Here is a 57,371-nt window from a genome sequence, read left to right as displayed (position 1 = left end):
GGGCCGCTCCCGGCCCTCCCCCGCCGCGCGCCCCGCGAGGGAGGCGGAGCCGCTGGGCTCGGCCGGCTCGGAGGGCGAGGCGGGCGCGCCGCCGGACCCGGCGGAGGCGGAAGCGGACGCGGAGGCGGAGGCGGTGGGGCCGGGCGCCCCGGCGGTCCCGGAGGGCGTGGCGGAACCGCTCGGCGAGGGCCCGGGCCTGGGGGAGCGGGTCGCGGAGGGCGGGGCGGAGGGCCGTACGGAGCCGCTCGGCGAGGGGGTGGAGGTGGGCGTGCCGGGGGACGGGCTCGGGGCCGTCGCCGTGCGCGAGGGGGTGGACGTGGCCCCCGCCCCCGCCTCGGCCCCGTACGCCGGTGCCACCGCGCCCGCCGCCAGCCAGCAGGCGAGGACGGGCGCGAACGCCCGCGCACGAGGACCTGATCCTGGAGTCACCGGGTGACCCCCTCCCGTACCGAGCCGCCGAGTCGAGTTGTTCAACTCAGCGTCACATGTCGGGACAAAGTAGGCATCCCGGACACGTCCGGTCGGGGCCCCGCAGTCGCGGGACCCCAGGTCGGACGGCTACCGGACGGCTACCGGACGGCTGCCGGACCGCTATCGGGCTGCTACTGCGGCTGGTCGCCGGTGGAGACCTCGAGGTTGAACTCGGCGTCGTCCTTGCTGATGTCCGTGCCCTGGCGCGGGTACTGCGTCATGACCGTGCCCTGGCCGTAGGTGGCCTCGTCGATCGACGACTCCGCCTTGATCTTCCAGCCGGCGGCCTGGATGCACGCCTTCACCGACTCGATGTTCTTGTAGGTGAAGTCCGGCACCTCGAACTTGCTCGGGTCGCTGCTCGCCTCGCGCGGCTCGGTGCACTTCTTGGTGTCGATGGTCTTGCTGTAGTCCGGGCCCTTGTGGCCGGGCGCGCTGCTGGCGCTCTGGCTCGGGTCCGTACCGCCGCCGCCCTCGGTGCCGCCCGGGTCGCGGTTCATCAGCGCGATGCCGGTGACGGTGCCGGCCACGACGACCAGCGCGACCGCGGCGGCGAGGATCTTGTTGCGGTTCCCGCCGCCGGTGGCGCCCGTGTGCGACTGGACCGTGTACGGGCCGGGCGCGGGCGTCGGGACGGGCGCCGGGGTCTGGTAGACGGGCGCCGGGGCCGGGGTCGGGGCCTGCGGATACCCGTAGGAGGGGGCCGGGGTCGGAACGCCGTACGGACCGGGCTGCGGGGTGTGCGGCATCGGCGCCTGGTACGGGGTCTGCATGCCGTGCGTGGACGGCGGCGGGGTCTGGCCGACCGGCGGGAAGACCGCCGAGCCGACGCCCGAACCGCTCTGCACCGGGCCGCCCGCGACGATCATCGGCGCGCCGGTCTGCCCGGCCGACAGCACCCGCAGGCACTCGTCGCGCATCGCGGCGGCGCTCGGGAAGCGCTCGTTCGGGTTCTTCTTCAGGGCGCGGGCGACCAGCGCGTCCATCGCCGGGGTCACCGAGCGGTTCACCGTGGACGGCGCGACCGGCTCCTCCTGCACGTGCGCGTAGGCGATCGCCAGCGGCGAGTCCGCGTCGAACGGCAGCCGGCCCGTGAGCAGCTGGAACAGCATGATGCCGACCGAGTACAGGTCGGAGCGGGCGTCGACGCCGCGGCCCAGGGCCTGCTCGGGGGAGAGGTACTGCGGGGTGCCGACGACCATGCCGGTCTGGGTCATCGAGGTGACGCCGGACTGCATGGCGCGGGCGATGCCGAAGTCCATGACCTTGACCACGCCGCGCTTGGTCATCATCACGTTGCCCGGCTTGATGTCCCGGTGGACCAGGCCCATCTCGTGGCTGGTCTCCAGGGCCGCGAGCACGTCCGCGGTGACCTTCAGCGCCTTGTCGGCCGGCATCGCGCCGTACTGCTGCACGTCCGCGGCGAGCACCGAGCCGAGCGGCTGGCCCTCCACGTACTCCATGACGATGTACGGCATGACGGCGCCGTCGAGGGCGTCCTCGCCGGTGTCGAAGACCGACACGATGTTGGTGTGCGACAGCTTGGCGACGGCCTGCGCCTCGCGGCGGAAGCGTTCGCGGAACGACTGTTCGCGGCCGAGCTCGGTGTGCAGCGTCTTGATCGCGACCTGACGGTCGAGCGCGCTGTCGTACGCGAGGTAGACGGACGCCATGCCGCCTTCGCCGAGCAGGTCGCGCAGCTGGTACCGGCCGCCCGCGACCGAACCGCCCGCATAGCGGCCCTGTGCGCCGTCCTGGCTCATCTCGTGCTTCCCCCTACGCGCGCGTGGCGACGCTGATCCGGAATTTCCTGGCCAAGTCTGCCCGAGGGCAGTGACACGTCAAGCCGCGCCCCGGTTCGGTGCCCGTTCCGTGACCCTCCGCACAGCGAATGTCCCGGAAGCGTCACAGGAACGCCATGGATTTGCACAGGTGTACGTACAGGGAGTGGGATGGCCCATTCATCGCGGACCGTGATGTCGTACGGAGCCTGTAGCGTGACGACTGGACACGGCACAACAGACGACGGCGAGGACTGATGGCACCCGAATCCGAAGCTGGTGGCGGAGTGCCGGACGCGTCCGCCGAGTCCTGGGGCGTCGGGGGCGTGGTCGGCGACGGACGCTACCGGCTGACCCACCGTCTGGGCCGCGGCGGCATGGCCGAGGTGTTCGCCGCCGAGGACGTGCGGCTCGGCCGCACCGTCGCGGTGAAGCTGCTGCGCGCCGATCTCGCCGAGGACCCGGTCTCCAAGGCCCGCTTCACGCGCGAGGCGCAGTCGGTCGCCGGCCTCAACCACCACGCGATCGTGGCGGTGTACGACTCCGGCGAGGACTTCGTCGGCGGCCAGTCCGTGCCGTACATCGTGATGGAGCTGGTCGAGGGCCGCACCATCCGCGACCTGCTGATCAGCGCCGAGGCGCCCGGTCCCGAGCAGGCGCTCATCATCGTCTCCGGCGTCCTGGAGGCCCTGGCCTACTCCCACCAGCACGGCATCGTGCACCGGGACATCAAGCCGGCCAACGTGATCATCACCCACACCGGTGCGGTCAAGGTCATGGACTTCGGCATCGCGCGCGCCCTGCACGGCGCGCAGTCGACCATGACGCAGACCGGCATGGTCATGGGCACGCCGCAGTACCTCTCCCCCGAACAGGCGCTCGGCAAGGCCGTCGACCACCGTTCCGACCTGTACGCGACGGGCTGTCTGCTCTACGAACTCCTGGCGCTTCGGCCCCCGTTCACCGGCGAGACCCCGCTGTCGGTGGTCTACCAGCACGTCCAGGACGCGCCGATCCCGCCGTCCGACGTCGCGCAGGGCGCGCCGCCGGAGCTGGACGGCCTGGTGATGCGCTCGCTCGCGAAGGACCCGGACGACCGGTTCCAGAGCGCCGAGGAGATGCGCGGACTGATCCAGTACGGGCTGCAGATGCTCCAGGAGCAGGGCGGCCACACCGGCATGTGGAACACCGGCCCGGTCGAGACGCACGACGGCATGCACACGCCGGTCGGCGGCGTCGCCGCGACCTCGGTGCTCGGCCACCCCATGCACCACGAGACCGCGCAGGGCCCGATCCTGCCGCCGCGCAACCCCGAGGACGGCGCCGCGGGTTACGACGGCGGGCACGGCGGTTACGGACAGGACGGCGGCTACGGCGGCTACGCCGGGCAGGGCGGCAACGGGCACAAGAGCGGCCGCGGCAAGGCGCTGCTGTTCGTGGCGCTCGCGCTGATCGCGATCGTCGCGGGTGTCGCGTTCGCCCTCGACAAGGCCGGCGACAAGGGCGACGGCGGCAATACGAAGCAGCCGACGATCACCAACTCGCCGTCCCCTAAGGGTGATTCGCCGACCCCGTCGGACGAGCCGAGCGACGAGAGCGAGACGCCTGACGACTCGTCGAGCGGCGGCAACGACCAGCCGTGGACGCCGCCGACGAAGACGTGGACGCGCGAGCCGACGCAGGAGCCCACGAAGACGCAGGAGCCGACGACCGACCCGACGGACACGACGGACGGCGGTACGGGCACGAGCGACGGCGGCACGGAGGGTACGACGGAGGGCACCACCGAGGGCTCGTCCTCGGGTACGTCGACCGGGACCTCGACGGGGACGTCCACGGGCACCTCGACCGGCAGCTCGTCCGGCACGACCGGGACCTCCACGGGTACGTCCACCGGAACCTCCACGGGCACGTCCACCGGAACCTCGACCGGTACCTCCACCGGCACGACCGGCGGCTGATCCCCGACCGCCCTCACCCCGTGAACGCGTCGCGCACCGCCTCGTACTCACGGGTCCACCACACCGCCAGGGCCGACACCGCGGGAAACAGCGGGTCGGCCCTGTGGTCGTGCAGCTGGTAGCGCCAGCGCAGGGTCCAGAAGTCGTTGAGCCGCTCCCACCACACCCGCTCCACCGCGGCGGCCAGCTCGGCGCCGTCCGCGCCGGCCGCCCGGCGGTAGGCCCGCGCGTACGCCCGCACCTTGTCCAGGGCCAGCTCGCCCGCCGGCCGTACGAAGAAGATCGCGGCGGCCCGGACCGCCTCCTCGGCGCGGGGGCGCACCCCGAGCCGGTCCCAGTCGACGATCGCGGCCGGTTCGGCGCCCCGGTAGAGCAGGTTGAAGGGGTGGAAGTCGCCGTGCACCCAGCCGGTCGCGGCGGCGGCCGGCGGGCGGCGGTGGGCGTGCGCGGCGAGCAGCACCCGGCGTTCCAGCAGCCGGTGCTCGGCGAGCCCGTCGAAGCCGTCGCGCGGACGGCGGGCGCGGACCAGGCGGAGCAGCTCGTCGATGAGCCGGAAGGTGTCCTCGGGGCGGGCGCTCTCGTGGCCGTGGCCCCGGTCGGGGCCCGGGGACTCCGTGGGGGACCCCATGACCCGGTCGAGACCGGTGTGCACCCGGCCGAGGAGCCCGCCGAGCCGCCGGCAGCAGCCGGCCGACAGCTGGGCGCCGTCGCGGTGCCGGCCGTCGATCCAGGGGTGGAGGGCGTAGCAGCGGCCGCCGATGACGGCGACGGTGCGGCCGCGGCCGTCGGGCAGCGGCGGGGCGACGGGCAGGCCGAGGGCGTGCAGCCGCTGGGTGGCCCGGTGCTGGCGCACGATGGTGTCCCGGTCGGCGGTCCTGGCGTCCACGTGCTGCTTGAGGAAGTAGGCGCCGCGGGTGGTGGCGAGCCGGTAGCCGCGGTTGAGCAGGCCCTGGGCCACGGGCTGGCAGGACAGCGGCTCGCCGGCCGCGGGGTAGCGGCGCAGCAGGGCGCGTACGGGGGGAGCGGGGAGGCGCGAAGCCGGTGGTACAGATGAGCGCGGCACTCCGCAGATGTTAGATCACGCTACGTGGTGGAGCTGTCGCCCGGTGGAGCTCCCGGTGGAGCTCCCGCTGGAACTCCCGCTGGAGGGAGTGCTCTGGCCGGCCGGGTAGTCGAGGGTGTGCACCGTGACGAACTGCGGCTCGACGCGCATGTAGACCGGCTCGAAGGGCTCGCCGTCCACGGAGGTGGGCTCCGCGCCGAAGGCCGCGCGCTCCTCGGCGGTCGGTTCGACGATCTCGGCGGTGCCGGTGAACTGCACCGACCACAGCTGCTCCGCGCCCGAGTGGAGGTTGTCCGCGCCATACGCGACGACGCTGCCGTTGCAGGCCCGGTGGTAGCCGAGGCCCCGGTGCAGCCGGATCAGGACGCGGCCGTCGGCCACGACGTGGCGGGCCGGGGCGACGAAGGGCATCGCCCGCATGCTCGTGGCCAGCCGCCCGTACGCGACACGGTTCAGCAGCTCGACGGCACGGGTCTCCTCGCAGGACTGCTCGCGGGTCTCCTGGCGGGTCTCCTCGGTGGACATGGTTCCACTCTCCGCCACCGGCACCGTGCCGGAAAAGGGGCCCCTGCCCCGGTTCACGAGGACATAGGTCCCGAATGCGGGCCGGACGGCCCGGTCACACCCGTTCGGGTGACCCGGCCGGCCCGCCTTCCCGCCGGGAGCCCGGCGCCGCCTCAGCGCCGCTCGGCCTGCATCCGCGCCACGTACGCCGCGGCCTGCGAACGCCGCTCCATGCCCAGTTTCGACAGCAGGCTGGAGACATAGTTCTTGATCGTCTTCTCGGCGAGGTGGAGACGCTCGCCGATGGCCCGGTTGGTCAGGCCCTCGCCGATCAGATCGAGGATCTTGCGCTCCTGCTCGGTGAGGTGCGCGAGCCGGTCGTCGCCCTTCGGGCTGTTGCCGTCCCGCAGCCGCTCCAGGACCCGCGCCGTGGCCACCGGGTCGAGCAGCGACTTGCCCGCGGCGACGTCCCGGACCGCGTTCAGGAGCTCGTTGCCGCGGATGGCCTTGAGGACGTAACCCGAGGCCCCGGCCATGATCGCGTCGAAGAGGGCTTCGTCGTCCGCGTACGACGTGAGCATCAGGCACTTGATCGCATCGTTCTGGGAGCGGACCTCGCGGCACACCTCGACCCCGCTGCCGTCCGGGAGCCGGACGTCGAGCACGGCCACGTCGGGGCGGGTCGCGGGGATCCTGACCAGGGCGTCCGCGGCGGTGCCGGCCTCGCCGACCACCTCGATGTCGTCCTCCACGGAGAGCAGCTCGTGGACGCCGCGCCGCACGACTTCGTGATCGTCCAGCAGAAATACCCGGATTTTTCCTTCTTCGCTCACGCGGTCAGTCTCACATATTGGGTCTTCCGGCGCCCGGGGTGCGCGGGATAACGTGCCGGGTGTTCCGACGACGCCGTCGGGCGCTTGTCCATGCGCTGACCAGGGACGAGTCCCGCTTTTCTCGATTTACTTGGAAATCCAAGCAAAATTGCAGGTCAAGTGGGGTTTCGCGGAATTGTTGCGCTGTGGGTACGGTGCCTGTGACGGCGTACGCCGGGGCACCTGTCACGCCCGACCCCGGCCGCGTCGCACCCACCCCGTGCGAAGGGTACGGATAGGGCGGAGCCGCACTGGCCCACCGAGCGAACCCCGGGGGCCGGACCGACGGAGGAGCACGCACGTGACCGTGGAGAGCACTGCCGCGCGCAAGACGACGCGACGCAGCAGCGGCACCAAGCGCACCACCAGCGCGACCGCGAAGAAGGCGCAGGCCCCGCAGCAGACGGAGCCCGAGCTCATTCAGCTGCTGACGCCCGAGGGTGAGCGCGTCCATCACCCCGAGTACGACATCGACCTGAGCGCCGAGGAACTGCGCGGCCTCTACCGCGACATGGTGCTCACTCGCCGCTTCGACGCCGAGGCCACCGCCCTGCAGCGGCAGGGCGAGCTGGGCCTGTGGGCCTCGCTGCTCGGCCAGGAGGCCGCCCAGATCGGCTCCGGCCGCGCGCTGCGGGACGACGACTACGTCTTCCCGACCTATCGCGAGCACGGCGTCGCCTGGTGCCGCGGGGTCGACCCCACCAACCTCCTCGGCATGTTCCGCGGTGTGAACAACGGCGGCTGGGACCCCAACAGCAACAACTTCCACCTGTACACGATCGTCCTCGGCTCGCAGACCCTGCACGCCACCGGCTACGCCATGGGCGTCGCCAAGGACGGCACGGACTCCGCCGTGATCGCCTACTTCGGCGACGGCGCCTCCAGCCAGGGCGACGTCAACGAGGCGTTCGTCTTCTCCTCGGTCTACAACGCCCCGGTCGTGTTCTTCTGCCAGAACAACCAGTGGGCGATCTCCGAGCCCACCGAGAAGCAGACCCGCGTCCCGCTCTACCAGCGCGCCCGCGGCTTCGGCTTCCCCGGCGTCCGCGTCGACGGCAACGACGTCCTCGCCTGTCTGGCCGTGACCCGGTCGGCGCTCGAGCGCGCCCGCCGCGGCGAGGGCCCGACGCTCATCGAGGCGTTCACCTACCGCATGGCCGCCCACACCACCTCCGACGACCCGACCCGCTACCGCCGGGACACGGAGCGCGAGGCCTGGGAGGCCAAGGACCCGATCCTGCGCCTCAAGGCGTACCTGGAGAAGGAGGGCCACGCCGACGCCGCCTTCTTCGAGGCCCTGGAGACGGAGAGCGAGGAGCTCGGCAAGCACGTCCGCGAGGTCGTCCGCGCCATGCCCGTCCCGGACCACATGGCGATGTTCGACAACGTGTACGCGGACGGGCACGCGCTCGTCGACGAGGAGCGCGCCCAGTTCGCCGCCTACCAGGCGTCCTTCGAGGGCGGAGAGGCCGAGTAATCATGGCTGTTCAGAAGCTTCCCCTGGCCAAGGCGCTCAACGAGTCGCTGCGCAAGGCCCTGGAGACCGACCCCAAGGTCGTCGTCATGGGTCTGGACGTCGGCAAGCTCGGCGGTGTCTTCCGGATCACCGACGGTCTGCAGAAGGACTTCGGCGAGGACCGGGTCGTCGACACCCCGCTGGCCGAGTCCGGCATCGTCGGCACCGCGATCGGTCTGGCCCTGCGCGGCTACCGCCCGGTCGTGGAGATCCAGTTCGACGGCTTCGTCTTCCCCGCATACGACCAGATCGTCACGCAGCTGGCGAAGATGCGGGCCCGCTCGCTCGGCACCGTGAAGATGCCGGTCGTCATCCGCATCCCGTACGGCGGCGGCATCGGCGCCGTCGAGCACCACTCCGAGTCCCCCGAGTCGCTCTTCGCGCACGTCGCGGGTCTCAAGGTGGTCACCCCGGCGAACTCCTCCGACGCCTACTGGATGCTCCAGCAGGCCATCCAGAGCGACGACCCGGTCATCTTCTTCGAGCCCAAGCGCCGCTACTGGGACAAGGGCGACGTCGACGTCGACGCCATCCCCGGCGAGCTCCACAAGGCCCGGGTGGCCCGCGAGGGCACCGACCTCACGCTCGTCGCGTACGGCCCGATGGTGAAGACCTGCCTGGAGGCGGCCGCGGCCGCCGCCGAGGAGGGCAAGTCGATCGAGGTCGTGGACCTGCGCTCGATCTCCCCGCTCGACTTCGACACCATCCAGGCCTCGGTCGAGAAGACCCGCCGGCTGGTCGTCGTCCACGAGGCCCCGGTCTTCTTCGGCTCCGGCGCGGAGATCGCCGCCCGGATCACCGAACGCTGCTTCTACCACCTGGAGGCCCCCGTCCTGCGGGTCGGCGGCTACCACGCGCCGTACCCGCCGGCGCGCCTGGAGGAGGAGTACCTGCCGGGCCTGGACCGCGTGCTCGACGCCGTCGACCGCTCGCTGGCGTTCTGAGGAGATCAGCACGATGACGATCCGCGAATTCAAGATGCCCGACGTGGGCGAGGGCCTCACCGAGGCCGAGATCCTCAAGTGGTACGTCCAGCCCGGTGACACCGTCACCGACGGCCAGGTCGTGATCGAGGTCGAGACCGCGAAGGCCGCCGTCGAACTGCCGATCCCGTTCGACGGCACCGTGCACGAGCTGCGCTTCCCCGAGGGCACCACGGTCGCCGTCGGCGAGGTCATCATCACGGTGAACGTGGGCGGCGGCGCCGCGCCCGAGGCGCCCGCGGCGCCGGCCGCCGAGCCCGTGGCGGCCCCGGTGGCGGCCCCGGTGGCGGAGGAGCCCGAGCCGGAGGGCCGGCAGCCGGTCCTCGTCGGTTACGGCGTGGCCGCGTCGGCCACCAAGCGCCGGGCCCGCAAGTCGGCGGCCCCGGCCGAGGCGGCGGCCCCCGAGGCCGCGGCGCCGGTGGTCCCCGAGCAGCTGAACGGCCACGGCCCCGCCGTCGCCGGCCGCCCGCTGGCCAAGCCGCCGGTGCGCAAGCTCGCCAAGGACCTGGGCGTCGACCTGGCCTCGGTCACCCCGACCGGCCCGGACGGCATCATCACCCGCGAGGACGTGCACCGCGCGGCGGCCCCGGCCGAGGCCCCGGCCCCCGTGGCCGCGCCCGCGCCGGTCGCTCCGGTGGCGGCCCCGGCGGCCGAGGCCCCGGCGCTCGCCGTTCCGTCGGACGCCCGGGAGACCCGTATCCCCATCAAGGGCGTACGGAAGGCCACGGCGGCGGCGATGGTCGGCTCGGCCTTCACCGCGCCGCACGTCACCGAGTTCATCACCTTCGACATCACGCGCACGATGAAGCTGGTCGACGAGCTCAAGTCCGACAAGGACATGGCGGGCCTGCGGGTCAACCCGCTCCTCCTCATCGCCAAGGCGGTCCTGGTCGCGATCAAGCGCAACCCGGACGTCAACGCGGCCTGGGACGAGGCCGCCCAGGAGATCGTGCTCAAGCACTATGTGAACCTGGGCATCGCGGCGGCCACCCCGCGCGGTCTGATCGTGCCGAACATCAAGGACGCGCACGCCCAGACCCTGCCGGACCTGTCGCGCTCGCTCAGCGAGCTGGTCTCCACCGCCCGCGAGGGCAAGACCACGCCGGCGGCGATGCAGGGCGGCACCTTCACCATCACCAACGTCGGCGTCTTCGGCGTCGACACCGGTACCCCGATCATCAACCCGGGCGAGTCCGCGATCCTCGCGGTCGGCGCGATCCGCTTCCAGCCCTGGGTCCACAAGGGCAAGGTGAAGCCCCGCCAGGTCACCACCCTGGCCCTGTCCTTCGACCACCGCCTGATCGACGGCGAGCTGGGGTCGAAGTTCCTGGCCGACATCGCGGCGATCCTGGAGCAGCCGAAGCGACTCATCACCTGGGCGTAGCCGCCTGGTTGCGTTGTTTCACGTGAAACACCCGGTCGGGGACGACACCGTCCCCTCCGGGTGTTTTGGCGTAAATGGCTGTGGTGCCCTACCGAAAGGCCTTCCTAGAGTCGTCGACGACCGAGAACCACTTCGCTCGACCAAGCTCGACACGAAGGGGGAATCATGAAGTTGTCGCTCAAGACGGCTCTCCGGGCCTCGACCATCCTGGGCGGAGCCGCGCTCCTCGCGATCACCACCGCGACCTCCGCCTCGGCGACCGTCACCGCCTCCCACGGCGACGACCGGGCGCAGGCCACGGCCTACTCGATGCGCGCCTACGACGGCGAGTCGGACGGCAACGGCGTCTACGCCGACGCCTACCTGGCCAACGGCGCCCATGTCTCGCAGTGGGACGGCAACGGCGCCCACGGCGACTGGGGCCCGTGGGCCACGTACAGCTCGCAGATCAAGCAGTTCCGCGTCTGCGAGGACCACAAGGGCTGCTCGGGCTGGATCAACTGGCCGAGCTAGGCAGCGCGTCGGCGGTCATGTGAAGCACCCGGTCGGGGACGTCGTCGCCCCCGACCGGGTGTTCGCGTGGTGGATACGATCGCCTGCACGGTCCGGGAGGCGAACGGGGGACGAGTTTTGATGAAGACAACTCAGCTGACAGAAGCCCGAATCGAGGATGCGGGCAACCTCTTGGTCGCGCCTTCGGAGATGCAGGACAGTGACGTGGTCAGGGACTTCTTCGGGACGGTCGTCCCGCCGGAGGAGCTCGCTTCCGGTTCGCTCGACCTCGCGCAGAAGACCGTCTACCTGTGCGGCGAGATATCCGGGATCAGTGACCGTCAACTGCGAGCGGCTGCCCGGGTCGTTGTGGTCGAGGACCTCGGCCGGGTTCCCCTCCGCGTGCACGGTGTCGGGGTGTACTACCGCCGCTTCTTCGGGCTCGGTGACGATCACTTCGGACGGATCCGCGCGGAGCACGCGTTCCAGTCGCTGACGGAGTCCACCAAGCCTGGAACGGCTCATCGCAGCGGAATCTATCTGACGCCCGTCACCCAGGACGGTGATGAGCTGCATTTCCGGCTGCTGCGGTGCTCGACGAATCTGTCGGGTCCGACCGAGGGTTTCCGTCCGACCGACACGAGCATCGTCGAGGCGCTGAACCGCGAGGCCGCCGCCGTCTTCCGGGGCCAGGCGCCGCTGAATCACGTCCTCGCGCAGATCTACCGCAACACCCGTGCCACAGCGGATCGGAAGCAGTCCAAGGCCAAGATCTCGGCCCATGCCGACAAGACGAAGGACATGCCGGTCAACGGCATCATGGCCTTCTGCACCTTCTACGACGGGCTCGACCGGCTGCAGCCCTTGTCCGAAGACGGCTTCGACTACGGCGTGAAGGGCGTCAGCGGGCTCACCAGGCTTCAGTTCCGCCTCAAGGAGCCGTCCGAAGAACGCGACGAGGCGGTGTTCCCCGCACAGTTCACGGTCACCCTCCATCCCGGCTCCGTCTTCTTCATGCCGCTGTCCACCAACCGCCTGTACACGCACGAGATCCGGCCCTCGGCGCTGGACGCCGAGCTGCTCCCGACCCGCCTGGGGTACGTGGTGCGCTGTTCGAGCGCCGAAGCCGTGCACAAGGACGGCCAGACGTTTCTCAAGGCGGCCGAGGAACTGGTGCGACTGGAACCGCCCACGGAAGCCGGCATGGACGAGCTGCGCAGGCTGTACGCCGAGGAGAACAGGAGCTCGTCCTTCATCGATTACGGCGACGAATTCCGCTTCAGCATGAACGCGGGAGATTATCGTGCCCCCCGAGCCTAGGATCTCGGACGAGATCATCTCGTGCGCTGTGCCGACCGAGGAGAATCTCTTCGCGGAGTTGTCGGCGTCGGTTCACTGGGAAGAGCTGGGAAAAGGGCGGCGCGGCGCCGTGCTGACGAAGGTCGACGAGTCGGGCGGCGTGCCTCTCGTACGGACGACCACGCGCTACGGCACCCCGGCGCAGCGTTTCCGCGCGGTGCACGAACGGCTGGCGCAACGGCTGGCGCACCAGGTTCAGGAATGCGCGGCGCTTCCGGTCGGCTTCGACAACGCCCTCGTCGAGCGCTACACGAACGCCTACCGGACGATGGGCGGCCACTCCGACCAGGCCCTCGATCTGGCCGACGGGTCGTTCATCGCCGTCTTCTCCTGCTACGAGGATCCCGCAGCGGCCCCGTCGAGGAAGCTGATCTTCGAATCGAAGAAATCCCCCGGCGAGAAATTCGAGATCCCTCTCGCTCACCACAGCGTCGTCGCGTTCTCCACCGACTCGAACCGGCGCCTCCGGCACAAGATCGTGTGGGACGCGCCCGCCGGAGCGGCGGACGCGGCGGACAACCCGTGGCTGGGCGTCACGTTCCGGACCTCGAAGACCCTCGTCCGATACCGCGACGGGAACGCATACCTCCCCGAGGGCACCCGCCTCACGCCGGCCGACGAAGAGCAGCGGCAGGAGTTCTACCGCCTGCGGCGCCGCGAGAACCACGAGACGGACTTCGTCTGGCCCCCGCTGACCTACACCGTCAGCGAGAGCGATCTGCTGCCGCCCGCCTGACCGGCACGCAGGCCCGTCCGGCATGCGGACGGGCCTGTCTGTTGTACCCCTGTTGTATCTAAGCTGTGCGCATGGCATCCGCACCCCCGGCAGCAGACCGCGTCTACATGCACGTCAAGCAGGCGGTCCTCGACCGGCGTTACGAGGGTGGGACGCTGCTCACCGAGGGGGAGCTGGCGCAGGCGGTGGGGGTGTCGCGGACGCCGGTGCGGGAGGCGTTGCTGAAGCTGGAGATGGAGGGGCTGCTCAAGCTCTATCCGAAGAAGGGCGCGCTGGTGCTCGCCGTCTCCGCGCAGGAGATCGCGGACGTCGTCGAGACCCGGCTCCTTGTGGAGGAGTTCGCCGTGCGGCGGGCCGTGCCCGCGCCCGCCGGGCTTGTCGCGCGACTCGAAGAGCTCCTGGAGGAGCAGAAGCGGCGGGCCGAGGCCGGGGACCTCGCCGAGGTCGCCGTCAGCGACCGCTGCTTCCACGCCGAGATCGTGAAGCACGCCGGCAACCAGATCCTGGCCCGCCTCTACGACCAGATGCGCGACCGGCAGCTGCGGATGGGCGTCGCCGTGATGCAGTCCCAGCCCGACCGGATCGCCAAGAACATCGCCGAGCACGCGGAGATCCTGGAGCGGATCAGAGCCGGCGACGCCGAGGGCGCAGCGCACTGCGTGCGCCAGCACCTCAGCTGGGTCAAGATCCTGGTCCGGGGTGAGGACCGATGAGCGGACGCGACGCACACGGGTCCGCCGTCACCCTGCCCGGCGACCCGCCCGGCGGCCGGCGCGCCGCCCTCGTCTGGGGCGTCGGCGTCGCCGTCTACTTCGTCGCCGTCATCTTCCGGACCTCCCTCGGCGTCGCCGGACTCGACGCCGCCGACCGCTTCGACGTCAACGCCTCCGCGCTGTCGACCTTCTCCATACTCCAGCTGCTCGTCTACGCCGGCATGCAGATACCCGTCGGCCTCATGGTCGACCGGCTCGGCACCAAGAAGGTGCTGACCATCGGCGTCCTGCTGTTCACCCTCGGCCAGCTGGGCTTCGCGCTCTCCCCCTCGTACCCCATGGCGCTCGCCTCCCGCGCCCTGCTCGGCTGCGGCGACGCGATGACCTTCATCAGCGTGCTGCGGCTCGGCAGCCGCTGGTTCCCGGCCCGCCGCGGGCCGCTCGTCGCCCAGGTCGCCGCCCTCTTCGGCATGGCCGGCAACCTCGTCTCGACGATCTTCCTCTCCCGCGCCCTGCACGGCCTGGGCTGGACCACCACCTTCGTCGGCAGCTCCTTCGCCGGCGTCGTCGTCCTCGTCCTGCTCCTGCTGTTCCTCAAGGACCATCCCGAGGGGTACGAGCCCGCGCCCGCCACCCACGCCGGCGCCGCGTTCGTACGCCGCCAGATCGCCGAGTCCTGGCGCGAGCCCGGCACCCGGCTCGGCATGTGGGTGCACTTCACCACCCAGTTCCCCGCGATGGTCTTCTTGCTCCTGTGGGGCCTGCCGTTCCTCGTCGAGGACCAGGGACTCGGCCGGGGGACCGCCGGCGAACTGCTCACCCTCGTCGTGCTCTCCAACATGGCCGTCGGCCTCGCCTACGGGCAGATCATCGCCCGCCACCACGCCGCCCGCGCCCCGCTCGCCCTCGGCACGGTCGCCGCCACCGCCCTGCTGTGGGGCACCACTCTCGCGTACCCCGGCGACCGCGCCCCGATGTGGCTGCTGATCACCCTCTGCGCGGTCCTCGGCGCCTGCGGACCCGCCTCGATGATCGGCTTCGACTTCGCCCGCCCCGCCAACCCGCCCGAGCGTCAGGGCACCGCCTCCGGCATCGTCAACATGGGCGGCTTCGTCGCCTCCATGACCACGCTCTTCGCCGTGGGCGTGCTGCTCGACGCGACCGGCGACAACTACCGGATCGCGTTCTCCTCGGTCTTCGTCCTGGAGGCCCTCGGCGTCGTCCAGATCCTCCGGCTCAAGTCCGCCAGCGCACGCCGGGAGCGCGAACGCCTCGTCGCCAGCCGCGTCGAGGCCGTACACGTACCCGTATAGAGACCACAGGTATCTACTGACGGCTGACGGCTGACGGTCAGTTCGGCGTCACCGCGAAGTTCGCCAGGATCGCCTCCGCCAGCGCCTCGTCGCCTTCCGTCTTCACCCGGTCGGCGACCTCCGCCGGACGCACCCGGCCGCACGCCAGGCGTACGTACGTCTCCCAGTCGGTCGCCAGCGTCACCGCCGGGCCGAGGGAGGGCGCGCCGTCGATCGAGCCGTTGCCCTCGGCGTCGACCCGGACCGTGCGCAGGAACTCCACCGGCCCGGTCACGTCCAGGACCACCGCCGAGGACGCGGGCGCGCCCGCCTCCTTGGCGACCACGTGGGGCAGCGCCTCCAGGAGCACGTCCCGGGTGACGTACGCGCCGGGGGAGTCCAGGTTGCCGGGGACGTCGAGCGTGGTGCGCAGGTCCTGTTCGTGCACCCAGCAGTCGAAGGCGCGCATCCGGTAAGCGAGTTCCAGCGTCTGCTCGGCGCCGAGCGGGGCCCGCATCATGGCGTCCGGCTGCCGGGTCTCGTTGCGCAGCTGGCGCGCCCGGCGGATCAGCACGTACTCCAGCTCCGAGGTCATCTCCGGCGCGGTGTGGTGCCGCCGCACATCGACCTGCATCTCCATGTAGCGGGCGAAGTCACTGCGTACGTGGTAGAGATCGCGGGGCAGGCTGTGGATCGGGCGCGGGTCGCCGAGCATCTCGGTCTCCATGCCGATGACATGGGAGACGATGTCGCGGACCGACCAGCCCGGGCACGGCGTGGCACGGTTCCACTCGCCCTCGACGAGCGGCTGCACCAGCTCGGCTATCGCTTCGATGGAGTGGGTCCAGGCGTCGGCGTAGTTCTGGAGGCTGGGATGGACGGTCACGGGACCCCTCGGCGGTTCTTCGATACGCGGGCTGGAGCGGTGGTGGCTGGCGGGTGACGGTGGCTGGCGGGCTGAAAACATGACTGCGTGGGAGGCTCGGACGCTAAGTTACGCTGCCCGAAGGCACCCCGGCAGTGCTTTCGTGTGACGATCGTAGGCCCGTGTTGACGGCTCGAATGCCAGGACGGTGGTAGTGTGCGCGCCTCGCTCCTCCAGATCGCAGTAGATTCGGACGAATCGGTGGACAACCGCCGCGAGCGGGTGGCCGCCCTCGTGCGCGCCGAACGCGGCGTCGCCGATCTCGTCGTGCTCCCCGAGCTGTGGCCGATGGGGGCCTTCGCCTACGAGGCGTTCGCCGCCGAGGCCGAGCCGCTGAAGGGCCCCACGTACGAGGCGATGGCCGCGGCCGCGCGGGACGCGGGCGTGTGGCTGCACGCCGGCTCGATCGTCGAGGCCGTGGGCACCCTCGGAACCCCCGCTCTCTACAACACCTCGCTCGTCTTCTCCCCCGACGGCGAGCTCGTCGCCAGCTACCGCAAGATCCACCGCTTCGGCTTCGACAAGGGCGAGGCGGTCCTCATGGCGGCCGGCGAGGACCTGGTCACCGTCGACCTGCCGCGCCTCACCGTCGGCGTCGCCACCTGCTACGACCTGCGCTTCCCCGAGCTCTTCCGCGGCCTCGTCGACGCGGGCGCGCAGGCCTTCGTGATCCCGGCCGGCTGGCCGGCCCGGCGCCGCGCGCACTGGACGCTGCTCGCGCAGGCCCGCGCGGTCGAGAACCAGGCGTACGTCCTCGCCTGCGGCACCGCCGGCACCCACGCCGGCGTCGAGCAGGCCGGGCACTCGATCGTCGTCGACCCCTGGGGCGAGGTCCTGGCGGAGGCGGGACCCGGCGAGGAGATCCTGCGCGTCGACCTCGACCCGGCGAAGGTGGCGACCACCCGCGAGCAGTTCCCCGCTCTGAAGGACCGGGTGCTGGGCCGCTGATTCGGCGTCAGGGTCGGGGCGCGGAGCGTCAGTACGAGGCCTCCGCCCACAGCTCGGTCACCCGGCGCACCCCCGCCCTCACCGCGCCCACCCGCGTCAGGGCCGAGCGGTCGACGCCCGCGAAGACCAGCGCCAGCGCCAGGTCGGCGCCCTCCGCCCGGCCCTCGGCCCGTACCGCGAGCTGCGCGCCGCGCCCGCGCCCCGACTCCCGTACGGTCACGGTGACGCCCGGGTCCTCGGCGTCGGCGGTACGGGTGAGGGTGTAGCCGCGCCGGTCGAGGGCGGCGAGCCGGTACGTGTCGCCCGCGTGCCGCAGCTGGAGGGCGCGCTGGACGAGGGTGGCGCCGATCCGGTTGCGGGCCAGGTGGACGTGCCGGTCGCCGACCCGCAGGGTGGCCCGGTTGAGGGTGGGCAGCCGCAGGTTCTCGACGTGGATCCCGCGCGACTCGAAGGTGGTGACGGGCAGCAGCCCGCCGCGCGCCTCCGAGACCACCGACTCCGGGACGACCCGGGGCAGCGGGCAGGTCAGCACGATCTCGCCGAACTCCGGCGAGGTGCCCCGCCACCCGGAGCGGACGTCGGGCCGTTTCCCCTCCTGCCAGCGATGCAGGGCGAACGGCGTGATGGGCGTGTGCACGGATGCGGCTCCTTCGAGTCCTCAGACGGTGATGGCGTTCAGGGCGGCGGGCCGGCCCTCGGCCCGGCCCGCCGCCCCCGGGGCGTACTCCGCCCACGCCGACGCCAGCCGGTCCACCGCCTCCGTGAGGGTGGCGGGCGGCAGCAGGAAGTGCAGCCGCAGCCGGCGGGTGCTGCCGCCGAGGGCGTCCATGGTCGAGCCGGGGAGCACGGCCACCCCGTGGCGCAGCGCGATCTGGGCGAAGGACACGCCGTCGCCGTACGGGAGGCGGACCCACAGGGTCTGGCCGCCGGCCGCGGGCGGGCAGTGCCAGTCGGGGAGCCGGCGGGCAAGCTCGGCCCGGAGGTGGTCGTGGCCGGCCCGCAGTTCGGCCACCCGCGAGCGCAGGACGGGCGCGAAGCCGTCGAGCAGCCGGGTCGCGACCAGCTGGGACGGAACGTCACTGCCAAGGTCGTGCAGCGCCTTCAGCCGGGCCAGGCGGGCGATCAGCGGCGCCGGGCCGCGCACCCAGCCGACCCGCAGCCCGCCCCAGACCGCCTTGCTGAGCGAGCCGACGCCGATGACCTCCGTACCGTACGAGGAAAGCGGCGGCCCCCCGTCCCCGGAACCGGGATCGGCGCCGAAGTCCAGCTCGGCGAGCACCTCGTCGTCGATCAGCGGTACGCCGTGCTCCTCGGCCGCCGCGACCAGGCGCCGCCCGAGGAGCGGCGGCAGGACGGTGCCGGTCGGGTTGTGGAAGCGGGGGATCACATAGGCCAGGGCCGGGCGGTGACGTGCCATCACCCGGACCGCCTCCGCCACGTCGAGGCCATCCGGGCCCACCGGCACCGGGTGCGGCACGGCCGCCGCCTCCCGGAACAGGTCGAGCGCCCCCGGATAGCTCGGCGCCTCCACGAGAACGCCGTCGCCGGGCGCCACGAGCAGCCGGGTGAGCAGCCCGATCGCCTGCTGGGCGCCGGTGGTGACCAGGACCTGCGCCGGGTCGGTCGGCACGCCCCGCCGCCCGTAACGGCGGGCGATCGCCGAGCGCAGCGCGGGCAGGCCGGCCGGGTGGTAGCCGAGGTCGTGCGCCGGGAGTTCGAGGCGGGCGTACGCCTCCGCGAGCGCGGGCGGCGGGGCGGGCGGTGCGGCGCAGCTCAGCAGCAGGACGTCGTCGGAGGGTTCGAGCAGGTGCAGGAACATCGGGTTGGACGTCTCCGTGACCCGCTGCCCGGGCGGCGGCGGGGCGAGCGCGGCCGGCGCCACCCGCGTACCGCTGCCCTGCCGGCGTACAAGGCGTCCCTCCTGACGCAGCGTCTCGTACGCGGCGACCACCGTCGTCCGCCCCACCGAAAGCGCGGTCGCCAGCCGTCGGTCCGGGGGCAGCGGGGCGCCGGGCGGCAGCAGGCCCTCGTCGACCAACTGCCGTATCCGGGCGGCGAGGAGGAGATAGAGCGGGCCTCGGCCGGCCGACCAGCGGCCGAGCCAGGCGACCAGTTCCTGCAGCGTGGGTGTCATTGGATCCATCGGCGGACCAATCTGCCGGGATTGGTCCTGTGGACGCAAGCGCTCCGTCCCCAGACTGACCGTCATGACCGCCGACACGCACCTGACCGCAGCAGACCACCACCCCGAGTCCGCCCACCCCGAATCCGCCCGTCCCGAGACCCTCGCCGTGCACGCGCCGCAGCCGGAGATCCGCGGCAGCCGGCCGCTCGGCGTGCCCATCCACCAGAACCACGTCTTCGCCTTCGACAGCGCCGACGCGCTCGCCGAGGCCTTCGGCTCCCCCGACGAGTTCCTCTACAGCCGCATGGGCAACCCCACCGTCCGTGCCCTGGAGACCGCCGTCGCCCGCCTGGAGGGCGGCGCCGACGCGCTCTCGTACGCCTCCGGGATGGGCGCCATCAACGGCGTGCTGCTCGCCCTGCTCTCCAGCGGCGGGCACGTCGTCGCCCAGCGCTGCCTGTACGGCGGTACGTACGCCCTGCTCACCGACCTCGCCGCGCGCTGGGGCGTCGAGGTCACGTACGTCTCCGGGACCGACGCCGACGAGGTGCGCGCCGCCCTGCGCCCCGGGACCGCGCAGCGCCCCGGGACCGCGCTGCTCTACCTGGAGACCATCGCCAACCCCACCACCCGCGTCTCGGACCTGCCCGCGCTGATCGCGGTGGCGCGGGAGGCCGGGGTGCCGACGGTCGTCGACAACACCTTCGCCTCGCCGCTGCTGTGCCGGCCGATCCCGTCGTACGGCGCGGACGTCGTCGTGCACTCGGCGACCAAGTACCTCGCCGGGCACGCCGACGTCCTCGGCGGCATCGCCGTCTTCCGCGACACCGCCCTGCACCGGCGGGTGCGGCACTACGCGGTCGAACAGGGCGCGGTCACCGACCCGTTCGCCGCCTGGCTGACCCTGCGCGGGCTGCAGACCCTGCCGCTGCGCGTCGAGCGGCAGAGCGCGAGCGCCGCCGACCTGGCGGCCCGGCTCGCCGCCCACCCGGCGGTCGCGGCCGTACGGCACCCGGCCCTCGCCTCGCACCCGGACCACACGATCGCGGCCCGGCTGCTGCCGCGGGGCGGCGGCGGGGTGGTCTCCCTCGACCTCGCGGGCGGCCGCGAGGCCGGGAAGGCCTTCGTCGAGGCGGTCCGGCTCGCCTCGCTCAGCGTCTCGCTCGGCGATGTGAAGACCCTGGTGATGCACCCGGCGTCGACCTCGCACCGGCAGCTCGACGAACCGGCGCTCGCGGCGGCCGGCATCGGGCCGGGCACGGTGCGCCTCTCGGTCGGCATCGAGCACGTCGAGGACCTGTGGGCGGACCTGGAACAGGCCCTCGCCAAGGCCCTCTGACCGTGTGACAGGACCGCTCTAGTCCTCCCGCTCCCGCTCCGCCATCCGGATCACGCACACCGCGACCGCGACGAGCAGCGCCGGGTCGGCGTCCTCGCGGACCACGTTCACGGCGTAGGTGTCGCGGACGTGGAACCACTGGCGGGAGATGTGGGCGAGGAGTTCGCCGTCGTACTCGACGGTGAACTCCCGGTCCAGGATCCGGCCGCTGACGTCGAGTTCGGTGCCGTCGACGAGAGCGACCCGGAAGTGGTTGCGGAGGAGGGAGAGGCGCTTGCGGCGGATGGTGGCGAGCGTGCGGTCGTCCCGCTCGATCGTCATCGCGTCCCGCAGGCTGAACATCTTCTGCCGCAGGGTGATCAGGACCCGTCCGTCGGGGTCCTTGAGCTCCAGGGTGTCGCGCAGCCGCAGCGCCTTGCCGTCGACGAGGAAGGCGTGGCGGCCCCGCTCGTCCTCGATCCAGTAGTCGTCGCCGATGGCGAAGATCTTGTCCCGTACCAGGTATTTCATGGGGCGATCCCTTCCCCGTCACAGGCGGAAGTAGCGGGTGAACGGGTCGGGGCCGACGCCGAGCGGGTCGCCGAACGGGGTGTCCAGCTGATGGATGAGCAGCACCGTGAAGGCGATGAACCCGGACAGGCCCATCACGAGGATCACGTGCGTGCTGCTCCGGTTGAGCCCGAAGAGGAACATGAAGGCCACGGTCAGCACCCCGCCGATGACCAGGCCCGCCCACAGCACCACGGACAGACGTTCCTCGGCCGCCGCCTCGCGCCCGCGGCGGGCGTCGTCCACGTAGCCGATCTGGGCGAGCACCTCCTGCGCGGCGATCTGCTGGGCGGTGGTGCCGGGGCCGCGCAGCTCGCCGGCGGTACGCAGCCGGTCGAGCAGCGTCCAGCCGTCGTCGCCGAGGGGCTCGCGCTCGGCCATGAGCGGCCACTCGACGTCGACGACGTGACCGGCGTACGAGCGGGCCGCCTCCCGCACCGGTCCGCGCTGCTCGGCGGGCAGCGCGTCGGCGAGGAGGTACGTCTGGTGCAGGGCGCTGGCCTCGGCCTGGACCCGGTCGTCGGCGGTGGCGCGGTTGTCCCAGACGGAGACCAGGCACAGGCCGAGCACCAGGGCGTAGAACACCGACACCATCATCGAGATGTACTCGGCGACGTCCTCGCGGATCTCCTCCCCGTCGCCGAGGGGGAAGAGCTTCGTCTTGATGTACACGGCGACGGCGGCGACCAGGGCGACGGCGAAGACGACGGCGAGGGTTTCCAGCAGGGCCATGAGGTCTCTCAGGAGTTCGCGGGAGTTCTCAGGGGTTCTCAGGGTTCTCAGGAGTGGCGGTTGCTGAGCAGGGCGGCCGCGATCGCGGCCGGGATCAGGATCAGCAGCAGGGTCAGGACGACGCCGAGGTGCGGGAGTTCGCGGGAGCGGCGGTGCAGGCGGGGCAGCAGGCCCTCGTCGTCGGGGACGGCGACCCGCGCGGGCGGGGGGCGTACGGCGGGGAGCCGGGTGGTCGGGAGCCGGGTGGTGGGGTTCTCGGCGACCGCCGCGGGCGGGCGGGCAGCCGCGCCGGGCGGCGGGGCGGCGCCCGGGGGCAGCCCTCCGCCGGCGGCGGCCCCGCCGAGCGCGGCGCCGGCCAGTGCTGCGGCGGCCTCGGCCGCCGCTTCGGCCGCCACCGCGTCGGCAGCGGCTGCCGCGACCGCCTCGGCAACCGCCTCGGCGATCGCCCCGGCCGTTGCCGCCGTCGCGGCGGCGGTAGCGGGTGCCCCGAGCGCCCCGGGTGCCCCGGGGGCGCACCGGCGGCCCCGGCTGGTGTCGTACGTCGCGGCGGCGGCGTCCGGGGCGGGCGCGACGCGGAGGGGGCCGACGGCGCCGGGGGCGCGGGCGGGGCCGGTGGCGCCGCCACCCGCCACGTGGCGGAGGCGCGCGCCGTGAGCGGCGGGGCCGGGAGGCGTTCGCCGTGTTCGCCGAGGGTGGTGATCCGGTCGGTGCCCTCGGCGAGGCCCGCGCTGCGGTGGGCGCCGGGCCCGCGCCGTACGGTCGCCTCGCAGCGGGCGGAGACGCCGGGGGCCAGCTCGGGCAGGGCGCACACGAGCCCGCCGGGCGCGGCGCCGAGGACCGGGTCGGTGAGCCGGAGGGCGCGGACGGGGCGGTTGCCCCGGTTGGTGACCGTGTAGCGGACGGTGGCGGTACGCACGGTGCCGGCCGGCCCGACCCGTACCGCCTCGGCGAGGGCGAGCGCGCCGGCCACGCCCTCGTAACCGGAACGGGCGGTGGCGGTCGCCCGCTGCCCCAGGGACGGGATGTCGCCGGTGGCCCGGGCGGTCGCGGTGTGGCGGCCGGCCAGGGCGCGGAAGCGCGCGGTGCACACCATCGAGCGGAGCGGGCCGAGGGTGCGCCGGGGGCAGCTCGCCTGGCCCCCGGGCACGCCCGGATCGCCGACCCGGACCCCGTACAGATCGGCCTCGCCCCGGTTCACCAGCCGGTACCGCTTCACCACGTACCCGCCGGTCCGCACCGTGACGCCGCCCGCCCCGGGCACGGTGTTCACGGTGACGCTCATGCCGAGCGCGTTCGCCCCGGCGCCGCCCGCGCTCGCGGTCTGCGGGCACATCGCCAGAAGGAGCGAGAGCACTAACAGCGCCGGTGGCGCGTGCCGACCCCGCATGACGCCTCCCTCTCCCAGCAGCCGAAGAACCGAACGGCCGAATAGTCGGATGATCGTTCCGCCGCCCCATGCTGTCCGCCCCGCCCCCACCCCCACCCCCCAAGACACGCCCCGTCCCGCCACCCGGACCCCGCATTCACCCGTCCGGCGATCCGTGCGGCACAGTTGAGCCATGAACGACTCTCCGCGCGCTCGCGCTCGTGTCCGTGCCCCCGAGCTGATCGGCAAGGGCGGCTGGCTCAACACCGGCGGAGACGATCTGACCCTCATGGACCTGAGGGGCAAGATCGTTCTGCTCGATTTCTGGACCTTCTGCTGCATCAACTGCCTGCACGTCCTCGACGAGCTGCGCGAGCTGGAGGAGAAGCACCGCGACACCCTGGTGATCGTCGGGGTGCACTCGCCGAAGTTCGTGCACGAGGCCGAGCACCAGGCGGTCGTCGACGCCGTCGAGCGGTACGAGGTGCATCACCCGGTGCTGGACGACCCGGAGCTGGCGACCTGGAAGCAGTACGCGGTACGGGCGTGGCCGACGCTCGTCGTGATCGACCCCGAGGGGTATGTCGTCGCCCAGCACGCCGGCGAGGGCCACGCCAACGCGATCCGGACCCTCGTGGAGGAGCTGGAGGCGGAGCACGAGGCGAAGGGGACGCTGCGGCGCGGGGACGGGCCCTACGTGCCGCCGGAGCCGGTCGCGACCGATCTGCGGTTCCCCGGGAAGACGGTGCTGCTCCCGTCCGGGAACCTCCTCGTCTCCGACACCACCCGGCACCAGCTCGTCGAGCTCGCGGAGGACGGCGAGACGGTCGTACGGCGGATCGGCGACGACGGGGAGTTCCGCGAGCCGCAGGGGCTCGCCCTGCTGCCGGACGGCACCGTCGTGGTCGCCGACACGGTCAACCACGCCCTCAAGACCTTCGACCCCGAGAGCGGCGCGATCGAGCGGATCGCCGGGACCGGCCGTCAGTGGTGGCAGGGCTCCCCCACCTCCGGGCCCGCCCTCGACGTCGATCTGTCCTCGCCGTGGGACGTCGCCTGGTGGCAGGGCAAGGTGTGGATCGCGATGGCCGGTGTGCACCAGATCTGGACGTACGACCCCGAGACCGGGACCGTCGAGGTCGCGGCCGGGACCACCAACGAGGGCCTGGTCGACGGGCCCGCCGCCGAGGCCTGGTTCGCGCAGCCCTCCGGGCTCGCCGCCACCGCCGACCGGCTGTGGATCGCCGACTCCGAGACCAGCGCGCTCCGCTACATCGACACGGAGGGCGACGGATACGTCGTCCACACGGCCGTCGGCACCGGGCTCTTCGACTTCGGGCACCGCGACGGCGCCGCCGACCAGGCGCTGTTCCAGCACCCGCTCGGCGTGACCGCGCTGCCCGACGGCTCGGTCGCCGTCTCCGACACGTACAACCACGCCCTGCGCCGCTTCGACCCGGCGAGCGGCGAGGTCACCACCCTCGCCACCGATCTGCGCGAGCCGAGCGACGCGGTCGTCGTCGGCGAGGACGTCGTGGTGGTCGAGTCCGCCCGGCACCGGCTCACCCGGCTCCGGCTGCCGGAGGAGGCAGTCCAGGTCGAGTCGGTCGCCCACCGCACCCGGCGCGAGGCCACCGACGTCGCCCCGGGCCGGCTCCGCCTCGACGTGGTCTTCCAGGCACCGAAGGGCCAGAAGCTGGACCAGCGGTACGGGCCCTCCACCCGGCTGCTGGTCTCCTCGACCCCGCCCGAGCTGCTGCTCGCCGGCGAGGGCACCGGCACGGACCTCTTCCGCGAGCTGGAGCTGAACCCGGACCTGACGGAGGGCGTGCTCCACGTCTCCGCCATGGCCGCGTCCTGCGACGACCCGGATGGGGGTACCTCCCAGGCCGAAGGCTCTGGGGGAGAGTACCCGGCCTGCCACGTCCACCAGCAGGACTGGGGCGTCCCGGTCCGCCTCACGGCCGACGGCGCGACCCGGCTCCCGCTGATCCTCGCGGGGATGGACGCCTAGGCATCGCAAACGGGTCCGGCCCCTGCCGTGTGGCAGGGGCCGGACCCGTCTTTTGTCCGCCGGGCGTCAGCCCTCCAGGAACGCCAGCAGCGCGTTCGCCAGGTGGTGCGGGTCCTCCGCGCCGCACAGTTCGCGGGCGCTGTGCATCGACAGGCAGGCCACGCCGATGTCGACGGTCGCGATGCCGTGGCGGGCGGCGGTGATCGGGCCGATCGTCGTGCCGCACGGCATGTCGTTGTTGGAGACGAAGGACTGCCAGGGCACGCCCGCCTTCTCGCAGGCGGTGGCGAACACGGCGCGGCCGCTGCCGTCGGTCGCGTAGCGCTGGTTGACGTTCACCTTGAGGATCGGGCCGCCGTTGGGGCGCGGGTGGTGCGTCGGGTCGTGGCGCTCGCTGTAGTTGGGGTGCACGGCGTGGCCGACGTCGGAGGAGAGGCAGACCGAGCCGGCGAGGGCCCGCGCCTTGTCCTCGTAACCGCCGCCCCGCGCGTACACCGAGCGCTCCAGGACGTTCCCGAGCAGCGGGCCGTGGGCGCCGGTGTCGGCCTCCGAGCCGTTCTCCTCGTGGTCGAAGGCGGCGAGGACCGGGATGTACGGGAGGGCGGCGCCGTCCCGCGCCACGGCGGCGGTGAGCGCGGCGACGCAGGCGTGCACCGAGATGAGGTTGTCCATGCGCGGGCCGGCGAGCAGCTCGCGGTCGCGGCCCAGGTAGGCGGGGGCCTCCAGGGCGTGCACCATCAGGTCCCAGCCCGCCACGTCCTCGGCGTCGACGCCCGCCTCCTCGGCGACGAACGACACGAGGTCTCCCTCGTGGACCTCGCCCAGGCCCCAGATGGGCTGCATGTGGCGCTGGCGCTCCAGCTTCATGCCCTCGTTGACCTGGCGGTCCAGGTGGATGGCGAGCTGCGGCACGCGCAGCAGCGGCCGGTCCACGTTCACCAGGTGCGTGCTTCCGTCCCGGAGGGTGAGCCGGCCGGCCAGGCCCAGGTCGCGGTCGAGCCAGCTGTTGAGCAGCGGTCCGCCGTAGATCTCGACGGCGATCTGGCGCCAGCCCTCGCGGCCGAAGTCGGGCTGCGGCTTGACCCGCAGGTTCGGCGAGTCGGTGTGCGCGCCGACGATCCGGAAGGGGGTGTGCGGGGCGGCGCCCTCCGGCACGTACCACGCGATGATCGCGCCGCCGCGGATCACGTACTTCCCGCCGGACGTCCCGTCCCAGGCGTCGGTCTCCTCGACCTTGCGGAAGCCGGCCTTCTCCAGTCGCCCGGCCGCGTTGGCCACCACGTGGTACGGCGACGGCGAGGCCGCCAGGAAGGTCATGAGGTCATCGGTGTGGCCGCGGTCGAAGCGGGAAGGTGCGCTACTCATGCCGTTCACCTTACGCATGTCTCGGAATACGGACTCGGGGTACCGGACCCTTGTCCGGACCGTTGTCCGGAGGGCGTACGGGGCGGAATACGCACCCGGCAAAAGCGGAGCACGCACCCGGCGAAAAGCGGAACGGCCCGCCCCCCTCCCCGGGAGCGAGCCGTTCCTGTACGGAGCGAGGTCGCGTACCTGTGCGGTACTTAGAACGCGGCCTCGTCCAGGTCCATCAGGCCGCGGTCCACGGCCTCGGCGAGCACGCGCTCGGCGGAGACGCCCGGCAGGACGTTGGCGGCGAAGAACTTCGCGGCCGCGATCTTGCCCTGGTAGAACGCGACGTCCTTGCCGGAGGCGCCGGCGGCCAGCTTCTCGGCGGCCACGGCCGCGCCCTTGAGGAGCAGGTAGCCGACGACCACGTCGCCGGAGGCGAGCAGCAGGCGGGTGGTGTTGAGCCCGACCTTGTAGATGTTCTTGACGTCCTCGCCGGTGGCGGTGAGGTCGGTCAGCATGACGCCGACGATGCCCTCCAGGTCGACGGCCGCCTTGGCGAGCGCGTCGCGGGCGCCGGCCAGCTCCTCGCCGCCGGTGCCGACCGCGAGGAACTTCTTGATCTCCTCGGCCAGCGCGTTCAGGGAGGCACCCTGGTCGCGGACGATCTTCCGGAAGAAGAAGTCCTGGCCCTGGATGGCGGTGGTGCCCTCGTAGAGGGTGTCGATCTTGGAGTCCCGGATGTACTGCTCGATCGGGTACTCCTGCAGGAAGCCGGAGCCGCCGAAGGTCTGGAGCGACTGCGCGAGCTGCTCGTAACCCTTCTCGGAGCCGTAGCCCTTGACGATCGGGAGCAGCAGGTCGTTCAGGCCGTGCAGCGCCTTGGCGTCCTCGCCGGCCGCCTCCGCGACCTGGATCGCGTCCTGCACGGAGGCCGTGTAGAGGACGAGGGAGCGCATGCCCTCGGCGTACGCCTTCTGCGTCATCAGCGAGCGGCGGACGTCCGGGTGGTGCGTGATGGTGACCTTGGGGGCGGTCTTGTCCATGAAGTCGGCCAGGTCGGTGCCCTGGACGCGCTCCTTGGCGTACTCCAGGGCGTTGAGGTAGCCCGTGGAGAGGGTGGAGATCGCCTTCGTGCCGACCATCATGCGGGCGAACTCGATGATGAGGAACATCTGGCGGATGCCGTCGTGCTTGTCGCCGATCAGCCAGCCCTTGGCGGGGTGCTTGTCGCCGAAGGTCATCTCGCACGTGTTGGAGGCCTTGAGGCCCATCTTGTGCTCGACGTTGGTGGCGTAGACGCCGTTGCGGGCGCCGAGCTCGCCGGTCTCCCAGTCGAACTCGTACTTCGGGACGAGGAAGAGGGAGAGGCCCTTGGTGCCGGGGCCGGCACCCTCGGGGCGGGCGAGGACGTAGTGGAGGATGTTCTCCTCCATGTCGTGCTCACCGGAGGTGATGAAGCGCTTCACGCCCTCGATGTGCCAGGAGCCGTCCTCCTGCTGGATCGCCTTGGTGCGGCCGGCGCCGACGTCCGAGCCCGCGTCGGGCTCGGTGAGCACCATGGTGGAGCCCCAGCGCTTGTCGACCGCGATCTTCGCGACCTTCTTCTGCGCCTCGTTGCCCTCGTTGAAGAGGATGCCGGCGAACGCCGGGCCGGAGGAGTACATCCAGATGGCCGGGTTCGAGCCGAGCAGCAGCTCCGCGTAGGCCCAGATGAGCGAGCGCGGGGAGACGGTGCCGCCGATCTCCTCCGGGATGCCCAGACGCCAGTACTCGGACTCCATGAAGGCGTTGTACGAGTTCTTGAAGGAGGCCGGGACCGGGGCCGTGTTGGTCTCCGGGTCGAAGACCGGCGGGTTGCGGTCGGCGTCGGCGAAGGACTCGGCCAGCTCGTTCTCGGCGAGGCGGCGGATCTCGTCCAGGATGCTCTTGGCGGTCTCGACGTCCATCTCCTCGAACGGACCGCTGCCGTACACCTTGTCGCGGCCGAGCACCTCGAAGAGGTTGAACTCGATGTCGCGGAGATTCGACTTGTAGTGCCCCATGGCGACGGCTCCGTAAAGGCTCGGGGAGGGAAGGACCTCGTACTCGCACCGCTACTACTCATGAGTAGCTCATGCTCTTCTCCATGATGCTACCCACCGGTAATAACGGCAACCCCTTTCCGGACATCTGTGACGCGGGCCGCACCCCGCCCCGCCGGCTCGATACCCTCTGACCATGTACGGCTACGAGCAGAACCCGGGTGCCCAGCAGCAGTACGCGCAGCCGCAGCAGGGGCAGGGGCAGTACGCCCAGCCCGGCATGCAGCAGGGCATGCAGGGCGGCATGCAGGGTGGCATGCAGGGCGGTTACGCCCAGCAGCAGCCCCTCTACCCCGAGCCGTCGCCGCCCTCGCTCGCGGACGCGGTGCGCGCCTTCACGACCGGGCAGCTGGCGGCCGAGGACTTCCAGCAGATCTTCGCGACCTCCAAGGTCTACTGCCCGCGCGGCGACAACCCCGGCTTCCTGGCGCTGCACAACACCCAGCAGCCGGTGATCCCGATGTTCACCACGCTGAAGGAGCTGCGGCGGTACGCGGGCAAGGAGTCCAAGTACTTCGTGATCACCGGCGCCGAGGTGATCGACCTGCTCCCGACCGGCTACGGCTTCGTCCTCGACATGGAGGGCGACCACCGGATGGTCTTCGACGCCAAGGCCGTGGAGCAGATGGTCGACTACGCGATGCGGCGGATGTACGGCTGAGCCAGGCTCGTGTCTGGCGTAGGCGAGAGCGCCCGGGAGGAATTCCTCCCGGGCGTTTCGCGTTCCGGGTGGCAGGAAGTTCAGCATTCAACTAAAGTGGTCGTACAACGTGCCCCGTACCCACGAAGGTGCGTGTCCAAGGAGGTCCCGCCATGCCCGCCGTGACTGTCGAGAACCCGCTCACCCTGCCCCGCGTCAGCGCCGCCGCCGACGCCGTCGCCCGCCCGGTGCTCGCCGTGACCACGGCCCCGCAGGGCTTCGAGGGCGAGGGCTTCCCCGTGCGCCGCGCCTTCGCGGGCATCAACTACCAGTACCTCGACCCGTTCATCATGATGGACCAGATGGGCGAGGTGGAGTACGCGCCGGGCGAGCCCAAGGGCACGCCCTGGCACCCGCACCGCGGCTTCGAGACCGTCACCTACATCATCGACGGGATCTTCGACCACAAGGACTCGCAGGGCGGTGGCGGCACCATCACCAACGGCGACACCCAGTGGATGACCGCCGGCTCGGGCCTGCTCCACATCGAGGCCCCGCCGGAGCACCTCGTCGTCAGCGGCGGCCTCTTCCACGGCCTCCAGCTGTGGGTGAACCTGCCGGCGAGCGACAAGATGATGGCCCCCCGCTACCAGGACATCCGCGGCGGCCAGGTCCAGCTGCTCACCACGCCCGACGGCGGCGCGCTGCTCCGCGTCATCGCCGGCGAGCTGGACGGGCACCAGGGCCCGGGCATCACCCACACCCCGATCACGATGATCCACGCGACCATCCGCCCCGGCGCCGAGATCAACCTGCCGTGGCGCGAGGACTTCAACGGCCTCGCGTACGTCCTGGCCGGCCGCGGCACCGTCGGCGCCGACCGGCGCCCGGTCCACATGGGCCAGACGGCCGTCTTCGGCAAGGGCGGGGCGCTCACCGTGCGCGCCGACGAGAAGCAGGACGGGAACACCCCGGACCTGGAGGTCGTGCTCCTGGGCGGGCAGCCGATCCGCGAGCCCATGGCGCACTACGGCCCGTTCGTCATGAACACCCAGGCCGAACTCCGCCAGGCCTTCGAGGACTTCCAGGCGGGCCGGCTCGGCACGATCCCGGCGGTGCACGGGATGGGCGAGTAGGGCTTGTCAGCGACGACGGTACGGGGACGAGGGCGCCGCTCTCGTCCCCGTACCGTCTCCGCGTCCTACGTCCGGGGGCCTGACACGGCGTCACCCGTACGGCCCGGCAGCGCGCGACGACACGCCGGGCGCCGTGGTCCGGTGGGTCCATGCCCGCCGAAGCACGCCCGCTGCTGCCCGAAGGCGCCCGCCGCACCGCCGCCTGGTGCGGCGTCGCGCTGCTCGTCGCCGGGGTCGCGGCCGTCTTCGTCTGGCTGTGCGTGGTCTTCAAGACGGCGGTGACCCCGGCCCTGCTCGCCCTGCTCGGCACCGCGCTCCTCGGCCCGCTCCACCGGCGGCTGCTGCGCATGAAGGTGCAGAAGTCGCTGGCCGCCGGGCTGACCGTGCTCGCCGTGCTCGCGGTGGTGGGCGGAGCCACGTACGTCGTCGTCGCCGCCCTCGTCGACACCGGCGCCCAGATCGTCGACTCGCTGCGGCAGGCCGCCCAGGACATCGCCAAGCACTTCGGCGCGGCCGGCACCTCGCTCGACGACCTCGCCGAGAACGCGAAGCAGCTCCTCGCGAAGTTCGGCGGGACGGCGGCCTCCGGGGTGATCTCCGGGCTCAGCGTGGTCGGCCAGATGATGGCCACCGCCGCCCTCGCCCTCGTCCTCATCTTCTTCTTCCTGCGCGACTCCGACCGGGCGGTGGACGTGCTCCGCTCGGTCGCCCCCCGCTCCACCGGCGACGTCGTGGAGGCGATGGGGCGGCGCGCCTTCGAGGCCGTCGAGGGCTTCATGCGCGGGACGACCTTCGTGGCGCTCGTCGACGCGGTCCTGATCGGGACCGGCCTGCTCGTGCTGCGGGTGCCGGGCGCGGTCGGACTCGCCGCGCTCGTCTTCATCACCGCCTACATCCCGTACCTCGGCGCCTTCCTCTCCGGCGCCATCGCTGTACTCGTCGCCCTCGCCGACCGGGGTTTCGTCATCGCGCTGTGGGTGCTCGGCGTCGTCCTCGCCGTCCAGATGATCGAGGGCTATCTGCTCCAGCCGCTCGTCCAGTCCCGCACCGTGCAGATGCACCCGGCCGTCGTCATGCTGGCGATCACCGCCGGGGCCTCGGTCGCCGGCATCCTCGGCATGCTCCTCGCCGTGCCGCTGACCGCCGCCTTCTTCGGCGTCGTCGGGGAGCTGCGCAGCCGGTACGGGGCGCCGGCCGGCCCGTCCTGAGCGGTCGCCGGCCTAGGTGGCGGCCGCCGGGGTGCTCCCGGGCTCGAAGGCCTTCAGCATCTCCTCCAGGGCCGCCTGGTCCGGGCCGACGAACGGGTCCGCGTCCGGCGCCATGGTGATCGTCTCGATCATGCCGGTGGTCATCCGGACCGCCGGCGGCAGATGCGTGCACAGCACGATCTCGGGGCTCATCTCCCGCAGCGGCTCGATCGACGCCCGGTACTTCACCGGGTCGACGACGTGCACCCACGGACTGTCCACCGCCGCCCACAGCAGCTGCGCCGCCCGCAGCTCCTCCGGCTTCAGGTCGTTGGCGTGGCCGCTCTCGGCGAGTTCGGCGGTCGGCATCGGGCCGCCGAAGCAGTCCGAGCTGAAGCAGATCCGGGTCTTCTCGTCGTAGAAGCCCACGGTGGCCGGATTGTCGAAGAGCGGCGGCCGGAAGGCCCGCAGCCGGCGGTCGCCGACGTCGAGGGACTGACCCGGATTGAGGAAGTAGACGCGGTCCATGGGCAGCGGGCGCTCGGTGGTCATGATCCCGGCGCCGAGGAAGGTGGTCACGACCCGCGCCCGCGGCGCCGCCACCAGCAGGTCGAAGATCCCGCCGGTGTGGTCGCGGTCGGGGTGGGTGAGCCAGATCCACCGCACGTCGGCCGGGTCGATGACGGAGCCGAGCGTGTCCACGAAGTCGCGGTCGGAGACCGACAGACCCGTGTCGACGACGACCGGCTCGCGGGCCTTGAGGACGTAGGCGTTGACGGGGATGTGGCCGATCCCCGGGATTTCCAGGCTGTCTGCCAGGACGGTGGTGTCGCTGCCGACCTTGTGGGTGTCCATGACGCTCGCTCCGTGGTCCCCCCGGTGGGCTTACGGCGGCCTTGCGGGTCGGTGCATTGCGGCGGCCGTACGAGTCACCGGCGGCCGTACGACACCAGTCTCCGCCGCCTGGCGGGTGCGCGCCCGTCAGGCGAAGCGGTCGGCGTCGGCGTCAGGCACCGTCCCCGTCAGGCGCAGCAGCCGTCCCCCGAGGCCGGCTCGTCCAGCTCGAACCAGATCGCCTTGCCCTCGCCGCGCGGGTCCACGCCCCACGCGTGGGCCAGCATCTCCATGAGGAGCAGGCCGCGTCCGCTGGACGCCATCTCGCCCGGGTGGCGCTTGTGCGGGAGTTCGTCGCTGGCGTCGGCGACCTCGACGCGCAGCCGGCGGGCGCCCTCGCGGCAGGCCACCTCGGCGACGAGGAGCGCGTCGCCGTCGGTGTGCACGAGGACGTTGGTGACCATCTCGGAGACCATCAGGACGGCCGAGTCGACCTGGTCCTCGTCGTTCCAGTCGTGCAGCAGCTGGCGCATCTGCTCGCGGGCGGCGGCGATGCGCTCCGGCTCGGCCTGGGCGACGGTCATCATGGTGCGGCGCGGGGCCTCCCGCAGCGCCGCGCCCCGGCCGCCGGCCTGGCGGGAGAGGAGGAGGACGGCGATGTCGTCCTCGCGGCGGTCGGCGAGCGGGCCGGTGGTGTGGTGCGAGCCGGGCCCGTGGACGGCCTCGACGAGCCGGTCGGCGAGGGCCTCCAGGTCCTCGCCGTCGTCCGCCTCCAGGAGCCGGCGGATGCGGTCCCAGCCGGTGTCGAGGTCGTGGCCGCCGGTCTCCAGGAGCCCGTCGGTGCAGATCATCAGGGTCTCGCCGGGCTGCAGGCCGAGCCGGGTGGTGGGGTAGTCGGAGTCCGGGTCGATGCCGAGCGGCAGACCGCCGGCGGTGGGCCGGAGCAGAACCGTTCCGTCGGTCATCCGCACCGCCGGGTCCGGGTGCCCGGCCCGCGCGATGTCGACGGTGCCGGTCTCCAGGTCCACCTCCAGATAGAGGCAGGTCGCGAAGCGCGCCCCGCCGCTCGGCCGCTCGTCGTCCGCGCCCTCGTTGATCCCGGCGAGGAAGCGCGAGGCGCGGGACAGCACGGCGTCGGGCCGGTGCCCCTCGGAGGCGTACGCGCGCAGGGCGATCCGCAGCTGCCCCATGAGGCCGGCCGCCCGCACGTCGTGGCCCTGCACGTCGCCGATGACCAGCGCGATCCGGCCGGCGCCCGAGCCGCCGGGCAGCCGGATCATGTCGTACCAGTCGCCGCCGACCTGGAGCCCGCCGCCGGTGGGCACGTACCGCGCGGCCACCTGGACGCCGGGGATGCCGGGGCCGAGGACCGGCATCATCGCCCGCTGCAGGCCCAGGGACAGCTCCCGCTCGGACTCGGCGACCCCGGCCCGGGCCAGCGCCTGCGCGAGCATCCGGGCGACCGTGGTGAGGACGGAGCGTTCGTCGGGCGTGAAGGCCACCGGGTGCTTGAACGCCGCCATCCACGCGCCCATGGTGCGCCCGGCGACGACCAGCGGCACGAAGGCCCAGGAGCGGCGCCCGAAGCGCTGGGCGAGCGGCCAGGTCATGGGGTAGCGGCGGGCGTACTCCGCCGGGGTCGGCAGATAGATCGCCCGCCCCGTCCGTACCACCTCGGCCGCCGGATAGTCGGTGTCGAGGGTCATCGAGGTGAAGGGGCCCTCGTCGCCGTCGCCGTGCCCGTGGTGCCCGATGACCGTGAGCCACTCGCCCGCCATCCCGAAGACGGCGAGCCCGTCCGGCGAGAAGCCCGGCATGGAGAGCGAGGCCGCCACCCGCAGCACCTCGGCCGTGGACCGGGCCTCCGCGAGCGCCCGGCCCGCGTCGAGCAGGAAGGCCTCGCGGGAGCGCCGCCAGTCGCCGGTGATGGGGGTGTGCGGCCCGGAGGCGCCCGGCTGCGGGTCGGCGACCTCCTGGAGGGTGCCGACCAGGCGGTAGTCGTTGCCCTCGACGAGCGGCTTCGACCTGCTCCGTACCGTACGGATCACCCGGCCGTGCTCGTCCATGATCCGCAGCCGGGACTCGGCGAGGGTGCCCTCGGCGACGGCGAGGTTGACCACCCCGTCGATCTCGTTCCAGTCGACCGGGTGGAAGCGGGCGCGCACCTGGGCCTCGGTGAGCCGGACGGGGGCCGTCGGCAGCCCGAGCAGCCGGGCCGCCTCGGCGTCGAGCGAGACGATCCCGGAGGCGTTGTCCCAGCTCCACAGGCCGGTCGCGATGGCGGCCAGGACGTCCTCGGTGCGCATTGCCCCACTTTATGAAGATCGGACTGCGGGCCGCCACCGAGAGTATTCGAATCGCGATCTTGGGTGGGCCGGTACCCTGGGTGGGCTTGACATATCAAGCGGACCCACGGATCCCGAAGAACTGGATGAACGACGATGCATCGGTACAGGTCCCACACCTGCGGCGAGCTCCGCGCCTCTGACGTCGGCACCGACGTCCGGCTGAGCGGCTGGCTGCACAATCGGCGCGACCTGGGCGGCATCCTCTTCATCGATCTGCGCGACCACTACGGCATCACTCAGCTGGTCGCCCGTCCCGGCACCGCCGCGGCCGAGGTCCTCGACAAGCTGACCAAGGAGACCGTCGTCCGCGTCGACGGCAAGGTCGTCTCCCGCGGCGCCGAGAACGTCAACCCGGAGCTCGCGACCGGTGAGATCGAGATCGAGGCCGCCGAGGTCGAGGTGCTCGGCGCGGCCCAGCAGATCCCCTTCACCATCAACACCGACGACGGGGTGAACGAGGAGCGGCGCCTGGAGTACCGCTTCCTCGACCTGCGCCGCGAGCGCATGCACAAGAACATCATGCTGCGCTCCGCCGTCATCGCCGCGATCCGCTCCAAGATGGTGGCGCTCGGCTTCAACGAGATGGCGACCCCGATCCTCACCGCGACCTCCCCCGAGGGCGCCCGTGACTTCGTCGTCCCGTCCCGTCTGAACCCGGGCAAGTTCTACGCGCTGCCGCAGGCGCCGCAGCAGTTCAAGCAGCTGCTGATGATCTCCGGCTTCGACCGCTACTTCCAGATCGCGCCCTGCTTCCGCGACGAGGACGCCCGCGCCGACCGCTCGCCGGGCGAGTTCTACCAGCTCGACGTCGAGATGAGCTTCGTCGAGCAGGAGGACGTCTTCCAGCCGATCGAGAAGCTGATGACCGAGCTCTTCGAGGAGTTCGGCGGTGGGCGGCACGTCACCTCCCCGTTCCCGCGGATCCCGTTCCGCGAGTCGATGCTCAAGTACGGCAACGACAAGCCGGACCTGCGGACCTCGCTGGAGCTCGTCGACATCACCGACGTCTTCGAGAACTCCGAGTTCAAGGCCTTCGCCGGCAAGCACGTCCGCGCGCTCGCCGTCCCGAACACCGGTGACCAGCCGCGCAAGTTCTTCGACGGCCTCGGCGACTTCGCGGTCTCGCTGGGCGCCAAGGGCCTGGCCTGGGTGCGCGTCGGCGAGGAGGGCGCCCTCACCGGCCCCATCGCCAAGTTCCTCACCGAGGAGAACGTCAAGGTCCTCACCGAGCGCCTCGGCCTGGCCGCCGGCCACGCCGTGTTCTTCGGCGCGGGCGAGTTCGACGAGGTCTCCAAGATCATGGGCCCGGTCCGGGTCGAGGCCGCGAAGCGCGCCGGCCAGTTCGAGGAGGACGTCTTCTGCTTCGCGTGGATCGTCGACTTCCCGATGTACGAGAAGGACGAGGAGACCGGCAAGATCGACTTCTCGCACAACCCCTTCTCGATGCCGCAGGGCGGCCTGGAGGCCCTGGAGACCCAGGACCCGCTGGACGTCCTCGGCTGGCAGTACGACATCGTCTGCAACGGCATCGAGCTCTCCTCCGGCGCGATCCGGAACCACGAGCCCGCCATCATGTTCAAGGCCTTCGAGATCGCGGGTTACCCGCGCGAGGTCGTCGAGACCGAGTTCGCGGGCATGCTCCGCGCCTTCCAGTTCGGCGCCCCGCCGCACGGCGGCATCGCCCCGGGCGTCGACCGCATCGTGATGCTCCTCGCCGACGAGCCCAACATCCGCGAGACCATCGCCTTCCCGCTCAACGGCAACGCCCAGGACCTGATGATGGGCGCCCCGACGGAGCTCGACGAGTCCCGCCTCCGCGAGCTCAACATCCAGCTCCGCAAGCCGGCCGAGCCGAAGCCCACGGAGGGCGTCCGCCCGGTCACGGAAGCGGTCCACCCGGACGCGGCGCGCGGCTGACGCGCTTGAGCCTTCGGCTCTGAAGGGGCCCGGAACCGACGTGGACGGTTCCGGGCCCCTTCGTACGCGCTGGTACTACGCGTCCTCGTCGCCGTCCTCGTCGCCGTCCGCGAAGATCTCCCCGGCGGAGGGGGCGGTGACGGCGCGCCGGAGCCAGCGGTTCAGGGTCTCGGGGTCGCCGCAGCCGGTGATCCGCGCACGGGCCTCCTCGGGGACATCGATGCCCCGTTCCGCGAGGACGGTGAGGATGTCCTGGGCGCGGCCTTCGGCGCGGCCCTCGGCACGACCTTCGTCCCGGATCTCTTCGGAGATGTACGACTTGTAGAAGGAGAGGTCCACGGCCACCAGTTTCCTCCAGAGTGCTGCGACCGGGTGCTTGCCCAGGCCCTGCGAGATGAGTTCGATGATCGGGTCGGCGAGTTCTGCCGGAGTGTCCGGCAGAACGTGTGTCATTGCTTTGAGTATGGCCCCGATGTCCGGACTTGTGGCGTGGGTGATCGCGGACAGGGCGGCGAGCGCGAGGTCCTTCCGGACTTCGGCGGGATTGGTGATCACCGGCATGTTGTGCGGCCCCGCGACCAGCGGGCACAGGGTGAGCAGGGGCCACTGGGGCGGGCCGAAGCGGACCGGGCGTGCAGCCCATTCGGCGGTCGCACGGTCCTGGCAGACGACCAGCAGCATCGGCTGCAACCGGTACTTCGTGAGCAGGTACGAGGCGTAGTACGCCCAACTGGCGGGCTTGTCCGGGTCCTTCTTTCCCTGGGCCTCGACAGCGAGGAGGAAGCATCCGCCGTCCTCCGTCTCGAGTCGCAGCAGCGTGTCGACGCGGCGTTCGAGGGGGCGGGTCTCGGTGAGGTCGTTGGGCAGGACGGTGACGGAGACGGGAGGGGCGAAGTCGACGCCGAGTACCTCCGAGACCCGGGAGAAGAGTCCCGGATGTTCCTGGAAGATGCGGTGCATCGCCTCATGGGGCGAACTGACCATGGGGTTCCTTGCGGTGCGGTGCGGTGCGGGTAGTGGCGGGGTGGCGGCCGGGGCCGGGCGTTCAGAGCGGCAGGACCCCGCGCGCCTCCAGCTCGCCCAGGGCGGCGGCGATGTTGGTGACGCCACCGTCCTCGGGGAATCGCTCGGCAAGGCTTTCGGCGTCGTAGGGCGTGCCGGCGGGCAGCGACAGGATGTGCGCCGCCAGGCCGAGAGCGAGCGAGGACAGCGTCCGGTCGTGGATGAGCTCGTTGTCGAGCAGGATGAAGCCGCCGGTCAGGTCGACGTTCTGGTGGGTGAGGACGGAGTCGACGTCGAGGTCGTCGTCGCGCACGGGAAGGTCCTTCTTCCGGATTCCGGTGGTCTTCGGTCGCGACGAGCGTAGGGAGGACAACCCACCTCGCTGCCCATGCATTTGGCATATTCACTCGGGTGAGTGATCGGCTCCCGGTCCGGTGTGGCGGCAGGCCGCGCAGCGGCCGGGCGCGGGGCCCCGGAAGGCGTGGTCGCAGGTGTCGCAGTTCTGGAGCGGGAGATGTCGTGACGCCCGGAACAGGGGTGCGGCGGGGAGTCGGTCGGCGAGGCGGTGGGCCAGGAGGGCGGCGGGGCGGTACAGCGGCTCCGGCAGGTCGGAGGTGAGTACGCGGTGGATCTGGTCGGGAGCGAGGTCCCGTTCCAGCCAGGCGACGACACCCTGGGCCAGGTGCTCGGTTTCGGCGGCGGAGAGCAGCAGCCGGCGGTCTTCGAGGCGGAGGCAGGCGAGTAGGGCGTGCGCGGTCTCGATCAGGTCGGGCCTCGGCCACGCCGGCTGCGGCACGGCGGGCAGCGCGCGGCGACGCGGTTCGGGCCGGTCTGTCTGTGTCGTCCTCGATGCCTGCTTCGGCTTCGGCTTCGGCCGCGCGGTTGGAGGTTCGGCCTTGCCGCGGCCCGGCTGGTTGCAGAACACCGTCCGCGTCACGATCCGCCCGTTCGGCAGGCGTACGCGCTCCCGTCGCAGATAGCCGTGGGCCTCCAGCTCGCGCATGGCGGCGGCGGTACGGGTGGTGCCTTCGTGCATCTGTGCGGCGATGGTCTTGATGTCGACGGGCGAGCCGCTGGGCAACGACTGGATGTACGCGCCGATCGCGCGGGCCAGCCCCGTCATCTCCGAGTGCTGGATGAGGTCGTTGCCGACGACCGTGAACCGCTCGGTGTGGCGCGTGTGCTCGTGAATGACGCCACCACTCGTACGCCGGTGAGGGTGGTTCTTCCCGCCGTTACGGGACGGGGCGTACGGGCGCACGCTAATGTTCTGGTTACCCATCGGGAAGCTCCTACTTCCTGGATGGTCAGGCCCTCGCACCGGGATTGCAGTCCCTGCGGGGGCCGACGCATGTCTGCGGTTGTGCCGGTCGAGCTGAGCGTAGATCAGGCAACCCGGCCGGACGCCAGCCCAGTTGGCATATTTCACCTGCAAGGGTGACCGAGCCGCCCTTGGAGGGAAAGGGTGGGCTTGGTGGGGTCATTTCCCCTCTCGTACTTGGCACTTGGGACCACCCGAAGCACCGGAACCCGGTTTATCGAACTCCGGTGAACCGGTGAGATCCAGCTCCGCCCACACCGTCTTCCGGGGTACGGGCCCGAGCTCGACGCACCACCGGTCGGCCAGCGCCTCGACGAGCAACAGCCCGAGCTCCGCCCCGGTCGGCGTCGGGGAGGCGGTTGCCCCGGGTGTCCGTGACCTCGATACGGAGCGTGCCCGCGTCCACCGCCAGCGCGGCCAGGAAGTCCCGGCCGGTCACCCGCCCGTGGGTCACGGCGTTGGTGGCGAGCTCGGCGACGATCTGCGTGGCCGCCTCGCCGATGCCGTACGGCAGTTCGCGGGCCTGCAACCACTCGACGGCCAGCAGCCGGGCGAGCCGCGCCCCGCGCAGAGTCGGCGACAACTGGACGCGGAAATCAAGGGAGTTCTTCTGAATCACGTCACCGAGCGTGGCCATCCGCGCTTACCATGGCCTGCTCGCCGAGGCAGCGGATCTTGGCGTGTGTGCTGTTGTGGCGGCGCTGCCACCGCTTGAGGCGACGGCCGTGGAAGGGCACCCGGATGGACCCGCCGGCGCCCTGGTATGCCTTGTCGGCCCAGCACTTGAGGTCGGCGTCGGTGAATGCATCGTCGATGCCGTGGGTGCGGGCGGCGGTTAGGTCGTGGGTGGAGCCGGGCAACGCGGGCGAGGCCCACAACAGGCGGCCGACCGGGTCGGTGAGGACTTGGACGTTTCATGCCGTGACGCTTGTGTTTGCCCGAGTAGTACGGGGTGTCGGCGGCGATCCGGTCGAAAGGCAGCAGGGTGCCGTCCAGGATCACGAACGCCTTGGTCCGCGCGATGCGCATCGCCTCGGCCAGGGTGGGCGCGAGGGCGGCCAGTACGTCGACGGCCTCGTGTATGTAGCGGTACACGGTCGCGATGCCGACCCCGAACCCGGCGGCGAGCTGGGCGTAGGTGTCACCACAGCGCAGATGGGCCAGAGCGAGCAGAGCCTGACGGCCGGCGGTCAGACGCCGCCACCGAGTCCCGATCTCCCCTTGCCGGACAGCGAGTCGCCCGGTCAGGTACCGCAGGGTGCGACTGGACAGGTCGATCGACGACGGGTAGACAAGCACACGAAGGTCCTGGTGGCTGCGGGCGATCTTGGTCGAGAACCCGTCTACCAGGAGCTTCGTCGTTCCGCAGATCCGCCCAACATATGTGACTGAGCACTTCAGTTGGTCGGTTGAGCGTTGGCCGGACAGGTGCGCCGTATCCCTGCGGGCGCCGTCCCCGTTCTACTCCACCGGCTCGCACCAGGCGGCGACGAGATCGTGGAAGCGCGAGAAACGGGTGCCGGGAACAGTCTCACCACTGAACGTCTCGCCGTTGAGCCAGCAGATGTCGAAGATGTCGGTCTCGGTGTCGAGGAGGCAGCACACACCACCGGTGGTGGCGGTGAGGTCGGTGAACATCTTCCTGACGCTCGCGGACTGCACGAACATCCGGCTCATGCTTGAGGTAGCGGCTGTGAACTGCAGTGACGCAAAGTTCGGGTGCCATGCGGGGGAGAACCTGACCGTCAGGTAGATGTACCCGACCGACGCTCGTCCCTGCTCGTCGACCCTGTCGCAATCGCGAAGGAAGAACTCGCGCACCGCTTCGTCAACGCCGACGACGATCGAGGTGTCCAGGTCGAGCGAGCCGCCTGCTGAACAGTCGACCGGTTCGCTCTTGAACTTCGAGGTGAACGGCACGATCAACTGCTCTCCGCCCGGCAGGGTCACCGGAAGCGGCGGCGTCTCGCCGCCTTGGGGGGCGAGCTCGGCCAGCCGGGTCAGTGCTCTCGCAACGTTCCGAGGGGGCATGAAGATCTCATAGCTGTAGTCCAGCCCCATACCGCCCCGCCTCCCCCGTCCTGAACCGTCATCCTGTCATGACTGGGATCGATCGCCCAGTTGATTCCAGCTTGGCTGGCTTCGTCCGGACGCAGTCAGCAATGAAGCGCTCAGTCACAACACACGGCGACCGCTGTCAGGTTGGAAATGGCGCAATGAGCAACACTCCGCAGCGCCTCGGGGACTGAAGGTGCGTTCTCAGGTGCGGAGTCGTGTGAGACTGTCAGACCGGTGGTGGCGATGTGTCAGGTTCTTCCCGCGCTCTTTGCCAACCCATTTCAATCCCCCTTCATGATCTCACGTACCACTGCTTGGAGTTCCGCATCAGAGAGGTCGCCGGGTTCCCTCAGATCGGGCTCGATCGCATAGTCTTCCAAACTCATGAAGACCCGGTTGAACAGATCGGCGAGTGGGCCCCGAATGCGTTCCCCGATTGCCTGGGATTCTCGACGAGCTTCCCACCATCCGCGTGCGAACTCCTGCGCGCTACAAGCGCCGATGATGAACTCGTGCAGCATCGTCAGCTGTCGCGCCGCCGCGCTACCAGGTTCGACGTCGGTCGGTCGGGACCATGCCCGGTGCGCGGAGGGGTAGGCGTCCGCTACCGCGGTCAGGTCGGGGTGGCGATGCGCGAGATTGTGGGCATAGCGGGCGAAGCGGGTGCGCGCTTCGTCGATGCCTTCGCCGACAGCGGCCGCCATGAAGTGGGCTGTTCCACCGACGAGTGCGTAGCCCTCCTCGGGAAGCAGGACGGCACCTTGCAGGTCCGGGGTGTAGACGAGGCCCGGTGGGCGCATCTGTCCACGGCCGGAGTCCAGCGGAAGTGCGGCAACCACGGAGTCCGCTCCGTCGGCGCCGTTCGAAAGGTCAGTCCACAGCGCATGTGGTGCCCCGACGGCACGGCAGCCGGCCACGATGCGACGAGCCAGGGCCGCGTCCAGCTGTCGCCCCACAGGGACAGGGACGATGTTCTTGCCGCGTAGCCAAACGGGGTTGAAGGCCCCATCCTCGCCAAGCATGATGGTGAAGTCTGGGGATCGCTCGTATGCCGAATGTGTCACCACAGGAATCCCTTGTCGACGATGCCCTGAAACTGCTTGTCTCCGAGTTTCCATGCTGACCAGAATGTCCCGTCAGTGTGCAGCATGACCATTTTCTGGGTCGCAGGATCGATGAATCCGACCGCTTGTCCCTGATTTCGGTAATTGTAGCGGTATATCTTCGTTCCATCTGCTGTCATGTGCTCACGCATCGCTTCTTCGAATCTCTGCAGATTGACCTTGTTGCGGTTTCCTGGCGCGTCCAGGAAGTCTCCGGCGTGGGCATCGAACTTCTTGCTCATGACCTTCTGGCTGGAGAAGTCTGCCTTGTTCTCCCAGGCCCCCTTGGCATCCGTCGGACACGGGCCGAGCCCCAGCGGGTCGCTCCACGTGTGCGGGTTGTGGACGTACGTCGCCGGGTTTGGGGCCGGGGCCAGGCCCAGCGGGTCCTGGGAGAGGTAGCGGCCGGGTTCCGGGTCGTAGTAGCGGAAGTGGTTGTAGTGGAGGCCTGTCTCCGGGTCGAAGTACTGGCCCGGGAAGCGGAGGGGGGTGTAGGCCGTCGCCGACTTCGTCCAGGAGGTCGTGCCCCAGAGGGTGGTGCGGGAGCGCCAGGCCAGGGTGCCGGACTCGTCGACCAACTCGGTCGGGGTGCCGATCAGGTCGGTGACGATGGCGAAGAAGCGGGTCTCGTCGGTGTCGCGGCGGCGTTCCGTCTGGGCGAGGGGGCGCAGGCCGGAGTGGTCCCAGGTCAGGGTGACGGCTTCGGTGGACTGCTCGCAGAGGGTGGTGCCGTCCCAGGTGAAGTGGACGGTCTCCAGCGGGGATTGTTTGGATATGCGGCGGCCGAGCGGGTCGTAGACGTAGCGCCATTCCGTGCCGTCGGGGGTGATGACGGAGGTCAGGCGGTCCTCGGCGTCCCAGGTGTAGCGCCAGGTGTCCGGCTTCCGCGACAGGCGGGTCTTCTGGCGCAGAATCGTCCGGCCCTGGGCGTCGTGCTCGTAGCGGACGCCGCCCGCGCGGGTGATGCGGGTGCCGGTGTAGGTGCGCGGGCCCGTCGCCTCCGTATCGCGGGGCCACACGGCCTCCGTCTGGTTGCCGGCCTCGTCGTACGCGTACCGCTCCGTCCACTGGTCGGCGCGTACCGCCGTCACCCGGCCCGCCGCGTCCAGGTCGAAACGGCGCGGGCCGGCGAGGTGGTCGTCGATCCCGACCAGGTTTCCGTCCGGGCGGTAGTGGTAGGCGCGTTGCTGGAGGCGTCGGCCCCGGCTCGTCACCTCGTGCGCGGTCAGTCGGCCGGCCTCGTCGAAGGCCGAGGTCATGGACGCGAAGTCGCCGATCGTGCGAGTCAGTTCGCGGCCCACGGCGTCGTGCGTGAAGGACATCGTCCGGCCCGACGTGGTCAGCTCCGTGCGGCGGCCCGCCGCGTCGTAGGACCACGCGCTCACCGCCCCGCCCGGCGTCGTGCGGCCGGTTCGGCGGCCGACCTCGTCGTAAGCGAACTTCAGCGTGCGACCGTTGACCGTCTCCGATATCAAGTGGCCGTCGCGGTCCCGCAGGCGCGTCAGCGTCGCGTCCGGGCTCACCGCCATCGCCAACTCGTCGAACACGTCGTATTCGTACGTCGTGACCGCACCGTCCGCGTCCTTGCGGAGCATCTGGCCGAGTGTGTTCCGCTCGAACGTGACCGATTCCCCCGCGCCGTTGGTGCGGGACAGCAGGCGGCCCGCCGCGTCATACGCGTACGTCAGGGTCCGGTCGTCGAAGTCCGACTCGGAGACCGTGCGCCCCGCCGCGTCGTAGGCGTATGTCCAGGTCAGACCCTGCGGGTTGGTGACGCCCGTCAGCTGCAGGGCCGCGTCGTGGGTGAAGGCGTAGCGCGTTCCGTCGGGGTCGGTGCGCGTCGCCAGGACGTCGAAGTCCCCGTAGGTGAAGACCGTGGTGCCGCCGACGGCGTCCGTGTGCGTCAGACAGTTGCCCTCGCCGTCGTACGTCCAGGACTCGACGGCGCCGTCCGGGTTCACCCGGCTGCTGAGTCGGCCCTCGGGCGTCCACTCCAGCCGGGTCTCCGCGCCGAGCGCGTCAGTGACCCGGACCGTACGGCCGAAGGCGTCGTACGCGTACGACGTCGTGCTGCCCAGCGGGTCGGTGACCGCGACCGGAAGCCCCACGTCGTCGGTGCGGACCCGGGCGACCGCACCGAGCGGATCCGTGACGGTCGTGAGCCGTCCCCGGTCGTCGTACCCGAACTCCGTGCGCACGCCAGAGGCGCTCGTGACCGACGTGCGATTGCCGCGCTCGTCGTACGTCTGCCGGACCGTCGTACCGTCGGCGCGCCGTACCCGCACCGGCAGCCCGAGGGCGTCGTACTCGGCCGTCGTGGTCCGTCCGTCGGGGCGGGTGACGGTCGTGAGCCGGCCCTCCCCGTCGTAGGCGAAGAAGGTCGTGTGGCCCAGGGGATCCGTACGGGACAGCAGACGGCCCCGACCGTCGTACGTGGACCGGGTGACCCCACCGTCGGGTGCCGTCTCGGCGGTGATCCGGGCCTGGTCGTTCACCTCGAAGCGGGTCGTGCGGCCGAGTGCGTCCGTGTAGGTCGACTCGCCGTCGTCCCAGGTGAAGCGTCCGGCCATGACGCCGTCGCGGCCCGACTGGGACACACAGCGGTCGCGGTCGTCGTAGACGTACTCGTAGCGGTGGCCGTTGCTGTCGGTCCAGGACGTCATCCGGCCCCGCTCGTCGTAGCCGAAGCACAGCGGGTGGCCTGCGGAGTCGGCGACGGAGGTCAGGTGGCCGTCGGCGTAGCTATAGCGGCGGATCTCCTGGTCGCCCAGGTGCAGCGCGGTGATCCGGGATCCGTCCGTGGTCAGCCGGAGCCGGTATCCGCCGTGGTGGACGACCTCTGTGGGCGCGCCCTCCGCGTCGTAGCCGAAGGTGATCCAGTTGCCGTTGCGGTCGTCGATCTGAACGAGGACGGCCTCGTCTCCGTCCCCAACCGTGGCGAAGTGGCGTACGACACCCGTCTCCGGGGCCGTCACCGTGTACGTGCCGTCCGAGGGGTCCCGGTCCAGCGCCCAGCGGCGGGTGCCGTGGGTCGGCAGCACGGGGACGCCGGGTGCTGGATGCGGATAGGCGAGCAGGCTGCCGTCCTCGCAGAGCAGCAGCACCCCCTCCGCGTCGATTTCCAGCCGCTGGTCGATCGTGCTCGCCCATGACGGTCCGAACCAGCGGCCCGCGCGGTACGAGGACTCGTAGCGTCGGGTGAGAACCACCGGCAGGGCGCCCGCCAGCGCGAGGTCCGTCTGCGGCAGGATGACCCGGCCCGTGGCCATGTCCACGGGGTCGCCGCACTCGCACATCTCGTCCGGCTTCCGGCCGGCGCCGTGCGGGTCCTCCGCCTGGGCGTCACGGGCCGGGCCCTTGGCGCCTCCCGGCTTCTTCGTGGGGACGTCGTCGAGGTGCTTGAGGCGGTTGAGGGTCTTCAGCCCGCCCGCGCCCTTCGTGCCGAGCGCTTCCGGTACGAGCCGGCCGAAGAACTCATCCGGGTCGTCCTTCAACGCTTCCCAGGCGTTCTTCAGCGCCCGGTCCGGGTTGGCCGCCGTGGAGACCAGGCCGGCGAGCGTCATGTGGACGCCCTTCTGGTACTCCGCCGGGTGGGTCACGTTGTACGGATCCTGCGGGTTGAGCGAGCGGACGAAGTTGATCAGCCCGGCCGTGCCCTTGACGACGCCGCCTCCGACGTGGGCCAGCTCGAAACCCTGTTCCAGGCTGTAGTCCACCAGCTCGAGCTTGGCCTTCTCCAGGCCCGTCGGCTCCTTCGGCGCGTGCGCGAGCGCGGCACGGACGGCTGTCTTCGCTCTCTCCCCCGCCTCGTTGCGAGCGCTCCGGGCGTTCTGCAGGATCTCCCGTGCGCGCTGCCGCCTGGACTCGCCCGGGTCGGAGAAGTCCCCGGGGTCCGGCAGCGGGTGGTCACCGGTGCGGGCCGTCTCGTAGGCGGCGACCTTCTTCTGATGCGCGTCGTGTGCCGCCTTGGTCTCCTTGTCGCCCTCCTTGTACAGCGCGATGGCCTCACGCGCCGTGCCCTGGGCACCGACGACAGCATCCGAGTACGCCTCCAGAGCCTTGGCCGCGTTCTCCATCGCGTCCGCCGCGTGCAGCCAGTCCGTCGGCAGGGTCTGGAACTTCTCCCGGAAGGTGTTGGCCGCGGCCCCCTTCCAATGGCTGGAGTCCAGCTTCCGCATACCGCCGCCGACCAGGTCGAACGCCTTCTGGAAGTCCCGCAGGTTCTTCACGGTGGCGGCGATCGCCTCCGGCTTGCCGTGGATCAGCTCGTCCGCCTGCTCGGTCTGCCCGAGCTGCCGCTCCCCGACCTCGGCGCCCAGGGAGGAGGCGGTCTCGTCGCCCCAGTCCTCGACCGCGTCCGCCCAGCCATGGGCGCCCGCCTTGTCCAGGGCCTGGCCGGTCTTGTCGGTCACGTAGTCGACGCCTTCGCCGACGAGTTCCTTGCCTCTGTCGATACGCCGGTCGACCCCGTCGACGATCCGGTCGCCCCAGTCCCGCCAGTTGACCATCAGCTGCTCTCCCCCTACCGCGGCTGCTCGGCCTGGTCGATCGTCGCCTGGTCAGGGTCGTAGACGTCCTTGATCTGCTCGTCCATGACCTTGCGGTCCGCCGAGTCGATCAGCCCCGAGCGCTCCATCGAGTCCATCTGCGCGTCCAGGACGTCGTAACCGGTGTTCTTCCAGGTCTGCTTGATCTCTTCGTCGGCCTTGGCGAACGACTCCTCGCTCCAGTCCGCGTCGTCCCACGCATGCTGGTCGCGGATGGTCTCCCAGCGCATCTGCTTGACCTCGTCCTCGGACAGATGCGGGTTTCCGTTCAGGGAGTTCAAGCCGATCTTGAACGTGTCCTTGACGTACTGCTCCTGCTCCGCGAACGAGCCCGCCGACAGGCCGACCCCCTGCGCGAAACCGTTCCCCCGCAGGGTCAGCGCCCGCACACCCCACTCCCACCGGTTGCAGAACGTCTCGAACTCCGACGCCAGCCCACCGTGCCCCAGTTCCAGCCCCGACAGCGCCAGGCCGGAGAACCCCCGCCCCACCGACGCCTGGCCGATCATTCCGAGATCCTTCAGCTCGGAATGCGCCAGGTCGATGCCCTTCGCGATCTCCGCCAGCGCCGCCGCCGGCGCCACCAGCTCAGGCTCGTTCCCACTCACCGCGTCCCCGCCCCCGTTCCCCCGAGATCCACCGCCACCTCGTCCGGGACGACCCCCGCCACCGGCGGAAACACCACCCCGTCCGCGCTTCCGGCATCCAGCGCGACTCCGCCCGGACCGGGCAGCATCGGCACCATCACGTCAAGCAACCGCGCACCCAGAACCGTCCGGTACGCCCACTCCCGCCCCGCTTCTTTCCGCGCCACCGCGAACCGGGCCAGCGCCTCCTCGTCCGAGAACGCGCAGATCCACCGCACCCCGCCGAAGTCGGACGTCCACAGACTCCCGAACTCATCGAACGGCACCAGCACCGCGGTACGCCGGAATTCGCCGAGCAAACGCGCGAACTCCCGCCTGGCCGACGCCTCTTCGTCGGTCGGCGCTGCCGTGGGAGCGATGTGGACGGCTACGTCCGGAGTCGCCGGGACGGAAGAAGCCGCCAACTCGACCAATTTCGAAACCCGTTGAGGCTTCGCTATGTCGTCCCCGTTGTCACTCACTCACGCATGGTGTCATGCGGATATTTCCACGAGCAACGAACATACGGCCGATGGCGGCTGGAAGTGGCCGGTTCAGTCGACCCAGGCCGTCAGGGGCTCGGTGTCCAGCTCCATGCCCACCGGATCCGGCAGAGTCACGGTCTTGCCGAGGGTGACCGTGACCACCATGTCGTAGCGACCGTCGCCCGGCTGGGAGTGGACGAGCACTTCGCCGGCCGCGCGGTCGATCAGGAGGTAGACCGGGACGCCGCTCTCCGCGTAGGCGCGGGGCTTCTCGACGCGGTCGCGGCGGTCGGTGTCGGAGTCGTGGGAGGTCACCTCCACCGCCATGAGAACGCCGTCGGGGGAGGCCCACTCGCCCTGGCCGGCGAAGGTGTCGTTCGGCGCGAGTACGCAGTCGGGACGGGCGTTGCCCTTGCGGTACGCCTCGATGCGCAGGCCTAGGCTGGCATATGCCACCGACCCGGCGGGGTGGAGTGGGGTCGCGTCACCCCCACGGGTGACGGCGCAGGACCGCAGTTGATGGCCGAAAGGGGACGGCTCGTTCGTCAGCTCACGGGGCGGCGGGTCTCGGTGCGGATCGTGAGGGTCGTGCGGGCGGCCTTCGTGAGGTCGAGGGACTCCGGGGCGGCGGACACCGTTCCGGCCGACATCTCCGCGACGGCCGCGTTGGTGTTGGCGTCCGCCCAGGCGCACACGGGGTAGGTGAGCCGGCCGCCGCCGTCGGACTGCTCCGTGGCGAGGACCTGGCAGGTGATCTCGGTGTCCGAGCCGGGTGGCGTCACGTCCTTCGGCGGGACCAGGACCGTGGTGCCCTTGCCCTCCGCCGCGCCTTTGAGGATGTTCCGGCGAGCGGTGTCGGGGTCCTTGATCCGGCCGTAGAGACCCGTGATGACGAGGATCCCCGCGCCGTCCTCGCCGGAGCCCGCATACTGGCCCGCCACGCCCTTCGGATTCCGGATCATGGTCCTGTCGGTGCCCGCGAGGCCGGCTTCGGCGCGCTGGGACTCGTCCTTGCCGAGCGTGTAGCGGCCGTCGAGCAGCGTCTTCGGGAGCACCAGCCGGTGTGTCGCGGCCGGAAACGCGGAGTCGGCGCCGCCGCGCAGGCCGCCGTTGCCGATCCAGGACAGGAGCAGCACCCCGGCGATGCCCGCGGCGACGATGCCGAGGATCATGCCGGTCCGGTTCTTCGGCTCGGGCGGCGGGGGCGGCGGTCCCCAGCCGGGGTACGGGCCCGGCTGCTGGTACGGGCCCTGCGGCGGGTGGCCGTACGTGGGGTGGCCGTACGAGGGGTGGCCGTACCCGGGGTGGCCATACGCGGGGTGGGGCGGTGGTGTCGACATGGGGCGAGACCGTAGGGCGGGGGCCAGGGGGCGCAGCGCGGTTTTCGGCCATACGGCGAAGGCCGCCGCCCCGGTGTCCCAGGACGGCGGCCTTCAGCGCGTACGGAAGGCTCAGGCCTTCTTCGGGTCCTCCAGGCGCGGGAAGAGCACCGCGCCCTTCGTGATCGTCGCGCCGGACGGGAGCTGGCCCCAGGTGGCGGCGGACTGGACCGGCTGGGTGGCCAGGGCGCCCAGGGAGGGCTCGGCGCCCAGGGACTCCCAGAGGGCCTGAGAGGTCTCCGGCATGATCGGGTTGAGGAGGACGGCGACCGCGCGGAGGGACTCGGCGGCCGTGTAGAGGATGGTCGCCAGGCGGGCCCGGCCCTCCTCAGACTCGTCCTTCGCGACCTTCCAGGGCTCCTGCTCCGTGATGTAGCCGTTGACCTGCTTCACGAAGTCGAAGATCGCCAGGATGCCGGCCTGGAAGTCCAGCTCCTCGCCGATCTTCCGGTCCGCCGTCTCGACGGCCTTCGCCAGGCCCTCGTGCAGCGCCTTCTCCGCGTCGCCCTCGGCCGTCGCCGCCGGCAGCTCGCCGCCGAAGTACTTGCCGACCATCGCCGCCACGCGCGAGGCGAGGTTGCCGTAGTCGTTCGCCAGCTCGGAGGTGTAGCGGGCGGAGAAGTCCTCCCACGAGAACGAGCCGTCCTGGCCGAACGCGATCGCCCGCAGGAAGTACCAGCGGTACGCGTCCACGCCGAAGTGCGAGGTCAGGTCCTGCGGCTTGATGCCGGTCAGGTTCGACTTCGACATCTTCTCGCCGCCGACCATCAGCCAGCCGTTCGCCGCGACCCGGCCCGGCACCGGCAGGCCCTGCGCCATCAGCATGGCCGGCCAGATGATCGCGTGGAAGCGGAGGATGTCCTTGCCGATGAGGTGGACGTTGGCCGGGAAGGTCGCGTCGAACTTCTCCGGGTTCTCGTTGTAGCCGACCGCCGTCGCGTAGTTCAGGAGCGCGTCGATCCAGACATAGATCACGTGCTCCTTGTCCCACGGCACCGGGATGCCCCAGTCGAAGGTCGAGCGCGAGATGGAGAGGTCCTCAAGGCCCTGCTTGACGAAGTTCAGCACCTCGTTGCGGGCCGACTCCGGCTGCACGAAGCCCGGGTTCGCCTCGTAGAACTCGAGCAGCTTCGGACCGTACTCGCTCAGCTTGAAGAAGTAGTTCTCCTCCTTGAGGATCTCCACCGGCTTCTTGTGGACGGCGCACAGCTTCGTGCCGTCCTCCGCCTCGATGAGGTCGCCGGGGAGCTTGAACTCCTCACAGCCCACGCAGTACGGGCCCTCGTAGCCGCCCTTGTAGATCTCGCCCTTGTCGTACAGGTCCTGCACGAACTCCTGGACGCGGTCGGTGTGACGCTTCTGGGTGGTGCGGATGAAGTCGTCGTTCGCGATGTTCAGGTGCTCCCAGAGGGGCTTCCAGGCCTCCTCGACGAGCTTGTCGCACCACTCCTGCGGGCTGACGCCGTTCGCCTCCGCGGTGCGCATGATCTTCTGACCGTGCTCGTCCGTGCCGGTGAGGTACCACACCTTCTCACCGCGCTGGCGGTGCCAGCGGGTGAGCACGTCGCCTGCGACGGTCGTATAGGCGTGGCCCAGGTGAGGAGCGTCGTTGACGTAGTAGATGGGGGTCGTGACGTAGAACGCCTTCGAGCCCTGCTTCTCGGATCCAGTGGCCGCCATGGTCCGAATTTTAACGGTCGGGGGGACCTGCCCTCACACGGATAAAGCCGGGACCGGCCCGGGGCCGGGGGGCGGTCGCCCTCCGGCCCCGGGCCGGTCCATGATCAGAGCTCGGTCACGGCTCGGTAGGCCGACTGGTCAGAGCGACCAGTTCGCCAGCACGCCGCGGTAGAACGCCGTGTGCGCCGTCTCGACCGGCGTCGCGCCCGCGAAGTGGACACCCGTACGGGGTGTGGCCAGCTTGCGGAGGTAGTCGAAGGCCTTGCCGTCCTCCTCGCCCCACACCGTGAAGCGCCAGTGGATCTCCCGGTCCGGGCGCTCCGCCGCGTCCGTCAGGGCCTGGGTCGCGGCCGTCTTCGACTCCGGCGCGCCGTCCGTCTGGAAGATCACCAGGGCCGGGCGGGTCGGGTCCGCGGACTTGTCGTGGAGGGCGAGGACCTCCTCGACGGCGCGGTGGTAGTTCGTCCGGCCGAGGCGGCCGAGGGTCGCGTTGATCTCCTCCAGGCGGGTGGGGGTGAGCTCGGCGGGGGTCAGCTCGGCCGTGCCGTCGATGTCCGTCGAGAAGAAGACGGTCGTCACGGCCGCGTCCTCGGAGAGGTGCGCGGCGAGCGCCACCGTCTGCTCCGCGAGCCGCTGGACCGAGCCGTCCTTGAAGTACGGGCGCATCGAACCCGACCGGTCCACCACCAGGTACACCGCCGCCCGCGCCCCGGTCAGCCCCTGCTTCTTCAGTACGGTGCCGGCCGCCTTGTACGCGTCGGCGAGGTGCGGCGCGGCGGCCTTCACCTTGGCGAGGGAGAGCGCGGGCTTGCCGACGGCGGCCGCGACCGGCTCCTCGGCCGGGGCCGGCTCCGCCTCCGGCTCTTCGTGTACGGGCTCGGGCTCGGGCGCGACCTCCGCCTCCGGCTCTTCGTGTACGGGCTCGGGCTCGGGCGCGACCTCCGCCTCCGGCTCTTCGTGTACGGGCTCGGGCTCGGGCGCGACCTCCGCCTCCGGCTCTTCGTGTACGGGCTCGGGCTCGGGCGCGACCTCCGCCTCCGGCTCTTCCTGTACGGGCTCGGGCTCGGGCGCGACCTCCGCCACGGGCTCTTCCTGTACGGGCGCGACCTCCGACACGGGCTCAGCCGCCTCAGGCCCAGCCGCCTCCGGCTCCGCCTCCGCCACGACCTCCGCCTCCGCCACGACCTCCGGCTCAGCCGCCTCCGTGACCTCCGCCTCGTCCCCCGCTCGCCGCGCCTGCGGGATCTGCGGGTTGTCGAAGGCGGCCGCCACCAGGTCCGCCGCCGCCCGCTGAGCGGGCGTCTCGGGCTTGGCCTCCAGCTTCGCCTCCGCCTCCGGCTCCGGCTCAGGGGCGAGCTCCGGCTCCGCCGGAGCCTCGGCCACCACCGGGGCCGGCACCGGGGCCACCTCCGCCACGGCCTTCGCCGCCGGCTCCGCCGCGACCTTCACCGGCTCCGCCTCGGGGGACGTCGCCTGGGCGGGGACGACGGAGGCCGCCGTTTCCGGGACCTCGGATTCGGCGCCGTTCGCGCGGTCGCGGCCGAACACCTTGCGCAGCAAGCTCCGAATACCCATGGGCGAACCCCTTCACATGAGTTGGGTGCGGTATGCGTCCTATGTCCCCGGCGGAACGGCGATTCCTGGCCAGGGCGGACACGTAAGGTTAGCGGCCGCCCTCCCCGGCCCCTACGACCCGGGCGCCCGCGGTTGCCGCAGATTCATCGCGCGTTCACTCTGCCGCCGTCATCGTGCAGGCGGGCGCACCTAACGTCACGGCGGACCGCGCCCAATCATGGAGGACGACGTGCGCAAACTGCTGCCGCTGCTGAGCAACCACGCCCACGGAGGCGGCCGTTCCGCCCTGACCTGCCGCTACCGCTGTGGTGACGCCTGTTTTCAGGAGGTCCCCAACACCAGCGACAACGAGTACGTCGGTGATGTCATAGCCGGTGCGCTTTCGCGCCGTTCGCTCATGCGCGCCGCGGCCGTCGTGACCGTCGCCACCGCCGCCGGCTCCGCCGTCGCGCTGGGCAACGCGCCCGCCGCCGAGGCGCACGAGCCGGCGAAGGGCAAGGGCCACGGCGGCGCCGCCAAGGCCGACGGCGCCCGCGGCCTGCGCTTCGCGCCCGTCGCGCCCAACACCGCCGACCAGGTCACCGTCCCCGCCGGCTACTCCCAGAACGTGGTCATCCGCTGGGGCGAGCCCATCCTCCGCGGCGCCCCGGCCTTCGACTCCGAGAAGCAGACGGCCAAGGCGCAGGCCGGCCAGTTCGGCTACAACAACGACTTCCTCTCCCTGCTCCCGCTGCGCGGCGAGCACCACCGCCAGGTCCTCGTGGCCAACCACGAGTACACCGACGAGAACCTGATGTTCCGCGGCTACGACCCCGCGAACCCGACCCGCGAGCAGGTCGAGATCGCCTGGGCGGCGCACGGCCTGTCCGTGGTCGTCGTGCAGGAGGAGCACCGCACCGGCCGGCTGACCCCGGTCACCCGCCACCACCTCAACCGGCGGCTCACCGCCACCAGCCGGTTCGAGCTCACCGGCCCGGCGGCGGGCGGCGCCCTGGTGAAGACCTCCGCGGACCCGGCCGGCCGCACCGTCCTCGGCACGCTGAACAACTGCGCCGGCGGCACCACCCCGTGGGGCACCACCCTCCACGGCGAGGAGAACTTCAACCAGTACTTCGCCCACGCCTCCTCCGCCACCGACAAGCGGTACGGCATCGGCACCGGCGCCTCCGAGCGCAAGTGGGAGCGCTTCGACAAGCGCTTCGACCTCGCGCAGGAGCCCAACGAGGCGCACCGCTTCGGCTGGGTCGTCGAGCTCGACCCGTACGACCCGGAGTCCACGCCCCGCAAGCGCACCGCGCTCGGCCGCTTCAAGCACGAGGCCGCGCAGCCGCGCCTGACCGCCGACGGGCGTCCGGTGGTCTACATGGGCGACGACGAGCGCTTCGACTACTTCTACAAGTTCGTCTCCTCGAAGCGGATGAAGAAGGGCGGCTCGCGCGCCGCCCACGCGCACAACCTCACCCTGCTCGACGAGGGCACCCTCTACGTCGCCAAGCTGACCGGCGACTCCCCGGCCGCCGAGATCGACGGCACCGGCAAGCTGCCCGCCGACGGCGAGTTCGACGGTTCCGGCACCTGGATCCCGCTGGCCACGGCCGGCCTGGACGGCGCCGTGTCGCACGTGCCCGGCATGACCGCCGAGGAGGTGTACGTCTTCACCCGGCTCGCCGGTGACAAGGTCGGCGCCACCAAGATGGACCGCCCCGAGGACGTCGAGCCGTCCCCGCGCACCGGCCGCGTGTACGTCGCGCTCACCAACAACTCCGACCGCGGCAAGGCCGGCAAGGCGGCGGCCGACGAGGCCAACCCGCGCAACCTCAACAAGCACGGCCAGATCCTGGAGCTCGCCGAGCACTGGGACGACCCGGCCTCCGACGGCTTCGCCTGGCGCCTCTTCCTGGTCGCCGGTGACCCGAACGACCCGGCCACCTACTTCTCCGGCTTCCCGAAGGAGAAGGTCAGCCCCATCTCCTGCCCGGACAACGTGGCCTTCGACCCGCACGGCAACCTGTGGATCTCCACCGACGGCAACCAGCTCGGCTCCCACGACGGCCTGTTCGGCGTCGCCACGCAGGGCGAGCGGCGCGGTGAGCTCAAGCAGTTCCTGACCGTGCCGACCGGCGCCGAGACCTGCGGCCCGCTGGTCCAGGACCGCCGGGTGCTGGTCTCCGTGCAGCACCCGGGCGAGCTCGACGGCGCCTCCGTCGAGAAGCCGGCCTCCGTCTGGCCCGACGGCCCCGGAAAGATCGTCCGCCCGTCGGTCGTCGCCGTGTGGCGCACCGACGGCCGCGACATCGGCGTCTGACGAGACCCGACCGGTCGAGTGAGGGGGCGGGCGTCAGCCCGTCCCCTGCTCCGCGCCGCTGCCGTTGCCGCCGGCACCGATCCCGACGCCCTCCCGGAACCGTACGAACTGCTCCTCCGGCTCCCCCGTGTACACCCACGGCACCCACGCCGCCCGCGCCCCGAGCAGCGTGAGCAGCGCCCGCGCCATGTCCACCTGGCCCGCGTAACAGGCGGCATGTGCCAGGTAGTTGAGGTCGGCCACCTCCTCCGGCGCCACCGGCATGCCCAGCTCGCGCCCGCCGATCCAGCGGGCGTACGTGCGGCGCAGCTCGGTCACGGCGAGCTCGTGCTTCCAGTGCTGGTCGAAGCCGCGCACCGGCCCCCGGCCGAGCGCCCCGTCCACCACGTACCGGTACTCCTCGACCCGCGCGATCTGCACCAGGATCGGCAGCGGTGAACCGGGCGGCGCGACGCCCGCCGCGTCCCGCGCGAAGTCGTACATCGCGCCGTGCGTGCCGTGCCAGCGCGCCGACCAGTAGCGCATCACCTGCGCGTGGCCTTCGACGTTGTACGGGTCGCGGCGCCGCAACTCGTCGAACCAGTGCCGTAGTTGGCGCCGCGGCACCCCGCCCTCGTAGAGCCGTGCCACCGAGAGCAGCGACACCCACGGCATCGGATCGGCCGGGGCCGCGTCCGCCGCCGTCAGACAGGCGTCGACGGAGGCGTCGATCCGGCCCCGGTCGACGACGCTGCCCCGCCCGGCGGCGATGGCCGCGTCGAAGACCCGTACCACCTCGGTGGCCGCCCGCAGCACCGCCGCGTCCGGGTTGCCCGGCTCGGCGCCCCGCCAGGCCTCGACGGTCGAGCTGCCGGCCGCGGCGTGCGAGAGCAGCCGCAGCCGGTGCGTACGGCGCGGCCAGTCGTCCCCGGTGGCCCGCAGCAGGTCCCGTACGCCCTGCCAGCGCCCGATCACCATGTCCTGCCGGGCCTCGGTGAGCGCCCGATCGCCGAAGTCGGGGTCGAAGTCGGGTGCGAAACGGCCCTGTCTGGCCGAACGGCGGCGCAGTGCGGCCATCGGGTACCTCCCTCGCGAGGACTTCGGCTTCGGCTTCGGCTACAACTGGGGGCGTACGGACACGGGTTCGGGTTCGGCGTATCCGAAGAGGGCGTTCGGGCGGCTCCGGTGCCGCCGCCCGGTACCTCGCAGGCGACAGGCGGTCAGAAGTCCGTCGCCAGCGACTTGTCCTCCCGGCGCGCCCGCGGCGAGTCCGGCGCGGCGAAGGGTTCGGCCGCGGCGAGCACGCGGGCCGCGTCGAGGCGGGCCGGCCGGTAGTAGGCGCTGCCCTTCCGCCAGTACACGAGCATCGGGACGACACCGAGGGCGAGGCCGCCGAGGCCGATGGTCAGCGAGGTGGTGGACAGCTCGCCGAGCGACTCGACGAAGGCCCACAGCATGAACGCCGAGCCGAGCAGCGGCCACGCCCCGCCGAGCAGGAACTCCTTCACGGAGCGCAGCAGCAGACCCTTGTAGGCGACGACGGCGGCGATGCCGGCGAGCGCGTAGTAGAAGGCGATGAGCAGGCCGATCGCGCGCACCGCGTCGCCGAGGACCTGGCCGACCGAGCCGGCGGCGGCCGCGGCCGCGAACATCACGAGCGCGGCGGCGCCGACGACGGCGATCGCCACCCACGGGGTGTTCCAGCGGCGGTGGACGGTGCCGAGGGCGGCGGGCAGGGTGCGGTCGCGGCCCATCGCGAACAGCGAGCGGGTGACCTGGATGAGGGTGGTCTCCAGGGTGGCGACGGTCGACAGGAGCACCGCGAGGATCAGCAGCTTGCCGCCGACGCCGGGCCAGATCTCCTGTCCGAGGACGGCGAGGACGTTGGCGCCGCCGCGCTCGATGCGGTCGGCGCTCAGCAGCACGTTGACGGCGACGGTGAAGGCCTCGAAGAGCAGGAAGACGACCCCGACGCCGACGAGCGCGGCGAGCCCGGCGGTGCGCCGGCTGTTCCGGGTCTCCTCGCTGAGGTTGCTGGTGACGTCCCAGCCCCAGTAGTAGAAGGCGGCGATCAGCGCGCCCGCCGCGAAGCCGGACGGCCCGCGGAACTGGTCGAGGCCGAACCACGACCAGTCGAAGGCGGTCGCGTGCCCGTGGTGCGCGAGGGCGGCGAGCAGGAAGACGACGAGGAGCAGCAGTTCCAGGCCGGAGAGCAGGAGTTGGGCGCGGACGGTGAGCCGGACGCCGCCGAGGACGACGAGCAGCATCATCAGGAACCAGCCGGCGCCGACGAGCGAAGCGAGCACGGTGTCGTCGGCGAGTCCGGCGTCGAACAGCGAGAGCGTGAGGGACCCGGCGGGCAGCGAACCGGCGACCATGAACACGGTCGTGGCGAGGACGAGCGCCCAGCCGGAGAGGAAGCCGAGGAAGGGGTGGAGGGTGCGGCCCACCCAGGAGTATCCGGCGCCCGCGTTGACGTCGATCCGGCCGAGCCGGGCGTAGGCGAGGACGATGCCGAACATCGGTATCGCGCAGTAGAGCAGCGACGCCGGTCCGGCGAGGCCGACCGCGCCGAACAGCACGGCGGTGGTCGCGGCCAGCGAGTACGCGGGGGCGCTGCCCGCCACGGCCATCACGAGGGTGTCGAACGTGCCGAGGGCGTTGGGCTGCAGGCCCCGGCCGGGGGATCT

The 57,371-nt window shown here is 71.4% G+C and carries 45 protein-coding genes and 3 pseudogenes (2 of these 48 cut by a window edge); 18 read left to right on the top strand and 30 right to left on the bottom strand.

Annotated elements, in window-relative coordinates; genetic code table 11:
- A protein-coding gene (locus JAO84_RS17560) for a hypothetical protein (protein WP_370413737.1) crosses the window boundary here: on the top strand, positions 1-436 show its 3' portion. The gene continues 29 nt to the left of window position 1, outside the view; 436 of the gene's 465 nt are visible here — the last part of the coding sequence; its start codon lies off the left edge, out of view; it ends in the stop codon at positions 434-436.
- Positions 437-602: 166 nt separating this feature from the next.
- Here JAO84_RS17560 and JAO84_RS17555 read toward each other — a convergent pair whose 3' ends face one another.
- The gene (locus JAO84_RS17555) at positions 603-2,234 is read right to left on the bottom strand and encodes a protein kinase (RefSeq protein ID WP_370413736.1); all 1,632 of its coding nucleotides are present in this window, start codon (positions 2,232-2,234) and stop codon (positions 603-605) included.
- Between the two features lie 275 nt (positions 2,235-2,509).
- Between JAO84_RS17555 and JAO84_RS17550 the strand changes: the two genes are divergently transcribed.
- On the top strand, positions 2,510-4,213 hold the full coding sequence (locus JAO84_RS17550; RefSeq protein ID WP_370413735.1) for a protein kinase: 1,704 nt from the start codon (positions 2,510-2,512) through the stop codon (positions 4,211-4,213).
- 13 nt (positions 4,214-4,226) lie between these two features.
- Here the strand turns inward: JAO84_RS17550 and JAO84_RS17545 are convergent, their stop codons facing one another.
- The 3 genes from JAO84_RS17545 to JAO84_RS17535 all read right to left on the bottom strand — a co-directional run bounded on the left by JAO84_RS17545 (position 4,227) and on the right by JAO84_RS17535 (position 6,613).
- A complete protein-coding gene (locus JAO84_RS17545) occupies positions 4,227-5,276 on the bottom strand; it encodes a phosphotransferase (protein WP_370413734.1) in 1,050 nt (349 codons plus the stop codon).
- A gap of 15 nt (positions 5,277-5,291) precedes the next feature.
- Positions 5,292-5,801 carry a pyridoxamine 5'-phosphate oxidase family protein gene (locus tag JAO84_RS17540; protein ID WP_370413733.1) on the bottom strand — a complete coding sequence of 170 codons (510 nt, stop codon included), beginning with the start codon at positions 5,799-5,801 and terminating at the stop codon, positions 5,292-5,294.
- Positions 5,802-5,953: 152 nt separating this feature from the next.
- The gene (locus JAO84_RS17535) at positions 5,954-6,613 is read right to left on the bottom strand and encodes a response regulator transcription factor (protein ID WP_265861520.1); all 660 of its coding nucleotides are present in this window, start codon (positions 6,611-6,613) and stop codon (positions 5,954-5,956) included.
- Between the two features lie 340 nt (positions 6,614-6,953).
- On the opposite strand from JAO84_RS17535, the gene pdhA reads away from it, so the two are divergent.
- The 8 genes from pdhA (at position 6,954) to JAO84_RS17495 (ending at position 15,148) form a co-directional block, all read left to right on the top strand.
- On the top strand, positions 6,954-8,129 hold the full coding sequence (gene pdhA / locus JAO84_RS17530; RefSeq protein WP_370413732.1) for a pyruvate dehydrogenase (acetyl-transferring) E1 component subunit alpha: 1,176 nt from the start codon (positions 6,954-6,956) through the stop codon (positions 8,127-8,129).
- 2 nt (positions 8,130-8,131) lie between these two features.
- A complete protein-coding gene (locus JAO84_RS17525) occupies positions 8,132-9,112 on the top strand; it encodes an alpha-ketoacid dehydrogenase subunit beta (protein ID WP_265861526.1) in 981 nt (326 codons plus the stop codon).
- Positions 9,113-9,125: 13 nt separating this feature from the next.
- Entirely contained in the window at positions 9,126-10,535 is a 1,410-nt protein-coding gene (locus tag JAO84_RS17520; RefSeq protein WP_370413731.1) for a dihydrolipoamide acetyltransferase family protein, read from the top strand.
- 165 nt (positions 10,536-10,700) lie between these two features.
- Entirely contained in the window at positions 10,701-11,048 is a 348-nt protein-coding gene (locus JAO84_RS17515; protein WP_370413730.1) for a hypothetical protein, read from the top strand.
- A gap of 120 nt (positions 11,049-11,168) precedes the next feature.
- Positions 11,169-12,347: a hypothetical protein gene (locus JAO84_RS17510; RefSeq protein WP_370416794.1), complete on the top strand. Its 1,179-nt coding sequence runs from the start codon at positions 11,169-11,171 to the stop codon at positions 12,345-12,347.
- Between the two features lie 28 nt (positions 12,348-12,375).
- A complete protein-coding gene (locus JAO84_RS17505) occupies positions 12,376-13,122 on the top strand; it encodes an alpha-ketoglutarate-dependent dioxygenase AlkB (protein WP_370413729.1) in 747 nt (248 codons plus the stop codon).
- Positions 13,123-13,193: 71 nt separating this feature from the next.
- On the top strand, positions 13,194-13,835 hold the full coding sequence (locus tag JAO84_RS17500) for a GntR family transcriptional regulator (protein WP_370413728.1): 642 nt from the start codon (positions 13,194-13,196) through the stop codon (positions 13,833-13,835).
- Positions 13,832-15,148 carry a nitrate/nitrite transporter gene (locus tag JAO84_RS17495; RefSeq protein ID WP_370413727.1) on the top strand — a complete coding sequence of 439 codons (1,317 nt, stop codon included), beginning with the start codon at positions 13,832-13,834 and terminating at the stop codon, positions 15,146-15,148. The genes JAO84_RS17500 and JAO84_RS17495 overlap by 4 nt, the downstream gene beginning before the upstream one ends.
- A 37-nt stretch (positions 15,149-15,185) precedes the next feature.
- Here the strand turns inward: JAO84_RS17495 and JAO84_RS17490 are convergent, their stop codons facing one another.
- Positions 15,186-16,013, bottom strand: coding sequence for a maleylpyruvate isomerase family mycothiol-dependent enzyme (locus JAO84_RS17490; RefSeq protein ID WP_265861536.1), 828 nt, complete (start codon positions 16,011-16,013; stop codon positions 15,186-15,188).
- Positions 16,014-16,208: 195 nt separating this feature from the next.
- Between JAO84_RS17490 and JAO84_RS17485 the strand changes: the two genes are divergently transcribed.
- Complete coding sequence (locus tag JAO84_RS17485) at positions 16,209-17,000, top strand: carbon-nitrogen family hydrolase (RefSeq protein ID WP_370413726.1); 792 nt, start codon at positions 16,209-16,211, stop codon at positions 16,998-17,000.
- 28 nt (positions 17,001-17,028) lie between these two features.
- On the opposite strand, the gene JAO84_RS17480 is transcribed toward JAO84_RS17485, so the two are convergent.
- Together JAO84_RS17480 and JAO84_RS17475 are read right to left on the bottom strand one after the other, a co-directional pair.
- On the bottom strand, positions 17,029-17,637 hold the full coding sequence (locus JAO84_RS17480) for a hypothetical protein (RefSeq protein WP_370413725.1): 609 nt from the start codon (positions 17,635-17,637) through the stop codon (positions 17,029-17,031).
- Between the two features lie 21 nt (positions 17,638-17,658).
- A complete protein-coding gene (locus JAO84_RS17475) occupies positions 17,659-19,143 on the bottom strand; it encodes a PLP-dependent aminotransferase family protein (protein WP_370413724.1) in 1,485 nt (494 codons plus the stop codon).
- Positions 19,144-19,207: 64 nt separating this feature from the next.
- Here JAO84_RS17475 and JAO84_RS17470 point away from each other — a divergent pair, with 64 nt between their 5' ends.
- Entirely contained in the window at positions 19,208-20,464 is a 1,257-nt protein-coding gene (locus JAO84_RS17470) for a PLP-dependent aspartate aminotransferase family protein (RefSeq protein ID WP_370413723.1), read from the top strand.
- An 18-nt stretch (positions 20,465-20,482) separates the two neighbouring features.
- Here JAO84_RS17470 and JAO84_RS17465 read toward each other — a convergent pair whose 3' ends face one another.
- From JAO84_RS17465 to JAO84_RS17455, 3 genes are read right to left on the bottom strand one after another with little or no spacing between them, the layout of a single operon-like run.
- A complete protein-coding gene (locus JAO84_RS17465) occupies positions 20,483-20,974 on the bottom strand; it encodes an LURP-one-related/scramblase family protein (protein WP_370413722.1) in 492 nt (163 codons plus the stop codon).
- A gap of 18 nt (positions 20,975-20,992) precedes the next feature.
- A complete protein-coding gene (locus JAO84_RS17460) occupies positions 20,993-21,745 on the bottom strand; it encodes a hypothetical protein (protein ID WP_370413721.1) in 753 nt (250 codons plus the stop codon).
- Positions 21,746-21,792: 47 nt separating this feature from the next.
- Positions 21,793-22,377: a hypothetical protein gene (locus JAO84_RS17455; RefSeq protein ID WP_370413720.1), complete on the bottom strand. Its 585-nt coding sequence runs from the start codon at positions 22,375-22,377 to the stop codon at positions 21,793-21,795.
- A 927-nt stretch (positions 22,378-23,304) separates the two neighbouring features.
- On the opposite strand from JAO84_RS17455, the gene JAO84_RS17450 reads away from it, so the two are divergent.
- The gene (locus JAO84_RS17450) at positions 23,305-25,125 is read left to right on the top strand and encodes an NHL domain-containing thioredoxin family protein (protein ID WP_370413719.1); all 1,821 of its coding nucleotides are present in this window, start codon (positions 23,305-23,307) and stop codon (positions 25,123-25,125) included.
- A 66-nt stretch (positions 25,126-25,191) separates the two neighbouring features.
- Here JAO84_RS17450 and JAO84_RS17445 read toward each other — a convergent pair whose 3' ends face one another.
- Both JAO84_RS17445 and JAO84_RS17440 read right to left on the bottom strand, forming a co-directional pair.
- Positions 25,192-26,490, bottom strand: coding sequence for a M18 family aminopeptidase (locus JAO84_RS17445; protein ID WP_370413718.1), 1,299 nt, complete (start codon positions 26,488-26,490; stop codon positions 25,192-25,194).
- Between the two features lie 200 nt (positions 26,491-26,690).
- On the bottom strand, positions 26,691-28,520 hold the full coding sequence (locus tag JAO84_RS17440; RefSeq protein WP_265861550.1) for an acyl-CoA dehydrogenase: 1,830 nt from the start codon (positions 28,518-28,520) through the stop codon (positions 26,691-26,693).
- A gap of 175 nt (positions 28,521-28,695) precedes the next feature.
- Here JAO84_RS17440 and JAO84_RS17435 point away from each other — a divergent pair, with 175 nt between their 5' ends.
- The 3 genes from JAO84_RS17435 to JAO84_RS17425 all read left to right on the top strand — a co-directional run bounded on the left by JAO84_RS17435 (position 28,696) and on the right by JAO84_RS17425 (position 31,543).
- The gene (locus JAO84_RS17435; RefSeq protein WP_370413717.1) at positions 28,696-29,220 is read left to right on the top strand and encodes an SseB family protein; all 525 of its coding nucleotides are present in this window, start codon (positions 28,696-28,698) and stop codon (positions 29,218-29,220) included.
- Between the two features lie 152 nt (positions 29,221-29,372).
- Positions 29,373-30,335 carry a pirin family protein gene (locus JAO84_RS17430; protein ID WP_370413716.1) on the top strand — a complete coding sequence of 321 codons (963 nt, stop codon included), beginning with the start codon at positions 29,373-29,375 and terminating at the stop codon, positions 30,333-30,335.
- Between the two features lie 149 nt (positions 30,336-30,484).
- Positions 30,485-31,543, top strand: a complete 1,059-nt coding sequence (locus tag JAO84_RS17425) for an AI-2E family transporter (RefSeq protein WP_370413715.1) — start codon at positions 30,485-30,487, stop codon at positions 31,541-31,543.
- Positions 31,544-31,555: 12 nt separating this feature from the next.
- Here the strand turns inward: JAO84_RS17425 and JAO84_RS17420 are convergent, their stop codons facing one another.
- Together JAO84_RS17420 and JAO84_RS17415 are read right to left on the bottom strand one after the other, a co-directional pair.
- The gene (locus JAO84_RS17420) at positions 31,556-32,377 is read right to left on the bottom strand and encodes an MBL fold metallo-hydrolase (RefSeq protein WP_370413714.1); all 822 of its coding nucleotides are present in this window, start codon (positions 32,375-32,377) and stop codon (positions 31,556-31,558) included.
- Positions 32,378-32,544: 167 nt separating this feature from the next.
- Positions 32,545-34,662 (bottom strand): SpoIIE family protein phosphatase, encoded by a 2,118-nt coding sequence (locus tag JAO84_RS17415; RefSeq protein ID WP_370413713.1) that lies wholly within the window; start codon positions 34,660-34,662, stop codon positions 32,545-32,547.
- Positions 34,663-34,797: 135 nt separating this feature from the next.
- Here JAO84_RS17415 and aspS point away from each other — a divergent pair, with 135 nt between their 5' ends.
- A complete protein-coding gene (gene aspS / locus JAO84_RS17410) occupies positions 34,798-36,621 on the top strand; it encodes an aspartate--tRNA ligase (protein ID WP_370413712.1) in 1,824 nt (607 codons plus the stop codon).
- A gap of 75 nt (positions 36,622-36,696) precedes the next feature.
- Here the strand turns inward: aspS and JAO84_RS17405 are convergent, their stop codons facing one another.
- The 14 genes and pseudogenes from JAO84_RS17405 to JAO84_RS17340 form a co-directional block, all read right to left on the bottom strand.
- A complete protein-coding gene (locus tag JAO84_RS17405; protein WP_370413711.1) occupies positions 36,697-37,605 on the bottom strand; it encodes a hypothetical protein in 909 nt (302 codons plus the stop codon).
- Positions 37,606-37,666: 61 nt separating this feature from the next.
- Positions 37,667-37,936 (bottom strand): hypothetical protein, encoded by a 270-nt coding sequence (locus tag JAO84_RS17400; protein ID WP_370413710.1) that lies wholly within the window; start codon positions 37,934-37,936, stop codon positions 37,667-37,669.
- Positions 37,937-38,026: 90 nt separating this feature from the next.
- Positions 38,027-38,905, bottom strand: coding sequence for a helix-turn-helix domain-containing protein (locus JAO84_RS17395; protein WP_370413709.1), 879 nt, complete (start codon positions 38,903-38,905; stop codon positions 38,027-38,029).
- Between the two features lie 198 nt (positions 38,906-39,103).
- A pseudogene (locus tag JAO84_RS17390) lies at positions 39,104-39,581 on the bottom strand (ATP-binding protein).
- Between the two features lie 4 nt (positions 39,582-39,585).
- Positions 39,586-40,243, bottom strand: a pseudogene (locus tag JAO84_RS17385) (transposase family protein); the annotation flags it as partial.
- A gap of 162 nt (positions 40,244-40,405) precedes the next feature.
- Positions 40,406-41,005, bottom strand: coding sequence for a hypothetical protein (locus JAO84_RS17380; RefSeq protein WP_370413708.1), 600 nt, complete (start codon positions 41,003-41,005; stop codon positions 40,406-40,408).
- Positions 41,006-41,283: 278 nt separating this feature from the next.
- Complete coding sequence (locus tag JAO84_RS17375; protein WP_370413707.1) at positions 41,284-42,024, bottom strand: hypothetical protein; 741 nt, start codon at positions 42,022-42,024, stop codon at positions 41,284-41,286.
- A 38-nt stretch (positions 42,025-42,062) separates the two neighbouring features.
- On the bottom strand, positions 42,063-46,613 hold the full coding sequence (locus JAO84_RS17370; protein WP_370413706.1) for a putative T7SS-secreted protein: 4,551 nt from the start codon (positions 46,611-46,613) through the stop codon (positions 42,063-42,065).
- A 14-nt stretch (positions 46,614-46,627) separates the two neighbouring features.
- Positions 46,628-47,260, bottom strand: coding sequence for a hypothetical protein (locus JAO84_RS17365; protein ID WP_370413705.1), 633 nt, complete (start codon positions 47,258-47,260; stop codon positions 46,628-46,630).
- Positions 47,257-47,760, bottom strand: coding sequence for an SseB family protein (locus tag JAO84_RS17360; RefSeq protein ID WP_370413704.1), 504 nt, complete (start codon positions 47,758-47,760; stop codon positions 47,257-47,259). The genes JAO84_RS17365 and JAO84_RS17360 overlap by 4 nt, the downstream gene beginning before the upstream one ends.
- 72 nt (positions 47,761-47,832) lie before the next feature.
- A pseudogene (locus JAO84_RS17355) lies at positions 47,833-48,225 on the bottom strand (Uma2 family endonuclease); the annotation flags it as partial.
- Positions 48,226-48,308: 83 nt separating this feature from the next.
- Entirely contained in the window at positions 48,309-49,103 is a 795-nt protein-coding gene (locus JAO84_RS17350) for a hypothetical protein (protein ID WP_370413703.1), read from the bottom strand.
- Positions 49,104-49,214: 111 nt separating this feature from the next.
- Complete coding sequence (gene metG, locus JAO84_RS17345) at positions 49,215-50,822, bottom strand: methionine--tRNA ligase (protein ID WP_370413702.1); 1,608 nt, start codon at positions 50,820-50,822, stop codon at positions 49,215-49,217.
- A gap of 138 nt (positions 50,823-50,960) precedes the next feature.
- Entirely contained in the window at positions 50,961-52,397 is a 1,437-nt protein-coding gene (locus JAO84_RS17340; RefSeq protein WP_370413701.1) for a VWA domain-containing protein, read from the bottom strand.
- Positions 52,398-52,626: 229 nt separating this feature from the next.
- On the opposite strand from JAO84_RS17340, the gene JAO84_RS17335 reads away from it, so the two are divergent.
- Positions 52,627-54,702 (top strand): PhoX family phosphatase, encoded by a 2,076-nt coding sequence (locus JAO84_RS17335; RefSeq protein ID WP_370416793.1) that lies wholly within the window; start codon positions 52,627-52,629, stop codon positions 54,700-54,702.
- A gap of 33 nt (positions 54,703-54,735) precedes the next feature.
- Here JAO84_RS17335 and JAO84_RS17330 read toward each other — a convergent pair whose 3' ends face one another.
- Both JAO84_RS17330 and JAO84_RS17325 read right to left on the bottom strand, forming a co-directional pair.
- Positions 54,736-55,758: a hypothetical protein gene (locus JAO84_RS17330; RefSeq protein ID WP_370413700.1), complete on the bottom strand. Its 1,023-nt coding sequence runs from the start codon at positions 55,756-55,758 to the stop codon at positions 54,736-54,738.
- A gap of 143 nt (positions 55,759-55,901) precedes the next feature.
- A protein-coding gene (locus JAO84_RS17325; protein ID WP_370413699.1) for an APC family permease crosses the window boundary here: on the bottom strand, positions 55,902-57,371 show its 3' portion. The gene runs 36 nt beyond the window's last position; the window shows 1,470 of its 1,506 coding nt (coding positions 37-1,506); the start codon falls outside the window, past its right edge — the gene reads right to left on this strand; it ends in the stop codon at positions 55,902-55,904.

This window comes from Streptomyces fradiae (genome assembly GCF_041270065.1).
Lineage (GTDB): Bacteria > Actinomycetota > Actinomycetes > Streptomycetales > Streptomycetaceae > Streptomyces.
The sequence above is the reverse complement of the archived record's forward strand: the minus strand, read 5'-3'. Positions and strand labels throughout refer to the sequence as shown.

What these genes read in the sequence shown, in the direction of transcription:
- JAO84_RS17555 (WP_370413736.1), bottom strand. Translation starts at nt 2,234, where the DNA reads ATGAGCCAGGACGGCGCACAGGGCCGCTATGCGGGCGGTTCGGTCGCG.
- JAO84_RS17550 (WP_370413735.1), top strand. Translation starts at nt 2,510, where the DNA reads ATGGCACCCGAATCCGAAGCTGGTGGCGGAGTGCCGGACGCGTCCGCC.
- JAO84_RS17540 (WP_370413733.1), bottom strand. Translation starts at nt 5,801, where the DNA reads ATGTCCACCGAGGAGACCCGCCAGGAGACCCGCGAGCAGTCCTGCGAG.
- JAO84_RS17525 (WP_265861526.1), top strand. Translation starts at nt 8,132, where the DNA reads ATGGCTGTTCAGAAGCTTCCCCTGGCCAAGGCGCTCAACGAGTCGCTG.
- JAO84_RS17520 (WP_370413731.1), top strand. Translation starts at nt 9,126, where the DNA reads ATGACGATCCGCGAATTCAAGATGCCCGACGTGGGCGAGGGCCTCACC.
- JAO84_RS17515 (WP_370413730.1), top strand. Translation starts at nt 10,701, where the DNA reads ATGAAGTTGTCGCTCAAGACGGCTCTCCGGGCCTCGACCATCCTGGGC.
- JAO84_RS17510 (WP_370416794.1), top strand. Translation starts at nt 11,169, where the DNA reads ATGAAGACAACTCAGCTGACAGAAGCCCGAATCGAGGATGCGGGCAAC.
- JAO84_RS17500 (WP_370413728.1), top strand. Translation starts at nt 13,194, where the DNA reads ATGGCATCCGCACCCCCGGCAGCAGACCGCGTCTACATGCACGTCAAG.
- JAO84_RS17495 (WP_370413727.1), top strand. Translation starts at nt 13,832, where the DNA reads ATGAGCGGACGCGACGCACACGGGTCCGCCGTCACCCTGCCCGGCGAC.
- JAO84_RS17475 (WP_370413724.1), bottom strand. Translation starts at nt 19,143, where the DNA reads ATGGATCCAATGACACCCACGCTGCAGGAACTGGTCGCCTGGCTCGGC.
- JAO84_RS17470 (WP_370413723.1), top strand. Translation starts at nt 19,208, where the DNA reads ATGACCGCCGACACGCACCTGACCGCAGCAGACCACCACCCCGAGTCC.
- JAO84_RS17465 (WP_370413722.1), bottom strand. Translation starts at nt 20,974, where the DNA reads ATGAAATACCTGGTACGGGACAAGATCTTCGCCATCGGCGACGACTAC.
- JAO84_RS17460 (WP_370413721.1), bottom strand. Translation starts at nt 21,745, where the DNA reads ATGGCCCTGCTGGAAACCCTCGCCGTCGTCTTCGCCGTCGCCCTGGTC.
- JAO84_RS17450 (WP_370413719.1), top strand. Translation starts at nt 23,305, where the DNA reads ATGAACGACTCTCCGCGCGCTCGCGCTCGTGTCCGTGCCCCCGAGCTG.
- JAO84_RS17445 (WP_370413718.1), bottom strand. Translation starts at nt 26,490, where the DNA reads ATGAGTAGCGCACCTTCCCGCTTCGACCGCGGCCACACCGATGACCTC.
- JAO84_RS17440 (WP_265861550.1), bottom strand. Translation starts at nt 28,520, where the DNA reads ATGGGGCACTACAAGTCGAATCTCCGCGACATCGAGTTCAACCTCTTC.
- JAO84_RS17435 (WP_370413717.1), top strand. Translation starts at nt 28,696, where the DNA reads ATGTACGGCTACGAGCAGAACCCGGGTGCCCAGCAGCAGTACGCGCAG.
- JAO84_RS17430 (WP_370413716.1), top strand. Translation starts at nt 29,373, where the DNA reads ATGCCCGCCGTGACTGTCGAGAACCCGCTCACCCTGCCCCGCGTCAGC.
- JAO84_RS17425 (WP_370413715.1), top strand. Translation starts at nt 30,485, where the DNA reads ATGCCCGCCGAAGCACGCCCGCTGCTGCCCGAAGGCGCCCGCCGCACC.
- JAO84_RS17420 (WP_370413714.1), bottom strand. Translation starts at nt 32,377, where the DNA reads ATGGACACCCACAAGGTCGGCAGCGACACCACCGTCCTGGCAGACAGC.
- JAO84_RS17415 (WP_370413713.1), bottom strand. Translation starts at nt 34,662, where the DNA reads ATGCGCACCGAGGACGTCCTGGCCGCCATCGCGACCGGCCTGTGGAGC.
- aspS (WP_370413712.1), top strand. Translation starts at nt 34,798, where the DNA reads ATGCATCGGTACAGGTCCCACACCTGCGGCGAGCTCCGCGCCTCTGAC.
- JAO84_RS17405 (WP_370413711.1), bottom strand. Translation starts at nt 37,605, where the DNA reads ATGGTCAGTTCGCCCCATGAGGCGATGCACCGCATCTTCCAGGAACAT.
- JAO84_RS17395 (WP_370413709.1), bottom strand. Translation starts at nt 38,905, where the DNA reads ATGGGTAACCAGAACATTAGCGTGCGCCCGTACGCCCCGTCCCGTAAC.
- JAO84_RS17380 (WP_370413708.1), bottom strand. Translation starts at nt 41,005, where the DNA reads ATGGGGCTGGACTACAGCTATGAGATCTTCATGCCCCCTCGGAACGTT.
- JAO84_RS17375 (WP_370413707.1), bottom strand. Translation starts at nt 42,024, where the DNA reads ATGCTTGGCGAGGATGGGGCCTTCAACCCCGTTTGGCTACGCGGCAAG.
- JAO84_RS17370 (WP_370413706.1), bottom strand. Translation starts at nt 46,613, where the DNA reads ATGGTCAACTGGCGGGACTGGGGCGACCGGATCGTCGACGGGGTCGAC.
- JAO84_RS17350 (WP_370413703.1), bottom strand. Translation starts at nt 49,103, where the DNA reads ATGTCGACACCACCGCCCCACCCCGCGTATGGCCACCCCGGGTACGGC.
- metG (WP_370413702.1), bottom strand. Translation starts at nt 50,822, where the DNA reads ATGGCGGCCACTGGATCCGAGAAGCAGGGCTCGAAGGCGTTCTACGTC.
- JAO84_RS17340 (WP_370413701.1), bottom strand. Translation starts at nt 52,397, where the DNA reads ATGGGTATTCGGAGCTTGCTGCGCAAGGTGTTCGGCCGCGACCGCGCG.
- JAO84_RS17330 (WP_370413700.1), bottom strand. Translation starts at nt 55,758, where the DNA reads ATGGCCGCACTGCGCCGCCGTTCGGCCAGACAGGGCCGTTTCGCACCC.